Genomic DNA, 57,671 nt, shown 5'->3' on the forward strand with positions numbered 1-57,671 from the left:
TTTGGTTATTTAAAAGGTAAATCAGATATTAACCCTCAATGGCGATTAATGGCTATGACTCAGGCCTTTGGTCCTGTTGGTCATGGCTGGACTTATAGACATGTACGTTTATGGTCTGAAACCGCGCCAGATGGAACCATTATGGCTTTTGCTGAAGTAGCAGTAAAAACCAAGATTGATGGTGTTTGGGGTGAGGAATTTTTCGGCAACGGCGGTTCAGCAATTGTTGAAGTTCAAAAGGGCAAATTAGTAGCGATTGATGAAGGTTATAAAAAGGCCGTTACTGATGCTCTTGGTGTAGCGTTTAAAGCTATTGGTGTGGCAGCTGATGTCTACCTCGGTAATTTTGATGGAAGTAAATATCTATACAACTATGACTATGCCTATCTAGAGCAAAATGCCTCTACCCCAGCAGGTCAAAATACAAATCAAAATAATCAGACAATCGCTCAGGGTGGTAACCAGAAGCCGCCTCGTACTCAGGACCAACTATATCAAGATGCATTAAAAGCAATTAAAGATGCACCAGACACCAACATCTTAAATGCTGCGATTAAGAAGTTTAAAGGTACTACGTATGAGGCGGGTATCAATAGAGCATGCCAAGCACGTGCCGATCAGATGGGTTGGGCACCTAAAAACAATCCTCAGCAAGTTCAGCAACTACAGTCGTTACATCACTAAAAGGAGAGCTATTTATGTCTAACTTACTAACTGCAGCTGAAGCATTTGCAGCTCTTCAAAACGGTAAAACTGTTCTATGTCGTCCAGCCGGAGACATGTTGGACTTTGCCGATTTAGATCAATTCCCCGCTTCTGTTTTTGGCAAACCGGGTTTTGAATTCTGCATCAAAATCGAAACTATTGAACTGGCTGGCATTACATTCACAAAGCCATTAACTATTGATGAATATGAGGAAGGACAGGATGTTTTTGTAATTACTACATATTCGCCTTCTATTTACGTCGTGAATTTTAGAACCACCGCATTAATTGAATCTATTAATAGCGGCTTTGTTCAACGTGATGCAGAAAACGCCAAGCTTCAATTAAAAGCACTATCTAAAGCGTTAGGTTTTGAAGTTAGTGACGATTTTAGTGTTATTCGTCTTGGTGAGGAACCTAAAAAACAGAGAGGCAAAAAATCAAAAGCTGAGCCAGTGGCAAAAGTAATACCTTCTGAAGTTTTCCCTGCAGATAAACAGCCAGCGATTGTTATTACAGAACAAACTAATGTCACAGCTTCCGAAGACCTATTAACTCCAGTTACTAACGAACTTAATATTAAGCCGAATGTTAATGCCCAATTTGAAATTTTGCTTGATGCAATCCGTATTTGCCAGTCAGAAAAAGAGCTAGATTCAACTTGTGCGAATCTTGAAAAAGAAGGCTTTACTCAAGAGCAAATTGACCAAATAAATCTGGCTAAGCAAGAACGATTAATTGAACTCGATTTTATTGAAATGGATGCTGCTGATACAGCTAGTGAACAAGTTTTTTCTGATTTAGATGCGCAAGCAAATGATGAAGTGGCAACCATTTCAATGCCTGAAAATTATGAATCATTAGTTCAAAGCATCCAGAACTTTCATACCCCTGAAGAAGTTAATAGTGTTATCCGTTACACCACTAAATGGACGGAGGAACAACGTAAGCCACTATTAAATGAAATGCACAAACGCCTTGCAGAGTTAAAGCAAACAAAACAAGAAGATGATGGATTATCACCTTTAATCGTCCGCCTCCAATATGCGGCAGATCTAAAAACGCTTGAAGAATTAGAGTTAGAAATTCCTTCACGCCATCAAGACGTTCATAAAACCTTATGGAATATGGCCAAAAAGCGCCGTAGTCAACTCAATGCGGCCGCTCATGAACCAGCATATCTTTTAGAGGATGGCCTCTAATATGAAAGATCAGTACAAGAAAGTGAGCCAAAAACACATGCTTGGTTTTATGTACTACTTGCAATTGCTGGGCTACGTAATAGTTCGGCAAGGCATGGATCAAGCAATGTTTCTAACCAAACATTATGCGGTACCAGTCTCTTGGCGGCGAATAACAATCGACTATCACAACCGATTAAACAAACCTGCTCAGCAGCTTTATAAAGAATTTGTTGAGTGGACTAAAGAAGAATATTTGAGGGCTTAACGATGTTTAATGAAGATGAAGAAAAGTTGGCTCATGAAAATTGGTACAAGAATAATGACCCAATTGCGTACAAGTTTTATAGAGATCTTAGTCCTGAATTTGAAACAGATTTTTATACAAGTGAAATTGCTTGGTTAGCAAGAGCTAAAGCTCAGGCGGTGCCAGATACACACATTGTTGTGCCAAGAAATAGAGAAGTTGTTGTTGCAATTGAAAAGATGGTTGAACAGCAAGTGGAAGCCAGCGGCATTACAAGTGATGTATTCCGGTTAGATGGTTGGAGAATTTTAGACGCTATTCAAGAAGCAAGCGAATCGGGAGCTGAGGGATGATTAATCAATTAAAACCAGTTGAAGTGGTGCGTAACCAGTATGGCGAATGGACACATCCGGAAGTAGACGCTTACTTGAAAAATATTCTTGGTGATGACGCTGAGTTTATGACTCAAGAGCAATGGGATGAGCTTAAGCGTCACTTCAATATTGTGACAGTTAAAACTTACTTAGAGTCAACTGTATCTCCTGATGAGTTTGATGAAATTATGGATGATGCAGATTTATCAAAATGGCAGCCATTGGCACCTCATGGATTCTTCTTAATGTCTATTTACTTCACGGAAGATGGTGCTGACGCAATTTGGGCTAAAGAAAAACAAGTAGAGGGAGCTGAGGGATGAGTTTAACACCTGATGAGTTCCGGCAGATTGTTAATCCATTGGAACGCCCCACAAGAACTTGGCACTGTAGTTTTTCTTATCTTGAAACATGGTTGCATTGTGAAAGTGAAGATATTCCGCATGGTGTAGAACTAGTACCCGATTTTCAACGTGGGCATGTATGGACTAAAAAACAGCAAACCAACTATATAGAAAATGTCTTGAGGTTAATTGTAGATGAAAGCGGATTAACAATTCGATTCAACTGCCCTTCTTGGAGAAAAGAGAGAGCAAAAGATCGTGATCTTCTTGATCAAATGGTGTGTATTGATGGTTTGCAAAGATTAACTGCCATCAGAAGGTTTATTGCAGGTGAATTAAAGGTCTTTGGTCTTAAGTTTGATCAACTACCTAAAAGGCAAATATTTAGAGATTTGCAGATTGTGGTGAAGATGTATGACTTTCAATACAAGGCAGATTTACTAAAGTTTTACTTAGATATTAATGGTGGCGGTATAGCTCACAGTAGATCTGAATTAAAGAGAGTTGAGGCCATGTTAGAAGAAGTTAAAGCGGAAAGTAAGGAGGGGTAAGGTGGATAAATATCTGACATCTAACAATGTGTGTGAGATGTTTCATATTACTAAACGCACACTTAATCGTTGGGAAATTAACACTCCTTGGGGTATTCCCTTCCCAGCCCCAGCTTTAAGTTCTGAAGGCGGGACAATGAAAAGATACCTCGCTACTGATGTAATGAAGTGGGAGGAAGAATGCCAGCAAAAGAAGCAACTAAAAAAAGCTATATAAGTTGTACCGAAGCTAACAATCAGCAAACTTGATGAAATTAGTCCAGATCAATGATTGTTAGCATATTTACGTTACTATATACTGTCCGCCGAATCACGGCTTGCTAGATAAACTCAGCAATTTCATTTATGTACACAATGGTGTACATATAATGAAACCAAGGAAGCAAGAATATACTTTTCCCGTTTAATTATAAGGGTTTAGGCGATATGGCATTAATCGTTCAAAAATATGGCGGTACTTCTATGGGTACCCCCGAGCGCATTTTAAATGTTGCTCGTCGTGTGAAGCGTTGGCATGATCACGGTCACAAGGTTGTTGTGGTCGTATCTGCAATGAGTGGTGAAACAAACCGCTTACTTGCCCTCGCTAAAGCCATTACCGAAACACCTGACCCACGCGAGTTAGACCAAATGGTTTCAACCGGTGAACAGGTGACGATTTCCATGTTAGCTATGGCACTTAATTCGATTGGTGTGGAAGCTAAATCCTATACCGGACGTCAAGTCGGTATTAAAACTGACAGTGCATTTACCAAGGCGCGTATTGAGTCGATTGACACAGATGTCATGACCAATGACCTAGATGCAGGCCGTGTTATTGTAGTTGCAGGCTTCCAAGGCTTTGACGCTAATGGAAACACAACTACTCTAGGACGTGGTGGTTCAGATACTTCTGGTGTTGCGATTGCTGCTGCACTTAAAGCAGATGAATGCCAAATCTATACTGACGTTGATGGTGTTTACACTACAGATCCTCGTGTTGCTCCTAAAGCGAAGAAAATTGATCGTATTTCTTTTGAAGAAATGCTAGAAATGGCATCATTAGGTTCAAAAGTTTTACAAATTCGCTCAGTAGAATTTGCCGGAAAATATCAAGTTCCTTTACGCGTATTATCAAGCTTTGATAATGATGACGACGGCGCATTTGACGACGAATTTAAAGAAAATGTAGGTACACTCATTACTACTGAGGCAGAAGACACTATGGAACAGCCAATCATTGCAGGTATTGCTTTTAACCGTGACGAAGCAAAATTAACGATTTTAGGTGTACCTGATGAACCAGGTATTGCTTCTAAAATTTTATCACCAGTAAGTGATGCCAACATTGAAGTGGACATGATAGTCCAAAATGTTGAAGAAGATGGCACAACAGATTTTACGTTTACTGTAAACCGTGTTGATTTAGCGAAAGCTGAAAAAATCTTAAATGAAACTGCCAAAAATATTGGTGCACGCGAAGTTTCAACACGTGACGATATTGTAAAAGTTTCGATTGTTGGTGTGGGTATGCGCTCACACGCTGGTGTAGCAAGCAAGATGTTTACTGCCCTCGCAGACGAAGGCATTAATATCCTTATGATCTCAACATCTGAAATTAAGGTGTCTGTCATCATTGATGAGAAATATCTTGAACTTGCAGTTCGTTGCCTACATACCGCTTTTGGTTTAGATCGCGAACACGGTGAAAGCAGCGCCCGCGCTTAATTTTACCAACCGGTCAAGAATTCATTAAAAAATGTTTACTTGTCCGACAATAATCAAAGAAAACACAGAGCCGCTATAGTTTTTTTTATAGCGGCTCTGTTATATTAAACGGAAAGTTTTTTGGCAGAGATTATCAAAATATGACTTTGTTCTCATATTTCTGTTAGAATCTGACTGAAAACTGAGGTTGAGCTTTTTATTTGGGTACCAATATTGCAGTTTTAAGCGTTTAGCAAGGAGATAAACATGCTGATTCTGACCCGCCGTGTCGGGGAAACATTAATGATTGGGGATCAAGTCAGTGTTACTGTGCTTGGCGTCAAAGGAAACCAGGTTCGAATTGGTGTGAATGCGCCAAAAGAGGTTTCTGTTCATCGCGAAGAAATTTATCAACGTATTCAACATGAACGTGCAATGCATGAACACCTTCAACATCTTGATCAAGATTATCAAGTTTCATATGAAGATGATAATTATGCACAGAAAAACTTCAATCGTTAGTATGAAGTTATTCTCTCCCTAATTAAAGCGACTTTATAGTCGCTTTAAATTTTTTGGGAGTATATAAATTTATAGCCCTAATGCACGTTTTACAGGTGCATAACTACGACGATGCTGATCGATTACACCGTGAGCTGCAATCGCTTCAAAATGCGCTTTAGTTGGATAACCCTTATGTTTGGCAAAACCAAATAATGGATATTGCTGATCTAATTCTGCCATTTGTCGATCACGTGTGACTTTTGCCAAGATACTAGCTGCACTAATCTCGGCATGGCTCGCATCTCCTCCAACAATCGCTTCACAAGGAATAATGATGCCTTTTGGAATTTGGTTGCCATCTACAATGACTTTTTGAGGCTGTGTTTTTAGACCATCCACTGCACGTTGCATAGCCAAAAAAGTTGCTTGCAAGATATTCAGCTCATCAATCTCTGCATGGGTAGCTTCTGCTATTGACCATGCCAAAGCTTTTTCCTGAATTTCGATAAACAACTTTTCACGTTTCTTTTCAGTTAATTTTTTAGAATCGTTTAATCCTAAAATTGGATTGTTCGGATCTAAAATAACAGCTGCAGCAACAACTGAACCCACTAGTGGGCCTCGCCCCGCCTCATCTACGCCTGCAACAAACATGTATACTCCAATAAAAAAAGAGGCCGATCAATATGAGTCAGCCTTCTTTGAAACTCAAATTATTAATTACTTTTGCAAAGCTTCTGCTACACAAGCGTTTACAGTATTAGAGACAACCTGATTTACAACTGTTGCACGTGCCGCAGGGTCAAGTGCAGCAGTAGCCAAATCAACTGCTGTAACACTGTTTGGTGCCTTTTCACTTACGCAACCACAAACATTAGTTTGAATACTATCACGTTGTTCAGCAGTCATAAGCTTGGTTGCTGTTTTCCATGCAGCAACATTATTAATTTCTGTAATACATTTCGCGTTTACAGCCACTTTTAATGCAGTCATGCCTAACTGTTGAGTTGCTGTTTCTGTAGAACCTGCACCAGGCGTGGTCGCACATGCCGTTAAAGCTAAAACAACTGGTGCCATAGCAAGCATCAATTTTTTCATCATTTTTTCCTTTGATCGAACGTAAGCAGCGCGTATTTTGCCTAAACTTGTGCTTAGAAGAAACAAATAAATTGATGCATTTGTGCAATCTAACTCTGTTATTTTCCAACTCAAGTTGACTATGTTTCTTCAATTAAAGCGTTCTGTTTATAGCACGCTCCGTTACGAGAACAACATTTCTCAAAATCAACCCTTTCTCATAAAATCTAGCATTAAAATGACAAAAAAATAGGGTCTTTTATGCCTGCCTCATCCTCTCAATACTACACCCGTACTGCACAGATTCTGCATTGGGTCATGGCAATCATTTTCATTACCGCTTGGGTAATTGGCTTTTATAGTGGAAACTTTTTAAGTTACGATGCTGATGGTAGCTTTAAAGGTGATGTCATTACACTACATAAAAACATTGCCACAACCATTATTTTTCTAGTAGTTATTCGCCTTTTCTGGCGTTACACCCACCCAGCCCCACAGCTCCCTGACACCATGTCACCCACTATGAAAACCCTAGCTCACATCGGACATTTATTGCTTTATGTGATTTTAGTGGCTTTACCTGTGACAGGATGTTTATTTAGCTGGAGTGCTGGTCATCCTGCCCCTGTTTTATATTTATTTGAAATTCCACGTTTAGTACAAGATAACCCCGAGATATTAGCGATTGTTAAACCATTACATATTTATATTTCGTGGTTTGCAGGTTTACTTATTGTTGGGCATGTTCTGGCAGCTTTAAAACATCACTTTGTGGATAAAGACAATGTTTTAAACAGTATGACCAAACAGCCTAAATAAATTCTATGTTAAAAAAACCGCCTATCACAGGCGGTTTTTTTATTTAGATTTTTTGGATTTCTGAAATCCACTTTTGCTTCTCTTCATCTGAGATGAAAGAGGCTTCAAAAGAGTTAATTGCGAGTTGCTTCAACTCATCATTACTTAAATCTAAGGCCTGCTGAATAGCAATAAAGTTATCATTCATATAACCGCCAAAATATGAAGGATCATCCGAGTTAACAGTCACATGTACGCCTTTTTGTAAAAGACGGCGGATGTTGTGATCTTTCATATCCTTAACGACACATAGCTTTAAGTTACTTAAAGGACAAACCGTTAATGGCATTTTTTCGTTAATTAGACGAGCCATTAATTGTTCGTCTTCTTCAGAACGCACGCCGTGATCAATACGGTTTACTTTGAGCAAGTCTAAAGCTTCCCATACATATTCAGGTGGGCCTTCTTCGCCTGCGTGAGCCACGATTAAGAATCCTTCCTCACGTGCCTTAGCAAAAACACGTTCAAACTTAGCTGGTGGATGGCCTACTTCACTTGAATCAAGTCCAACAGCAATGATGTCTTCTTTAAACGGTAAAGCTTGCTCAAGTGTTTCAAATGCAGCTTCTTCGCTTAAATGACGCAAGAAACACATAATAAGCTGAGAGCTAATACCAAATTTGGTTTTTGCGTCAGCACATGCACGTTTAAGCCCATTGATCACCGTTGCAAACGCAATACCACGGTCGGTATGAGTTTGCGGGTCGAAGAACATTTCTGTATGAACGACACGATCTTCTGCACATTTCTCAAAATATGCCCATGCTAAATCATAAAAATCTTGCTCATGAACAAGAACATTTGCACCAGCATAGTAAATATCTAAAAATGATTGAAGATTATGAAAGTTATAAGCTTGCTTTACTTCTTCAACAGATTTGTAAGGAATCTGAATCTGATTACGCTGTGCAATAGCGAACATTAATTCAGGTTCAAACGTCCCTTCAATATGCACATGCAACTCGGCTTTTGGTAAGGCCTGAATCAGCTCGACTTGATTCATATTAACTCCACATCTAAAGAAAAAAGGGTGTGGTAAGCACACCCTTCTATAATTTCCTTCTTATATCTCTATCACTAAAATAGTTCTAGAAGAAAATTATGAAAAATCATATTAACCGCCAAAAGCGATAAATTTAAATACCCAAAGAGCAGCAATAATCCATACCATGTATGGAACAGTTTTTGCCTTACCTGTGAATAATTTAACTAATGCATAGCTGATGAAGCCCATAGCAATACCATCTGCAATTGAGTACGCAAATGGCATAAATACAATCGTTAAAAAGGCTGGAACACCTTCTGTAATATCATCCCAATCAATGTGCGTGATCCCTTGGATCATGAGTACACCAATGAACAATAAAGCTGGAGCTGTTGCAAAACCTGGCACAGATTGAGCAAGAGGTGCCAAGAATAAACAGCAAATAAATAAGAAAGCGACCACTACTGCAGTTAAACCTGTACGTCCACCTGCTGCTACACCTGAAGCCGATTCAATATATGGCGTGGTTGATGATGTACCTAATGCTGCACCAGCAACAATTGCAGTAGAGTCAGCAAATAGTGCTTTTTTCAAACGTGGCAATTTGCCATCTTTTAAAAGGCCCGCACGGTGTGAAACACCTACCAAAGTACCCGTACTGTCAAACAAGTCAACAATAAAGAATACGAAGATCACACCCACCATACTTGCGGTAAACAGACCTTTAAAGTCCATTTGCATAAATGTTGGTGCAATTGAAGGAATCTGCCCTACTACACCTTTAAATTCATTTAAACCTAAAGCAGTCGCAATTGCTGTCACCACTAAAATACTAATAATGATGGCACCACGGACTTTAAGCTGATGTAAAACAACAATAAGTAAAAAGCCAAATAAAGCCAGTAGTACAGTAGGCTGTTTAATATCGCCCAAACCCACTAATGTTGCTTTATTTGCAACAATAATTCCGGCATTTTTTAACGCAATAAGCGCCAGGAATAAGCCAATACCACCACCTATCGCAAATTTAAGCGACATTGGAATTGCATTAACAATCGCTTCACGAACTTTAAAGAAGCTGATTGCAAGAAATACAACGCCTGAAACAAAAACAGCAGCTAAAGCTGTCTGCCATGGCACCCCCATACCCATACATACCGAATAGGTAAAATAAGCATTAAGCCCCATACCCGGTGCTAAGGCAATTGGATAATTGGCAATAATACCCATCACTAAACAACCGATTGCTGCTGCCAAACAGGTCGCAACGAATACGGCGCCATGATCCATGCCGGTTTCAGATAAAATGAGTGGATTGACAATGATGATGTAACACATCGTTAAAAACGTAGTTACACCAGCAAGAACTTCTGTTCGAAACGTGGTTTTATTGTCGCTTAACTTAAATAAACGCTCTAACCAGCCTGCCGAAGAATTGGGCGCCGCCATAAGTAGCCTCTATGCAAAATCTGAGCTGTGGAATATGTACTTCTATGTAGGTATCTGAGCAATCTTGTTTTTCTGATCAGATCTCTAGACAAAAATCTTCAATAGACGAAGCAACAAATATGCCACTCATTCGATTTCTGCTGTCATACACAGAAAATAGCCACAGCCCCTCTTGAAACACAAAAAAGCTGCATAACCCCTATGCAGCTTTTTTACTATACGTTCAATAAGTTTAACAGATTCAAAAGCAACATGATCAAAATTTATGAAAAGATATGATCAATGGCACAGTTTTTAAAGCAAATAATAATGACTACTTTGCTTAGAAAAACACTTTTTTATCGCTGATATATTTTTGCAAATTATATGAAGCTAAATTGCTATGACTAATACGATTAGGATTGCGCTCAATTGTTTGCAAATTTTTTTCAGCTTCCTGAATAATCCTCATGAGCTCTTGATGTCTTTTATTTTGGGTATCTAAATACGCCCAGTACCCTAGTACAAACACGATACTCACACACAACACTATTAATACTTTATTGATCATTATTATTATCTCTATGTTTTTAATGTTAATGATCTTAACAAAAAATAACCAGTTTGTGAATATTTTCACATTTATTTACAATAATTATTAATCACTCAAAATATTGATATAAAAAATGTTTTCTAATTTGCAATTTTAAAAAAGAGTAAAAATAATACTTTTCACTTAAAAATTCATTTTTAAAAATAACTATATTTTTTTAATAAAAACTTATATAGCCTTATTCACCTACTTTTATTTTTAAGTATATTTAAATTTATTTTTCAATTTAACTTCATTAAATTATTTGTCGAATTTTAATTCATTGTTCAATCTATTAAATAATAAAAAGCCCATTTCAATAAATTAAAATGGGCTTTTATAAAGTCATTAACCAGCAACTTCTTCAGCTTTAGGTTTTGCCTTTATCAAATCAGCTTCATAAATCACATCATATTCTTCTAACTTTAAATGATGTAAACGTTGTTTAAGCTTTTTTAACGACCATGGCCATGCCGCGAAGTTGCGACCATTTGCATCGAGATAGTAACTTTTACATCCCCCGCTATTGAATACTGTGGTTTGTAGATGTTTTTGTACCAAGTCGTTGTGCTTTTTAATCACTTCTGATTTCACTGAAAGCTTAGCAATACCTTTTGCCTTCATTTGTAGCAAACCATCTATAATATATTGCAGTTGTGCTTCGGCAAGACCAATAAATGAGTCATAGACCAAAACATTTGGCCCAAGCATAAGAAATGCATTAGGTACATTTTCAATATTGGTTCCTAAATAAGCTTCTGGTGAGGAGTCTTTCCAAAGCTCAGCCAAACATTCCCCTTTTTCGTTATGTACACGTTTACCAATAGGGGGATGAGACACTTCAAATCCAGTACCCCAAATAATCACATCAACTTCGTGGCGTTCACCATTGGCAGCAATCACCGTATTGCCTTCGACTTTAACTAGACCATGTGGAATAAGCGTCGTGTTAGGTGCCTGTAACGCTGGATAATAGTTATTGGCAAACAAAATACGCTTACAGCCAATATCGAAATTAGGCGTTACGTTTTTACGCAAGACTGGATCTTTGATTTGCAGCTTTAACAATTGTTTTGCAGCAAAATTGACAGGTTTTAATGCTTTTGGGTTGCGTAGGCCAAAATTAATGACATTTAAAGTACCCGCTACAGCCTGTCGCCAAGTCGCTTGAATAGCTGGGTATTTGGCAATGACAGATTTACTCAACTCGCCCAAGTCCGTATCGGGCTTCGGTAGTACCCAAGGTGCTGTACGTTGGAATACAAACAACTCTTTGGCTTTAGGTTGAATTTGTGGCACAAACTGAATAGCAGATGCACCAGTACCAATTACAGCAATGCGTTTTCCAGTTAAGTCATAGTCATGGTTCCATTTCGCTGAATGGAACATTTCACCAGTAAAGGTATCTAAACCTTCAAGACGTGGTATCTGGGCTTCAGTAATTGGACCTGTAGCAAATAAAACTGTTTTAGCGATATACAAACCAGAGCTTGTCTCTAGCTTCCAGATATTTTTTTGGTTATCCCACTCTGCTTTTAATAATTCGGTATTGAATTCAATTAAGGGCTCAATATCAAACTCACGACTAACATCTTCTAAATAACTTAAAATTTCCGGTTGGCGTGCAAATAAATGGCTCCATTTTGCACTTGGGGCAAAAGAGTAAGAATAAAGTGATGATGGAACATCACAACCACAGCCCGGATAGGTATTTTCACGCCAAGTACCACCGACGCGGCTGGCTTTTTCAATAATTTTAAAATTGGTTAAGCCTGCTTCGTTTAGCTTAATTGCTGCAGCCAAGCCAGAAATACCTGCACCGACAATAAAAGTGTCATAAACATGTGCAACTTCTTGGGTTTTACGTGTGCGTGTATTTGTTCTAGGTTTAGTGACCATAATTTTTCTGCCTATACAAAATTTTATTTAAATAGCTGATACGAAAGCCCAAGGAACTTTGCATATAGGGTTGGAGATGTTCTTTTCATAAGCCAGAATAATTTGGCGTCGATCTGTGGCGTGGTATAGAGCTGCCCTCGATCTAATCGATTCAATGTTAAAGCCGCAACTGCGTCACTGGTTGTCATGGCGTAGTTCGTGAGTGCATGGTCTGCAAGCTTGGAATAACGGCCCGGAATACGACCATTTTTAATGATATTGGTAGGTACCAAAGTTGGGCACAGCACATTCACTTTAATATTGAATTTGCGCAGCTCGGCTGAAAGGGTTTCTGATAATGCCAATACACCGGCTTTCGTTACATTGTAGACACTCATTTCTGGAGCAGCCGTGTACGATGCTGCAGAAGCTACATTAATAATTGCACCGTAACCTAGTTTTTTGAGCTTTGGCACAAATGCATGACAACCATGAATAACACCCCATAGGTTTACATGCATACACCATTTCCAGTCTTCCAAACTCATTTCATCAAATTTGCCGCCTAGCCCTACGCCGGCATTATTAATGATGAGTGTTACTGGATGATCAAGTAACTGTTCTGCTTGATCAGCCAAAGCCTGTACTTGTTCTGCTTGCCCAACATCGCACTGTACAGCAAATGCTTTTTGTCCCAACTGTTCAATTATCTTTACGGTTTCTTCAGCAGCTTCTAAATTAATATCCGCACATACCACGTTGCCACCGCGTTTTGCCAATTCAAGTGCAAAGCTACGGCCAATTCCACTGCCTGCTCCAGTCACCACCGCATATGCATTTCGACTCGGCTGATCTTTCTTACCAAATAGAATCATAGTAAATCCTAAAAAATTTTAGGGAGACGGCAGTAATTTGGGTATTACTGCCGTGACCAACAGCTTTATGAAACTGCACGAACTGGTGGAGTAAATTCCTTCACAAAGTAAGGTGCAATCGCACCGCCCTCGTTCAGTAATTTGTTTTTGTAGTACTCAAGGTATTGAGTCGTATCATGGTCATTTGGATGGAAGTTAGGACGTAAGTAATCAAAAATCTGGCCAATGGTGCTGCCAAATACGCCATCTTTTGGACTAAAAATTAAGTTGACGCCACGACGTGCATCTTTCCAGAATTTTCTGGTTAACAGTTCTTTTGGCTTACGCAGTACGGGTACCAATAAAGTTGCGGTTGGAATAAGCCCTAAAATGGTGATGAAAGCCATTAAAAAGCCGGTTGCACGCAATGGATAGTTACCGTTCAAAATCTGATAGACATCATAAGCAATGTCTTTATGCTCAGATTCTTCAAGCATATGCCACATCCATAACGCACGGCTTTTCGCATCATCGGTATAATAAAAATTCTTTTCATGCTTCATCATGTATTCAGCAAGTACTGCCGTAAAGTGTTCAATCCCCGCCATGAGTGAAAGCTTTAATGGCTGAGGGAATTTTAAAAACACATATTTAAAGAAGTTCTCGCCCAAGAAACGATACAAATCGACCGGATATTCCAGCTCTTTAATTGCATCATTAAACTCATTATGCAATTTTGAATGGATGGCTTCTTGACCGATGAGGGAAGTCACACGCTGTTTTAAAATCGGATCTTGAATAAATTCACGGTGGTGACGCGCTGTTTCAATCACCAGATCTTCACCATAGGTCAAGAAAACCGAAAGCGTGGCAAAGAACAAAGTTGCAAACTGGTTATTGACGTAAAACTCGATATCAATTTCTTTGCCATCAAACCCGATATTTAGATGACGGATTGGGATAGATCCTTTATTTGAAAAGTCTATCTTTTGATACTGAGCTATAACTGATTTAGGAGAAATAACATTTCGGATAGCTTGAGCGACCATTTTCGACACCCTATAAAATTTGTTAAATACAAGACAGCGTCGAATCAAACAGTTAAAGTTGTCTTTAGATTATTTCTTGCAATCTTTAACTGCTCTAGAACAAAAATTTGCTCGAATACATCTGCCTTGCCATGTTTTATGAACTTAAATATTGTTAAGTTCACCAAATCAGATTAAATAGTGCGCTTGATATAACTCTCGAACAAGGACAAAAAAAGCCAACCCACATTGAAACTTTTTGCCAACTTAAATATTTTTGATAATTTCAAATAACTTATATAACCTACTATTATTCATAATGATTTAAATAAAATACATTTGTCCTAAAATGATAAAAATATGGCTTTAAAAGATAACAAATGAAATATTATGCCTACTTCGATAGAAATCTTATTTCAATATTTCAGCGTTCCAAAAATCACACTAAGCTTTCTATTTTCAGAGCTTTATTGCACAAATGAAAACGATAAACTGCATTCAGAGAAAAAAATTGAATGAGGATAATAAATCATGTTTGATATGCGTTTATCTCATGAGCGTGGTGCAGCACATCATGGCTGGTTACAGTCAAAACACACGTTTTCATTTGCAAATTATTGGGACCCGAAACAAGTAGGCTTTTCAGATTTGCTTGTGATTAATGACGATACTGTTGCTCCATCGAAAGGTTTTGGTACTCACCCTCACCGCAACATGGAAATTATTTCTTATGTGCTTGAAGGTGCATTAGAACATAAAGACTCAATGGGTACAGGTTCGGTTATTGTACCTGGTGATATTCAGTTAATGAGTGCAGGCCGTGGTGTTGCTCATAGTGAATTTAACCACTCTGCACAAGAAAACGTGCACTTCTTACAAATTTGGGTTGTTCCAAATGAAGTGAACACCACACCGGGCTATCAACAATTGCATATTTCCGAGGAAGACAAACGCGGTAAATTGCACTTGATGATTTCACCAAAAGGTGGCGAAAAAACTTTGTCGATCAAACAAGATATTAATATTTATTCTGGTCTTTTTGACGGCGAAGAAACAGCAGAATTTGCAATTCCTGAAGGTCGTTATGTTTACCTTCATATAGCAAAAGGCCGTATTGATGTAAATGGTCAAACCTTTACCACAGGTGATGCTGCGCGAATTCGTGATGGAGGCAAGTTATCATTTACTAATGGTGATAATGCTGAAATTCTGATTTTTGATATGCGTCCGGAAGAAGTTCCAACCATGCCATAATCAACAAAACACCTGCATAGTTATATGCAGGTGTTTTTTTATATATTAAAAATTAAAAACTATGAATGGTCTTCCGAGCGTGCCATTTCAGTATTGATATAACTCATGATCATAGTGGTTAACCCTTGCACCATTTCATCAAAACTAATAAATGGGTTAGGTAAAATAAGATGTCTTGCTACGTTAAAAATACCGCTATTTATACAAATGTAAGTAATGACAGGTAAGTTATTAATTTTTAAATATTTAGGATTATGCATCATATATTTCATGATGACTTCCATTAAAGCCTGTTCAATTTTTGGAATATATTTGTCGTATTGCAACTCACCTGCATAACGTAAAACGGTTAAGTAACGGTCATTATTCTTCTTTAATAAATCACTAAATGTATAAAAGATCATTTCGATAACAGGCTCTAACTCCAACTCTAGAATTGTAGGAGTTAACTCTTTAATCATATCGAGAATTTCACTCACAAAGTAGTGATTCATCGCATCATAAATTTCTTCTTTATTTTTAAAATACTCATAAAGTGACCCAACACTCACACCTGCAATTTCTGCAATATGACGTGTAGTGGTACCACTTGGTCCATGCAATGCTACGGCAATAAAACCTGCTTCAATAATAGTATCAACAGTGACTTTGGCTCGTGCCTGACGGGGTTTTCGCGTAGACATATTTTCTTATAAATAATCCGAACATAAGCTCAGGTTAGCATGTAATTTAGCCCTACCCTAATAAAAAAACAAAATCCGAATACTTGTCAAATTTCATGACAAAATTTCTTTAGAGGTATGGCAAAACATAGTTATGAGTTCTTTTATTATTAGGAAATTACTTTTAAAAGAAATTAAAATATTCAAATAAAAATCAATGTATTAATAAAATTTTAAACTAATTTTTTATTTTATTTATACATTAGATTTGAGCTTAAATAAATTGAAAAGTTACCCGAATTGAATCCGAACATAAACTCAGATTAATATGAAAAAATCTAAAAAGAGGTTGATTCATTTTATCAAGTTCGCCTCTTTTTCCGTTATTCAGTCAAATAATCAAACAAATAACGGAGCAACATCACCGTACTCAGTAAGCAGAGAAAACTGCTTTTTGAAAATGGAATTTACAGTGCCCTGTTGGAAATCAAAGCTTTTTGATTTTCAACAACATCGCACTATCACTGATTAATCTGAAGGTGTCGCCATGATCTCGACCACAGTTAAAAAATCACTAAATAAAATTAAATTTTACCGTGAAATCGAGTTACCAGATTTTGCCAGTAAAAAATCTATCCCAATCCGTCATTTAAATATTGGTTTTGATGGAAAAGAAATTGATGTCAGATTCTATATGGACAATCAATTTGCGACGATTTTTTTTGCTACGCTTTCAGTATTTCTAACCTATGGTGAAGATTTGGTGATTGAAACTGCTCGTCACCACCGCGAATTTATTCAAGACCCCGTGTTAAAGCAACGCGTTACCTCCCTCATTGGTCAAGAAGCCATCCATTCAAAATTGCACAATGAATATAACGATGCGCTTAAAGATGTTGAGTATCCTGTCGATTTATATCGTTTCTTAGGCGAGAACTTCTTTAAATATGTATTTTTAAAATTTCCACAACCGCTTAAATTATCGATGATGGCTGGTATTGAGCATTTTACAGCGGTACTTGCCGAATACATGATGAAACATGAGAAGAACTTTTACTATTCAGACGATGCCAAAAGCCGTGCACTATGGATGTGGCATATGCTTGAAGAATCTGAGCATAAAGATATTGCCTATGATGTTTATCAATTACTCAATGGTAGCTACCCACTACGAGCTTCTGGCTTCTTCTTAGCTTTCTTTACTATTTTAGGTTTAATCCCTGCAACTACCTTGTTTATTCCTGTTTTAAGAAAACCACAGGAAATGCTGACTAGAAAATTCTGGAAAGATGCTCGCCGTGGTGTGGGACTTATCTTTGGTCCAAAAGATGGCGTATTCGGTAGCACGATTGGCCAAATTTTCGATTACTTACGCCCTGACTTCCACCCAAATGATCATGACACCACTGAATATCTAGAGTACTACAAAGACAAATTACTGAACGAAGGAGGTGCAATTGCGCCTTACTTTGTGAAGGAATTTACTCCGCCTGTACGCTTATCTTAACTGGCTTGCAACCAGTCACTCAATGGCTGGTTTTCCTTAAATCTATTTCGGGATGAATCATGATTTTATTTGGTAAAAAGAAAGTTAAACCAAGCCAAAAAGCTTATGCCGTTGTGACTGGCGCAGGCAGTGGAATTGGACGGAGTTTTGCACTTGAACTGGCAAAACGTGGTGGTAGCGTAGTGTGTGCAGATATTAATTTAGAAGCCGCAGAAGAAACGGTAAAGCTTCTTGAACAAGAAGGCGCAAAAGCTTTTGCCATGCGCTGCGATGTGGGTAATGCAGAACAAGTGAACCACCTAGCTGAAACTGCTGAAATTTTACTTGGTCACCCTGTGACCCTTGTCATTAATAATGCAGGTGTGGGATTAGGCGGTAAGTTTGACGAACTCAGTCTAGAAGACTGGAACTGGGTCATGAATATTAACCTTTGGGGTGTTATTCATGGTTGCCATGCATTTGTACCAAAGTTTAAAAAGTTAGGTTACGGCGCGATTATTAATGTGGCTTCGGCGGCATCTTACACTGCTGCTCCAGAAATGACTGCTTATAACGTAACGAAAGCGGGTGTGCGTGCGCTATCTGAAACACTTTCGGCCGAACTTCGTAAATTTAACATTAAAGTCAATGTGCTCTGCCCAACTTTGGTACCCACCAATATCATTAAAAATGGTCGTATTCCAGGTCGCTATTCCAAGCTTGCAGACCATGCACTCATGAACTATGCACTCACCACAAGTGATGATGTCGCCAAACTCACACTTAACCGTCTTGATCAGGATGAGCTTTATACCATTCCTCAAATCGACGCGAAGTTGTTCTGGCTCATGAAACGTGCATCTCCAAGCTTGTATACCAAGTTCCTTGGTACCTCTTACAAATTATTTAAATAAGAAATTTTATAGGTAGTACCCATATGACTGCTCAAATGAAAACAAATGCATCAGCAAAAAAAGCTGTCAATTCACCTAGCCATATTTACGATACCTTTATTGTGGGTGCCGGAATTTCCGGTATTGCCGCAGCAATTCGTCTCGACCAAGTGGGCTATACCAACTACAAAATTATTGAAAAAGCAGCACGTGTAGGTGGTACTTGGCGTGAAAACACCTATCCAGGCTGTGGCTGCGATGTACCTTCAGCTCTGTATTCTTACTCGTTTGCCCCAAGTGCAAAATGGAGTCACTTATTTGCACGCCAACCGGAAATTTTAAGTTACTTAGAAGATGTAAGTCGTGAGTTTAATATCACGTCTAAAATTGAGTTTAACAACGAACTGCTCAATGCTGCTTGGGACGAAACACGCCATTTATGGGTACTTGATACAACTAGTGGTCAATATCTATCGCGAACTGTTATTTTTGCAACAGGCCCAATTACCGAAGCACAAATTCCACGTCTTGAAGGTTTAGATACCTTTACTGGTGAAATGTTCCATTCAGCGAAATGGAACCATGACTATGACTTAACTGGAAAACGCATTGCTGTAATTGGTACAGGTGCATCTGCCATTCAGTTTGTGCCACAAATTCAACCCAAAGCAAAAGAGCTATTTGTGTTCCAACGTACAGCACCTTGGGTACTACCAAAACCAGATACCGACTTGGGCGAGTTGAGTAAATCCGTCATTGCCAAATATCCAGCGATTCAGGCAAGCTGGCGTAAAAGTGTAGCGCTAACGCTCAATGCAATTAACTTTGGTTTACGTAACCCACTTGCGCTAAAACCAGTAAATGTACTCGGCAAGCAATTACTTAAACTTCAAATTGCAGACCCTGAGTTACGTAAAAACGTAACGCCTAATTTTGATATTGGTTGTAAACGTATTTTGTTTGCTAACAATTACTACCCTGCACTACAAGCACCGAATACCACGCTTATTCCACATGGTTTAGTGAAGGTTGAAGGAAATACGGTGATTGCTGCCAATGGTGAACGCCACGAAGTTGATGTGATTATTTGGGGCACCGGGTTTGAAGTATCTCCCCCGCCAATCGGTAAACGTGTGTTTAATGAAAAAGGACAACGTTTAAATGATTTATGGAAAAACACTTCACCAGAAGCTTACTTAGGAACCAACATTGAAAATGTACCAAATGCATTCTTAGTTTTGGGACCAAACGTACTGGTTTATGACTCGTTTATTGGCTTGGCAGAAGCACAGCTCGACTATATTGTAGATGGTTTGCTAAAAATTAAAAACAAAGGGATTAGCAAACTAAACGTTAAGTCTGATGTAATTAAAAAGCACAACGACTTGGTGCAAAAGCATCTTCAAACCACTGTATTCAATAGTGGTGGCTGTAAGAGTTATTACCTTGATGCTAACGGTCGCAACTTTGCAGCATGGCCGTGGTCATTGAAAAAGCTTAAACAACGTTTGAAAAAACTAGATTTGAAGGATTATGAAGTTACATATCAAATGTCAAAGACACATTAATTTGTAAATTTGACCAAATCAGTTGTAAGGAATGGGCAGTGTATTTTAGATTTTCATGAAATACACTGCCTTCTTCATTCAATCTTCAAGAAATAAAAGAACAGGTTAAAGATGAAAGAAGGTCAATCAAGCCGTACTGCCGAAGCCGCTGCTGCTTTACGTGCGAATCACTTTAAAAATACGACAAACCCTGTATTTTCAGATCCCTATGCTTTTGAAATGACCAGTAAAGGTTGGAAAAAGCTTTTATCTACACCACTCATTGTTAAATTAATGAATTCACCCATTTTAAACCGTACCTTAGGTTTATTGAGTGGGCAGGTGGTGGGCCGATCACGTTATGCTGAAGATTTACTTAATCAGGCTGTTCAACACCATATTGAGCAATATGTTTTGGTTGGGGCGGGTTTAGACTCTTTTGTATTACGTGAGTCACAACATTACCCAACTTTAAAAATTTTTGAAGTGGACCATCCTGATACTCAAGCTGCGAAACAATCCAAACTCAAAAAACTAGGAAATATTCCTACTACTGTTGAATTTGTTGCTATTAACTTTGAAAAAGAATCTATTTCTGAGGCGCTTGCCAGAAGTCGATATCTGCAACAGATACCTGCTTTTTTTTCTTGGTTGGGTACTACTCATTATTTAAAACCGGATACTACACTGCAAACTTTAAAAAGTATTGCTGAGTTTGCTGCAAACGATAGCGAAGTGGTACTCGACTATTCGACCGATTTTCAGGAGCTAAACGGTATTGAGCGTCTTGGGAGTATAGGTGTTGCACAGTTTACCCATTTACTGAAAGAACCTTTATTAGGCCAATTTAAACCTTCAGATTTACACAAAGCTGTAGAAAACATGGGCTTTGAAGTGGTCGAAGACCTATCAGGTGAAGCTATTACTGAACGTTATTTTTATAAGCGTGCCGATAATATACGCCATACATCAGCGACGCGCTTATTACATTTGCGTTTGAAAAAATAAAGATACTTGGATTATTGGTTATTTAATCGCATGGCATGAGGTGTTTTCCCATGCCATCTTTTATAAGCATGAATAAAGCTGGCAGGCTCTGCATAACCTAACCATTCGGCAATTTGCTCAACCGAAGCTTTTGGTAACGCCAAATATTGCTCTGCTAGAACTTGCCTGACCTCTTCACGAATTTGGATAAAAGTCATTCCTTCAGCTGACAAGTGACGGCGCAGGGTTCTTGTATTTAAATGCAGTCGATCAGCCACTATATCCATAGATGGCATTTCCCCACGCGTACTCATTAGCTGTTGTTGCACTAAGTTTGTAAATTTATTTTGTGATTGGCGTTTTTCTAATATTTGACGACATTGTTTTTCGGCTGTATGTAAAACTAGATCATTTGCCATAAGTAGCTTCTGGTCTACTTTTTGCGGATCAAGGATCACAAAACTTTTAGCTGCGCCAAATTCCGGCATAACCCCAAATAAATTCCGATAAGGCTCTGCATCGCCTTTAGGTTGAAAAGAAAAAGCCAAATATTGGCAAAAATTATCCTGCACCAAATCTCGCTGTACCGTAATGAGTGCAGCCGCATCGCGTTCAATAATGAATTGACGCACTGAAGATGGGATATCTTGTTCATCAATTTCGATACAGATTCCTTGCGGTGTATCCGACACCTCAAAGCGAGTAAAAGCAAAAGTTAAAGTGAAATAGGTTAAAGCCAAATCTAGTGCTTCGCGAATGCTGGCGCTACTCATCAGAGCCATGCCTAACGGCCCAAATGTGGTGAAATGATAGCGTGTGCCCACTTCTAAGCCTAATGTTGGTCTGTCTCCTAGTTGCTCAACCAAGTTATGAATCAACTGTAATTCCTGATGGCCTGTCACCACCATATTAGGATCAAGTAATTGTTGTTGGCTAAGTCCAGTCCCTTGCAAAATTGTCTGATAAGAAATGCCTGATTCCATCGCGAAATCAGCCATTAACCGAACACTATGTACACTGCGTTCAAATGCCCATGCATACTTCACTGTATCGCTCAGAATGTCCTCGAATCACAATATTTTGTCCTCATCCATCCTCTAAATCAAGTTAATAAACGTCTATTCTGCATACAGGAAATTGCGATTTTTTCGCTCACTGTTTTTAAGGATTTTAGAGCAGCCTATGTTTAATTCGTCGTCTAATTCAAATAAAAATGTACGCATCGCCATTATTGGCACTGGCTTTGGTGGTCTAGGACTTGCCATTCGTCTCAAACAAGCAGGTTTTGAACAATTTACTCTATTTGAAAAAGCTGCCGATGTAGGTGGTGTCTGGCGTGACAATACTTATCCGGGTGCTGCATGTGATGTGCCATCACATCTTTATTCTTTTTCTTTTGAACAGGAACTTGGTTGGAAAAATCGCTACGGGACCTCTCAAGAGATTTATCAATATTTGCGTCACTGTGCCGATAAATATGATCTTCGCCCGCACACCAAATTTAATACTGAAATAGCCAGCGCCGAATTTGATGCACTGCAAGGTGTATGGCACATCCAAAGTACAACTGGTGAACAGTTTGAAGCAGAATTTTTAGTGGGCGCGGTAGGCCAGCTCAACCGCCCTGCCTATCCAAAACTTAAAGGCATTGAAAACTTTAAGGGTAAGGCATTTCACTCAGCGCGTTGGGACCATGACTATGACTTAACTGGTAAACGTGTTGCAGTCATTGGCACAGGCGCAAGTGCGATTCAGTTTGTACCTGAAATTGCAAAACAAGTGGCTCACCTAGACGTTTATCAACGCTCAGCGCCTTATGTTATTCCAAAACCGGATCGGGTTTACCAACCTTTAGAGAAAAAAGCTTTCCGTAAACTGCCGATCTTGCAAAGTCTAGACCGTGCCTTGCAATATGGTCATCATGAAATTCGCCTACTTGCTTTTACAACTTCACTTAATGAAATGCCTTTGGTGGAATACATATTCCAGCGCCACATTCGAAAAGTTGTTAAAGATGGGAAGTTACGCCACCGCTTAATGCCGGACTATCCAATTGGTTGTAAACGTATTTTAATCTCTAACCACTGGTATGAAACGCTGACCCAACCTCATGTTGATGTGATTGATACAGGCATTCAAGAAATTACTGAACATGGCATTTTAGACACGGAAAGAAAGCTGCGTGAAGTTGATGCCATTATTTACGGTACAGGTTTTACGGCGACTGAATTTATGGCGCCAATGCAAATTACTGGACTTGATGGGCGTACATTAAAAGACACATGGAAAGATGGTGCTGAGGCTTATTTAGGCCTAACAGTAAACGGATTCCCTAACTTCTTTATGTTGTATGGACCAAATACCAACCTCGGGCATAACTCAATCGTCTATATGATTGAAAGTCAGGTGAATTATATTTTAGATGCACTGCGCACTACTTTGAAAAATAACCTGCTGTTCACCAACATTCGTGCCGAAATTCAACACGAGTTTAATCAAAATATTCAGGAAAAAATGAAAAAAACGGTGTGGGCGCAAGGCTGTACCAGTTGGTATCAAACTGCTGATGGCAAAAATACCAATAACTGGCCAGGTTTTACCCTTGAATACCGCCAACGCACTCGTCGCTTTGACATTGAAAACTACACGCAGGTTTCGGCTATTTCTTAAACAAGCTTCACCATAGGAAATGAGAAAAATAAACGGAGAATTTTATGAAGTCTTTTAAAAATAAAGTCGCAGCTGTGACAGGTGCGGGTTCAGGTATTGGACAAGCAATTGCAATCGCCCTCGCCAAACAAGGCTGTCATCTGGCACTTTCTGATATTAGTGAAGCCGGGTTAGCCAAAACAGTCGAGCTGTTGGCACCCTATTCTGTCAAAGTCTCCACTCAAAAAGTTGATGTGGCTAAGCGTGATGAAGTTGCAACTTGGGCAAAGGCAGTAGTAGATGAACATGGCCAAGTTAACCTGATTTTTAATAACGCTGGTGTCGCAATTGGTAGTACGGCTGAAGGTGTGAGCTACGAAGACCTTGAATGGCTCATTGGTATTAATTTTTGGGGCGTGGTTTATGGCACCAAAGAGTTTTTACCTTACTTAAAGCAAAGTGGTGATGGGCATATTATTAATATTTCCAGTATGTTTGGCTTAACAGCTCAACCGACCCAAAGTGCTTATAACGCAAGTAAATTTGCCGTTCGTGGTTTTACTGAATCCTTGCGCCAAGAACTTGATATGCAAAATGCTGGTGTGAGCGCGACTTGTGTGCATCCGGGTGGTATTCGCACCAATATTGCCAAAGCTGCACGTATGAATAATAGCGTCCAGTCTTTAGGAATGGACCCGCTAAAAAGCCAAGATGCTTTCGATAAATTACTTCGCACCCCTGCTGATGATGCAGCTCAGCAAATTTTGGAAGCTGTTCGTAAGGACCGTCGCCGTTTACTTATTGGAGCCGATGCAAAAGCCGTTGATGTAATTCAGCGTATTCTGCCGCAAGGCTACCAAAAGATCTTTGCAGCCGCGACCGCTTGGCAAACTCGCCTACTCAACAAATCAGCAAAATAAAAATAGTGGTCAGCATACTCTTGATTTTCAGAGATGCTGACTAATCTCACCTGCTTAGTATGAGTGCTTATCATGAAGCAACTTCTCGCATGGACCATTCGTACCACACTACGCCCGGCTTTATCTCCTAAAACGCCAGTGAAATTACAACGTTTTTGTAGCGATGCGGCCAGTGCTATTGTGCTTGGGCCACGTGGTTATCAAACTAAAAAGCAAAATATTGCTCAAGTACCGACAGTTCATATTCAGCCTAAAACGACCAAATCAGGGCTCGGCATTTTGTATTTGCATGGCGGTGGCTATGTAGTAGGCAGCTCAAAAAGTCACACAAAGCTTGCGGCTCAGATCGGGCAAGCAGCTCAGGCACAAGTCTGGTTAGCTGAATATCGCCTAGCCCCAGAACATCCAAGCCCTGCTGCTATTGAAGATAGCATTGCAGTCTATAAAGCTTTACTTGCTCAAGGACAAGATCCGAAAAAACTTGTAATTGCTGGTGACTCTGCCGGTGGCGGCCTGAGCTTAAGTACCGTTATTGCGCTAAGGAACGCAGGTTTACCTCTACCAGCGGCATTAGTTTTACTTTCACCTTGGGTTGACTTAAGTCTTTCAGGAAGCACGCTAAAAACTCATGCTGCTCAAGATGCAATGCTCTCAGAAAACTGGTTAGTTTGGTGTGCAAAAAACTATTGCGGCCAAAAATCGGCAACCGATCCGACCTGCTCCCCACTTTATGCTGACTTAACCGGATTACCACCGGTTCTGATCCATGTTGGTACCGAAGAAGTTTTATTAGATGATGCGAAACGTCTTGCAGAACAAGCCGAGAAATGCGGTATTCCGACCACATTTAAGATTTATGACAAAGTCGGGCACGTTTTTCAATTCCATGCAGGTATACTAAAAGAATCCGATGACTCAATTAAGCGCATTGGACAATTCATTGATAAACACATGCAGTCAATATAAAAAATATCACTAGACAGGAGCCTTTGGCATGGCATCAAACAATTATGACTATGATTATCTCATCATTGGTTCAGGCTTTGGCGGTAGTGTTTCTGCCTGCCGTCTCACCGAAAAAGGCTACTCAGTTGCTGTAATGGAAATGGGGCGTCGTTGGAAAGCTGAAGATTTTGCTAAAAATAACTGGAACACACGCCGCTGGATCTGGCGTCCGGGTATGAAACTTTTTGGTTATTTCAATATGCGGTTTTTTCGCCATGTCACTATTATTTGCGGTAATGCCGTAGGCGGTGGCTCAATTACCTATGCCAATACCCTGCTCGTCCCACCCGAACACATTTGGGATGAAGGCACTTGGGCAGATGCTGCAGACTGGAAAAATGAAATGCCGCAGCACTATGCCGAAGCAGAACGTATGCTTGGAGTGACTGATAATAAAATTCTGGGCCCTGCAGATCACATGTTAAAGAAAATGGGTGAAGCGGTAGGTGTAGGCCATACCTTTAAACCGACTCGTGTTGCAACCTTTTTTCCTCCTGAAGGTGAAGAAGGTGGAAAGACTTATCCAGACCCTTATTTTAACGGTGAAGGACCAGATCGTGGCACCTGTACAGCATGTGGTGGCTGTATGACAGGTTGTAAACACAATGCAAAAAATACTTTAGATAAAAATTATTTGTACTTTGCCGAAAAAAATGGCGCCAAGGTTTATGAAGAAACCAAAGTGGTTGATGTTAAACCGCTCAATGGCAAAGTCGATGGTAGTGATGGTTATGAAGTCACGACTGAATGCTCAAGCTCATGGTTTAACAAACAACGTCGTACTTGGCGGGTTCGTAACGTAATTTTCTCGGCATCTTCTTTAGGTACCCAAGAAATGCTATTCCGCTTAAAACAATCTGGTTCTCTACCAAATATTTCTGATGATTTGGGTAATCGGGTACGTACCAATGCGGAGTCTATCTTAGGGGTTCGTTTCTTTGATAAAGATGTCGATATGAGTAAGGGCGTTGCAATTGGTTCAAGCATCTATATTGACCATGATACTCATATTGAAGCGACTCGCTACCAAAGTGGTTCCGATGCTATGGGCCTCATGTGTACGTATATGGCAAAAGGTAAACCAGGTTGGACACGTATTTTTTATTGGTTATGGGTCCTCATTAGCCATCCACTTATATTCTTACGTATGAGCAACCCTGTTGGTTTTGCACGTCAAACCTTAATTTTCTTAGTAATGCAAACTGCCGATGCTTCAATTAACATGCGTTTAAAACGCAATTGGTTCTGGCCTTTTGGCAAGGTTTTGTCGAGTGAAGGAAAAAAGCTTCCTGTTTATATTCCACAAGCCAATACCTTTACTGAAAAAGTCGCCAAAATGTTTAATGGTCATCCAATAACGACCATTACCGAAATTTTATTTAATGTGCCTTTTACTGCCCACTGTATGGGTGGTTGCGCAATTGCTTCAAGTCCAGAGCGTGGCGTGGTAGATGGACAAAACCGTGTCTTTAACTATAAAAATTTATATGTTGTAGATGGTTCAATGTTAGGTGCCAATTTGGGCGTTAACCCAAGTCTTACCATTACAGCTCTTGCAGAACGTGCAATGTCTTATATTCCAGCTAAACATACTTTAGATGAGCAGCAAGATCACAGAGTAGAAACTGTAGAGCTAACAAAAGCTTCTGCTTAAACCAGCAAGTTGTTTTATAAAAAAAGCCTATTTAAAAATAGGCTTTTTTCTTTCACTTTTTAAATTACATCGCCACGGCTTTAGCGCGAGCTGCATGCAATTTTTTATAGCTCTCGATCAGACGTAAATGACGATCAAGTCCTTCTAGTTTCATGCTTGTTGGTGTTAAACCATAGAAACGAACACTACCCTCTACAGAACCTAGTACCGCATCCATTCGCGTGTCACCAAACATACGGCGGAAATTAGTCAAGTAGTCTTCAAGCTCGAGTTCTTCATCTAACATCACTTCAAGCACCACGTTCATGCACTGATAGAACAAGCCACGCTCAACGGTGTTGGTGTTATATTGCAAGTAAGTTTCGACAAGCTCTTTTGCTTCTTCAAACTGTTGTAAAGCAACATAAATCAGCAATTTCAGCTCTAAGATTGTGAGCTGTCCCCAAACTGTATTGTCATCAAATTCAATGCCAATGAGTGTGGTGATTTCAGTGTAGTCGTCTAGCTCGCATTCTTCTAAACGCTCAACCAATGCCTCAAGCTGTTCATCATCCAAACGATGCAGATTTAAAATATCTTCACGGAATGAAAGTGCTTTATTGGTATTATCCCAAATCAAATCTTCAACTAGATAAATTTCTGAGTAATCCGGTACTAAAATACGGCAAGCGGTCGCACCTAAGTGCTCATAGACTGCCATATACACTTCTTTGCCCATCTCTTCGAGAATGCCGAACAATGTTGCAGCTTCTTCTGCGTTCGACTCTTCGCCTTCACCAGAGAAATCCCATTCAACAAAGTCATAGTCAGATTTAGAACTGAAGAAGCGCCAAGATACCAAACCGCTTGAGTCAATAAAGTGCTCAACAAAGTTGTTTGGCTCAGTAACCGCATTACTTTGGAAAGTCGGTTGAGGTAAATCATTTAAGCCTTCAAAACTACGACCTTGAAGTAATTCAGTCAGACTACGTTCCAATGCAACTTCAAAACTTGGATGTGCTCCGAAAGATGCAAACACCCCACCCGTACGTGGGTTCATTAAAGTTACACACATTACAGGGAACTGGCCACCTAGTGATGCATCTTTAACTAATACAGGGAAGCCTTGCTCTTCTAGACCTTTAATACCAGCAACAATACTTGGGTATTTTGCTAATACTTCTTCAGGAACATCTGGAAGTGCAATTTCACCTTCTAAAATTTCACGTTTAACAGCACGTTCAAAAATTTCTGACAAGCATTGAACTTGGGCTTCTGCCAAAGTGTTGCCCGCACTCATACCATTACTTAAGTACAAATTTTCAATTAAATTTGATGGGAAATATACAACTTCATCGTCAGACTGGCGTACAAAAGGTAACGAGCAAATGCCGCGCTCTACGTTGCCTGAGTTGGTGTCATATAAATGTGTGCCAAGTAACTCATCATCCGGGTTATAAATCTCAAGACAGTATTCATCTAAGATTTCTTTAGGTAATTCACCATTTGGACCCGGTTTAAACCATTTTTCATCTGGATAATGCACAAATTCAGCATTGGCAATTTCTTCACCCCAGAACTGGTCGTTATAGAAGAAGTTACAGTTTAAACGCTCAATAAACTCGCCCAATGCAGATGCCAAAGCACTTTCTTTAGTTGCACCTTTACCATTGGTAAAGCACATCGGAGACTGCGCATCACGAATATGTAGCGACCATACATTTGGAACAATATTACGCCAAGACGCAATTTCGATCTTCATGCCCAAATTTGCCAAAATGGCAGACATATTGGCAATGGTTTCTTCTAATGGCAGGTCTTTACCTTGAATATAGGTATGGTTTTCAGAAGTTAAGCTTGGCAATAACAATGCTTGTGCATCTGCATCAATGCTTTCCACTTCTTCAATAATAAATTCAGGACCCGTTTGAATCACTTTTTTAACAGTACAACGGTCAATCGAACGTAAAATCCCTTGGCGATCTTTCTCTGAAATATCGGCTGGTAATTCAATTTGAATTTTAAAAGTTTGTTTATAGCGGTTTTCAGGATCAACAATATTATTTTGCGATAAACGAATATTATCGGTTGGGATATCTCGAGCTGCACAATACACTTTTACAAAGTACGCTGCACACAATGCTGACGATGCTAAAAAGTAGTCAAATGGGCCCGGTGCCGAACCGTCACCCTTGTAGCGAATTGGTTGATCGGCAATTACCGTAAAGTCATCGAACTTAGCTTCCTGTCGAAGATTGTCGAGATAATTAACCTTGATTTCCATGCTGGCACCTAAATATTTTTATGTGTCAGCACAGACACATAAAATTCTAAATATTGAAAAATAAGCCGAATCACAGCGAAGAAATTGACTTAAAAAAATGAGAGATTAAAGCCATGTGTTTAATGAGCGACTCAATGGGCTTTAATAAGATTGGCGGTATTATAGAGGGATTTTGTGCAGTTGATAACTAAAGTTAAAACATTGCTGCTCACAATGTTTTAACTTGTCTTGAATTTAGTTAAATATTGAACGTTAAAATTTAAAGGTGTAATCGACATTCAAACGTGTTTCATTTGTCGAATGAAATGTCATATTACTTGGCATATCGTTGCGATAGTGAGAAAAACGAGCTCGCACTCCCAAACCTTTTAACTTACCTTCAGGAATTTTATAGCCTAAATCAAATTCCATCGACTCTTCTTTAAAACGCTGATCGCCATATTGCAATAAATCAATGTCTTCACCTTTTGCGTAGCGAGTCATAAAACGCAGTCCGTTTAATGAAACATCACCTACCCGCGCATTTTTAAAGTCATATTCATAACGAATCGAATAGACTTTTTCGTCTTTATTTGAATAGTCCGAACTCATAAAATCAAGTACAACTGGACTTTCAGTTCCCGACAAAAATGGTAAACCGGTCGAGCCAAATGACTGCATGTAGCCCAAAGAAACTGTATGGTTTTGATAGTTCAAGCCAAATAAGCCACTAATATGTCGGTTATCGACCACTCCTATTTTTTTACTTCCAGTTTCTTCACTATTAAAAAACCGTACGTCACTTAAAAAATTAAGTTGATCATTTAAAGGTTGTTTGCCGTTAAAACCTAAAAATTGTTGCTGGTAAATGTCTTTGAGTTCAGCATGGTAAGCCCGTAGACGATAATCCTTTAACTGATAGCTTCCACCTAATGTATAAAAAGAATCGGTAGTTGCCGCTTTGTCAAAACGATAATTGATATTGTCTGTTCCAACATCGGTATAACGAATCGAATCACGTTGACGTACTTCATCAACATAAAAACCTTCGAGTTGAAGATTTGGAATTTCATTTGAAACAAAACGGATACCACGGTAAGTCTGAGGGAACAAACGCGCTGGCGATGAAAATAGGGTTGGTAATTGCGGAACTAGGTCACCCACAAAAAGCTCATTTTTTCTAAATTTAGCCTTCCCTGTAATACCTATTTTTCCATAATAATCATCACGCGTGTTATCGGTATTCACTGGGAGTAAGCCACTACGTGCATAGTCATCTGCTCGATTTCCCATCAGATTAAAACCTGCCATTGCTAGTACATCAACACCGAACCCAACTGTCCCTTCGGTATAACCCGACTGTCCTTTAAAAATTAAACCCTGCGCCCAATCTCTGGCTGCTGTATAGGGATATGGGTCTTTTTTATAATCTCGGTCAAAGTAAAAATTACGTAATGTCAGCTCAGCTTTACTATCTGCAATAAACTCAGCATGCACAACTTGACTAAATAATGGGCACAAGCATACCCCCACCCATAATGGTGTCTTTTTCATTTTTTATCTCAACTATTTAATTTTTAATGGATTAAGGTGTTGTTTTAAGCGAGTAGTTTTGCTCTTTCTTACTTCGGTAAAAAGCACTACCCAAACTTAAAATCAGGAAAATAGCCAAAATAAAGACCACACCGTAATAGGCATACAGTGTTGCGGGTGCTATACCTTTATCCAGAAAAATGCCTGCAACCGTTGGCGATAAAATTGCCCCAATACGACCAAAACCAATTGCATAGCCCACGCCGCGACTACGGATTTCGGCATCATAAATTGTTGGAGAAATCGAATATAAACCTGCTACACAGCCATTAATGAGTGTGCCAAGTAATAGCCCAACCATGAGTGCAATGCTGACTTGAGATGAGACTGCGACAAATAGGAAAACACATGCCGAGGTTAACCCTAAGAACAAACTCAAGGCATAGAAGATTTTCATGCGTGATGCCAATAAACCAATAATAGCTGCCCCGAAAATACCGCCAATACTAATTAAAATGCCTGTACTTACGCCCTGGTGTGGCGACATCCCCATTGAAATAAGAATTTTTGGTGTCCAGCTCATCACGAAGTAAAAGCCAAACATCACTAAAAAGAATGCAAACCACAAACAAAGTGTTTGAAATCCAAGTTGTCCAGCAAATAATTTGCCCAGTTCACTACCATTTTGCGTGCTGATTTTTTCATAATGCGGCATAACTGGTAATTCGTTTAGCCCCATACGATTTACAGTTGCATTAATACGCTCTAGTGCCTGTTTTGGTCGTTTCGCGAGTAAGTAATCTAAAGATTCTGGTAATAACCATGCGCTGATCAGTAGCATTGCAATGGTTGTAACCCCACCTGCTAAAAAGATTGAACGCCAACCTAAATGCTCAATCAATGCCAGTGATAGCACTCCGCCAAGTGTCGCGCCAATTCCATAACCAGTAGACATTAAACTCACTGCAAGACTGCGCCAGCGAGCATTGGCATACTCACTTGCCAAGACATTACTACTCGCAAGAATCCCGCCTACCCCAATTCCGGTAATAAACCGAAGTGCTGCCAACATGCCATGACTTTGCACCAAAGCACAGCCCAACATACTCAGACCTGCAATAACAAGACAAACTAAGATGAGTAAACGGCGACCGATTTTATCGGCTAAAGGCGCTAGAAAAATGGAACCAGCAGCCATCCCAAAAAGGCCTGAACTAAGCAATAAGCCAATTTGTGCGCCTGAAAGTGACCATTCTGCTGACACGGACGGAGCGGTAAATGCCATTACCATCACATCAAAGCCATCAATAATATTGAGACAAATACAGATCAAAATGATGAACCATTGATAACGGCTCATATTATTGTGATTGATCTCACTTAGAACATCTCTTTCCATTTGTGCATCTCCCAATGTGGATAAGAGATACACACGACATTGCTAATATGAGCGATTAAGTGGTTATGCATATCCGTATCCATCATGACCTAGAGGAATATTTGTTTTTAGGAGCATCCTGCTCTTTTTCTATACTGAATATTTGGATCCAAAAAATCAACAATATTTTTAAAATTTAATACCCATCAAATTAAATATCTGAAAAATATAAGTATAATTTATTTAAAATTACAAATGTGGATCCATAAAAATTTATCTATTTTCAATTTTACAACTCGAAGGATTTCTCCTTATCCCTCTTTTAACCCAATAAATATGGATCCAAATTAAACTTCAATGACCAAAACTTTTAAAAAATAAAAAAATCTGAATTAATATTAAAGATGCAAACAATCAAGGAAAGTAATGTAAAAAAAGATCCTGCTTATCAATTGACCAATATTTTTATTTATTATAAATTGGATCCAATAAGTGATAAGGAGTCGTCACAAATGTTTATTAAAAATGCTTGGTATGTAGCTTGCCGTCCAGAAGAAATCCAAGATAAACCATTAGGTCGCACCATCTGTGGTGAAAAAATCGTTTTTTATCGTGGTAAAGAAAACCAAGTTGCAGCCGTTGAAGATTTTTGTCCGCATCGTGGTGCCCCACTCTCACTTGGCTATGTCGAAGATGGCAACCTTGTCTGTGGCTACCATGGCTTAGTCATGGGTTGTGACGGAAAGACCGTTTCAATGCCAGCCCAACGTGTAAATGGTTTCCCTTGCAATAAAGCATATGCAGTTGTTGAAAAGTTCGGCTTTATTTGGGTATGGCCAGGTGAAAAGGCTTTAGCAGATGAAGCAAAACTCCCAACTTTAGAATGGGCAGATCATCCGGAATGGAGCTATGGCGGAGGCTTGTTTCACATTCAGTGCGACTATCGCCTAATGATCGACAACCTAATGGATTTAACCCATGAGACCTATGTTCACTCAAGCAGTATTGGGCAAAAAGAAATTGATGAAGCCCTGCCAGTAACTAAAGTTGACGGTGACCATGTCATTACCGAACGCTATATGGAAAATGTGATCGCACCTCCATTTTGGCAAATGGCCCTTCGCGGCAATCATTTAGCAGATGATGTACCTGTCGACCGTTGGCAACGCTGCCACTTCTTTGCACCAAGTAATGTCCACATTGAAGTAGGTGTAGCGCATGCTGGACATGGTGGTTATCACGCACCGAAAGACAAAAAAGTGTCCTCAATTGTGGTCGATTTTATTACACCGGAAACTGAAACCTCTCACTGGTATTTCTGGGGAATGGCACGTAACTTCCAGCCAGATAATGCTGAACTCACCGATCAAATTCGTGAAGGCCAAGGCAAAATCTTTACTGAAGATTTAGAAATGCTGGAGCAACAGCAGCAAAATATTTTAAACAATCCACATCGCAAGTTACTGATGCTCAACATCGACGCAGGCGGTGTCCAGTCTCGTAAGGTCATTGACCGACTACTTGCCGAAGAAAATAAAACACCTCCTGAAACGTCCACACAGAAGTTTCCAAACATTCGGATTATTTAAAGGAGCATGAACATGGACGTTATTATTCAAAAAATTCACCAGCTCACTCCGACCATTCGTGCTTTTGAATTGGTTGCAGCAAATGGTACGGAGCTGCCGAGTTTTGAAGCAGGTGCACATATTGATGTGCATCTAAAAAACGGCCTCACCCGTCAGTATTCACTTTCAAACTGCTGCACTGAAAAACATCGTTATGTCATTGGTGTTTTACATGATGCCAATTCACGCGGTGGCTCACGTTGCATTCACACCGAATATCGTGAAGGCGATCATTTAAAGATTGGTGAACCTCGTAATTTATTTGAAATTCACCCTCAAACCAAACAAGCGGTTTTATTTGCGGGTGGTATTGGTATTACCCCTATTTTGTCGATGGCATATCGGCTTAAGTCAGCCAATACTCCTTTCGAATTGCACTACTTTGTTCGTAGTCATGAAATGATTGCCTTTTATGGCAATTTAACCGAGCACTTTGGTAAGCAAGTCCATTTTCACATTCAAGACCAACCAGACACCGAATGTAATATGGCAGAGACGTTGTGCCAAGCTTCACCTGATAAACACTTATATGTGTGTGGGCCTACAGGGTTTATGCAGTTTGTCATGAATTCTGCCGAGCAAGCAGGTTGGCATAGCGAACAGTTACATCAAGAGCATTTTGTCGCGCAAAAGGTAGATACCTCCAACGATGAAGCTTTCACCATTGAAGTGAAAGGTACGGGCCGCCGAATTGAAGTCTTACCAGAGCAGACTGCTACTGAAGCATTAATTGCGAATGGTTTTGATATTCCTGTTTCGTGTGAACAAGGTATTTGTGGTACCTGTATTACCCGTGTGGTAGAAGGCACTCCAGATCATCGAGATATGTTTATGACCGATGAAGAACACGCATTGAATGACCAATTTACGCCTTGCTGTTCTCGTGCAAAAACTAAAAATCTTGTGATTGAACTTTAATACCCCAGTTCCTTTATTCAAAAATAAAGGAACTTATTTCGGCTTAAGCACTTAAAATATTTCTTAGGGTTTCACCCAAAATCACCACACTACTGTGTTCACGCATTAAGGTTTCAGCACGCCCTGCTTGACGATTTACCAATGCATCGAAAATCGAACAATGCTGCAAATGTGCATAGTGCAAACGGCGATATTCTGACAAAGCTTGGTTCTGGTCATAGGTAATGGCTTGGGCAGAAGCCATTGGCAATTGATTATTTTTAGCCAACGCTTGGATGAGCGCAACGTTTTGCGCCCCCTCAATAATGGTGTCATGAAAGATGATATTAAAATGATGATAACGTTCTAGTTCAGCATCACCGAACTCGCCTTTTTCATTAAACAGTTTTTCTGTTTCCTGAATGCAATGTTGCAACGTCTTTTTCTGCTCTTCGCTTAAGCCTTGTTCTGCCAAAGTTTTCGCAGCCAATCCTTCCAGTACCCCTCGCACTTCAAGTGCGTCATGCACCAGTTTTCCGGAAATTTCACGAACCGTGTAACCACGGGTTGGATTTTTAATGAGGAGACCTTCTTGTTCGAGCAACCGAAAGGCTATACGAACAGGCTGGCGTGAAACACCAAGTAACTCGGCAGTAGGAATCTCGGCAATTCTGGCACCGCCTTCAAGTTCCCCTGAAATAATCATTTTTCTTAGTTTTAGTAAAACTTGTTGTCCTGAAGACATTCGTTGCCACACATCATCAAAAACGTCACTTCGATGCTAGCAAGTTCATTTGCAAAATGAAATCAATTTTCTGTGTGAATCAGTACTTAGCAATTTAACTCAACCTAAACAAATACACTTATTTAAAATTTTTAAGATTATTGACCATAATATCGAGGTTATTTCGAATTAAATAAGCCAAGTTAATATCAATACCTTCAAGCATTTTTTCTTCGACTTTTAAAACCACTTCATTGCATTTGTTTAACTTTTCAATCCCACTTTCGGTCAAGGTAATTAAAATACGGCGGCCATGTGTTGGGTCCGGTTTTTTCTCAATCCAGCCATTCACCAGTAAATCTTGCAAAATTTTGTTGGCAGATTGCGGCTTTATAAAAGAACGCTCAGCGAGCTTAGCATTAGATAAATTACTTTTTGAAGCTAAAACAGAAAGTGCGGTAAATTGCGGTAAGGTAATTTCAAGCTCTTTTAAATGTTCTGTTAAATGTTTACTAATAATTCGGTCAACACGAGCAATCATGTAACTTAACTTAGGCTCATCTTCTACTTTTTTTTGAACTAAATTCGAACGTACCATAACCTTTCAATCATCATAAGAAAATCTGTAGTGAAAGTATGAGGTTCTAACCCCATACTTTCGTTAAAACTTAGCGAGCACCTGAGCTTTGTACTAAATGTACAGGCTGTTTAGGTTTTTTGACAAGAAGTAATGCAGAGATCGCTGCAATTAAAATCACTGGAATACTTGAACCAATCACAATGGTCGAGCTTTGTCCAAGTGAGAGTAAAAAACCAGCCATTAAAGGCCCAGCAAATGAACCAATACGCCCGATTGCAACCGCTGCGCCAACTCCGGTTCCACGCATTTCGGTTGGATAATACATGGCAGCCAAACCATACAGCGCCGATTGTCCACCCACAATGAATAAACCACAACCCACTGCCGAAAGTGCAAGTAAAGCAACGGTTGGAGAAATTGCTAAACAACAAAGCGAAAATAAAATGCCGAGATAAATCAGCTTAATCACAAAGCTCATGCGTAATTTATCAAGCAATACGCCCATCAGAACCGAACCTAAAATTCCGCCAATGTTATAGCCCATCTGTACATAGTTTGCCTGTAGTTTTGATAATCCCTGCGCACCCATGAGTAACGGCAACCAGTTCAACAAAAAGTACAACACCACCAATGTGCAGAAAAAACTTATCCAAAGCTGAATGGTCGACATACGACGTTCTTTGGCAAATAAAACTTCAAAGAATGGCGTGGTTTGCTGTGCTTGAACTTTACGTTGCAGATAATCATTTGACTCAGGCAAAAAGCGCATAATCAGTGGAATGAGTAAAATAGGCGCAATCCCACCAATATAGAAAATATGACGCCACTCTGCATCGCCTGCCAACGACATAGCAACGACGGAAGTGAGTAAGCCACCAAAAGGAATGCCACTATACATCACACTAACCGCAGTACCTTTGTGCTGGTCAGGTACAGCTTCAGAGGCAAGCGTAATCATCATGGGTAGCGCCCCACCCATTCCCAAGCCGGTACAAAAACGAATAAGCAGTAACAGACTAAAATTGGCCGCATAGGCGGTTAGCAAAGACATAATTCCAAAAAGTAAGATACTAAAAATCAGAATTTTCTTACGCCCGACAATATCGGCAAACCGACCACCTAATATTGCGCCTGGGAGAGTTCCCAAAATTGCAGCACTAAATGCCCACGCCATCTGGGCATTATCTAACATAAACTCAGCCCGCATTCGTGGAGCGGCTACCCCCATTGATTGAAGATCAAAGCCTTCAAAAATTGCTATGGCAAAGCACAGTAGCAATGTGATTTTTGCCCTTGAAGGCTGTCCTGATATTTTTTCCATTGTGTTGTCCTTTATTGACTAGTCGTTCCATTTAGCCCTTTGTGTATTATTTTTAAACACACCAAAAATATCAGTTAAACTTATTAAAAAATCAACACATTTTTATTTAAAATTAATTTTTAAAATAATTAATATTTAAAATACAACAAATTATAAAATATTTATAAGATTTTCCAAAAAAGACTTGAATGTAAGTTTAACTGATATTAGATTAAATCCCAGAACAGCAAAAAATCATTCAAGGAGTATGAAGATGAGTTATGAAAACCGCTGGGAAACAGTAGATGTTAAAGTTGAAGATGGAATTGCATGGGTCACTTTAAACCGCCCTGAAAAGAAAAATGCCATGAGCCCAACTCTCAATCGTGAAATGATTGATGTACTTGAAACACTAGAGCTTGATCAAAATGCCAAAGTTTTGGTTCTGACCGGTGCAGGTGACTCTTGGACAGCGGGTATGGATTTGAAGGAATATTTCCGTGAAGTCGACACTCAACCAGAGATTTTCCAAGAGCGTATTCGTCGTGACTCATGTCGCTGGCAGTGGCAACTTCTTCGTATGTATTCAAAGCCAACCATTGCCATGGTTAACGGCTGGTGTTTCGGAGGCGGTTTCTCACCTTTAGTGGCGTGTGACCTAGCAATTGCAGCAGATGAAGCAACTTTCGGCTTATCTGAAATTAACTGGGGTATCCCGCCGGGCAACCTTGTAAGCAAAGCAATGGCAGATACCGTAGGTCATCGTGCATCTTTGTATTACATCATGACAGGTAAAACCTTTAGCGGTAAAGAAGCCGAAACCATGGGACTTGTGAACAAAAGCGTACCGCTTGCCCAATTAAAAGCAGAAGTAACTGAACTTGCAAATTGCTTACTCGAGAAAAACCCTGTGGTTCTTCGTACTGCTAAAAATGGCTTTAAGCGTTGCCGTGAACTCACTTGGGACCAAAACGAAGATTACTTATATGCCAAGCTTGATCAATGTATCCACCGCGATACTGAAAACGGTCGCCAAGAAGGTTTGAAACAATTCTTAGATGAAAAATCAATTAAACCGGGTTTACAGAGTTATAAACGTACTGGTTAACTTTTGATTCTTTAATGGCAATGTAAGGACGCAACCCATGCAAAATGTACAGTTACTTATTCACGGTCAATCTGTTGATGCATCAAATCAGGCAACTTTTGAGCGTATTAGTCCAATTGATGGAACGGTAGCAACTAAAGCTGCTGCTGCAACACTGGAAGATGTTGATCGTGCAATCGATTCGGCACAACAAGCTTTTAAAGTATGGTCGAAACTCTCGCCTACCGAGCGCCGCTTACGCTTATTAAAAGCAGCCGATTTAATGGACCAAAAGACCGAGCAATTCATTCGAACTGGAATGCAAGAAACAGGTTCAACTGCAACATGGTATGGGTTTAACGTTCACCTTGCTGCCAACATGTTACGTGAAGCAGCAGCAATGACCACACAAATTGACGGAAGCCTGATTCCGTCAGATGTGCCGGGCAATCTTGCAATGGGTGTAAGGGTTCCTTGTGGTGTCATTGTTGGCATTGCACCTTGGAATGCACCTGTGATTTTGGCAACACGTGCGCTTGCCATGCCTTTGGCTTGTGGTAACACGGTTGTGTTAAAAGCGTCGGAAGCCTGCCCAGCAACGCATCGTTTAATTGGTGAAGTGTTACATGAAGCAGGACTAGGTGAAGGTGTCGTGAATGTGATTACACATGCCGCCGAAGATGCCCCACAAATCGTGGAGCGCTTAGTGTCTCATCCAGCTGTGAAACGCATTAATTTTACCGGTTCAACCAAAGTCGGAAAAATTATTGCCGAGACTGCTGCTAAATACTTAAAACCAGTTTTACTTGAACTTGGTGGTAAAGCCCCTGTTGTGGTTTTAAATGAGGCTGATATTAATGAAGCCGTAAATGCAGTCGCTTTTGGAGCATTCTTTAATCAGGGGCAAATTTGTATGTCGACCGAACGTGTTTTGGTTCAAGACAATATTGCCGACCAGTTTATTGAAAAACTGATTGAGAAAACCCGTTCTATTCAGGCAGGTAACCCAACCTCAAAAGACAATGTACTCGGTGTTTTAGAAAGTCGCCGCGCTGCAAACCGTATTCAGCATTTGCTGGAAGATGCTCAAAACAAAGGGGCTGACTTACCTTTAGGTATCCATATTGAAGACACCACCATGCAACCGACGTTAGTGCTCAATATTAAACCTGACATGCTGCTTTACCGCGAAGAATCTTTTGGGCCTGTATGCACAGTTCAACGTTTTTCAAGCATTGAAGAAGGCATAGCACTGGCAAATGACAGCGAGTTTGGTCTGTCTTCGGCAGTGTTTAGCCAGAATATTTCACAGGCATTAGAAGTGGCTAAACAGATTGATTCGGGTATTTGTCATATTAACGGCGCAACCGTACATGACGAAGCTCAAATGCCATTTGGCGGAACAAAATCAAGTGGATACGGACGATTTGGTAGTAAAGCATCTATTGCCGAGTTTACCGATTTACGCTGGATTACCATTCAAACCCAATCACGTCATTACCCGATTTAGTCAGGCTAATGCGAATACCGACATATTAAATAAAAATTGCATGATGCAAAAAATAAAGCGCAGTGATGCGCTTTCCATGGAGTGAAAGAAATGCAAATGAATGCCACTCAATCACAAGACCGCGAACGGTTCGTAAAATTAGGGCAACACGATATTCATTATCACTATAAAGATCAAACGCTCTATATCAGCCCAAAAGAGCAATTAAAACCGTATCCACAAAAACTGACAGATCGGTTAATTCATTTTGCACAAACCAAACCCGACCATATTTTTGCAGCAAAACGCAATGCTCAAGGCGAATGGGTCAAACTGAGTTATGCAGAAGTTCTACAACGCGCATGGCACATTGCTCAAGCTTTGCATGACCGTAATTTAAGCCAAGAACGACCACTCGTTATTTTAAGTGGCAATGATCTGGAACATTTAACACTTTCTATGGGTGCCATGCTGGCGGGGGTGCCTTTCTCGGCTATTTCCCCTGCCTACTCTCTGATTTCTCAAGACTTTGGCAAACTTAAACATGTGTTTGAAGTACTCACACCTGGTATGGTCTATGCCAGCGATGGACAAGCCTTTGCTAAAGCCATTCAAGCGTGTATTACACCTGATATTGAAGTGGTGACCAATAAAGGGATTGTGGGTGATCAGATCTGCACGTCTTTTCAATCGCTGTTAGATACACCAGTTTCAAATGTTCAAGAGTTTTATCAAACCCTTGATGAAAACCAAATTGCCAAATTCTTATTTACCTCGGGTTCAACCAAATTGCCTAAAGCTGTACCAACCACGCATTTAATGTTGTGTGTTAATCAGCAAATGTTATTGCAGACTTTCCCTGAGTTTGAAGAAACGCCGCCTGTCCTACTCGACTGGCTGTCTTGGCACCACACATTTGGCGGCAGTCACAATGTCGGCATCGCACTCTATAACGGCGGTACGATTTACATTGATGATGGCAAACCCGTTGCAGGAAAATTTGACGAAACCATTCGTAATCTCAAAGAAATTTCCCCAACAGTTTATTTAAATGTGCCAAAAGGTTGGGAAGAACTCACCGAAGCGTTAGAAAAAGATGAAGAATTAAGAGACCGCTTTTTTGCCAAAGTAAAAATTCTATTCTTTGCAGGAGCAGCGCTTTCAGAAGCGGGCTGGAATAGGCTCGATAAAATTGCCCAGCAACATTGCGGAGAAAAAATTCGCATCATGAGCGGATTGGGCATGACCGAAACTGCTCCCTCTTGTGCTTTTACAACTGGCCCACGCGTAATGGCTGGCTTTATTGGTTACCCTGCTCCGGGATGCGAAATTAAACTAGTGCCATGTGGTGACAAACTTGAGTTCTGTGTTCGTGGCAAACACGTCATGAAAGGCTATTGGCGGTTAAAGGCAGACCAGCAAAGTACTATTTTTGATGATGAAGGCTTTTTCCATACAGGCGATGCCGTTCGTTTAGTCGACATCAATGATCCGACTAAAGGTCTCATGTATGACGGACGAATTGCCGAAGACTTTAAACTCAATACAGGGACTTTTGTGAATGTGGGCACATTACGCAACAAAGTGCTCATTCAAGGTAATTTACTGATTCAAGATGTTTGTATTACTGGTTCAAACCTAAATGCGGTTGGCTTTTTGATTTTTCCAAAATTAGAAGCTTGCGCTCAATATGCAGGTCTTAAGCTTGGTGAACATTCTCAAGCAGAGATATTACAGCATCCTAAAGTCCAGCAATGGTTCCGCCAATTTTTAACAACCTTTAATAAAGATGCGACTGGCAGTTCAAACACAGTCTCAATGCTTTATTTAATGACCGAGCCACCTCAACTCGATGCAGGCGAAGTGACTGATAAAGGCAACCTCAATCAAAGCAGTATTACCAAGCGTCGTGCCGCTTTAATTGATGAGCTTTATCAAAAACAGACTGATAACCCGCTGATTATTCGGGTGCCCACCTTAAAACAATAAGCAATTGAAATAAAAAAGGAAGCTCAAACTTCGGTTTGGGCCTTAGCCTCACTTTTGCCAAAAAAAGGTTCAACATGCCACACGATACAGAATTTGAACTATTTCGGGACAGCTATCGCAGGTTCTTAAAAGAACAGGTTGCTCCGTATTATGAACAATGGGAACACGATGGCCTCATCCCACGTGATCTATGGCTTCGTCTTGGGGAAAATGGCTTTTTGTGTGTTGATGTGCCCGAGGAATATGGCGGCTATGGCGCTCCTGTTTATTACTCCCTCATGTTGGTTCAAGAAACTGCTCAAGCTGGTTTTGCGTCTTTGGCAGTTGCCATTGGCGGGCAAAATGAGCTGGTCTCTCCTTATCTGCAAAATATCGGAACTGAAGAGCAAAAACGCTATTGGCTACCAAAAATGGTGACGGGTGAAGTCGTCACTGCAATTGCCATGACAGAGGCCAATGCGGGTTCAGACTTACAGGCTATACGCACTCAGGCCATTTTAGAAAATGACCAATATCATGTGAATGGTTCAAAAACATTTATATCAAATGGCTTGCATGCCGACCTGATTGTTCTTGTAGCAAAAACCGATCCGCAAGCCAAAGCAAAAGGTATTTCGATTTTTTTAGTGGATGCTGCTTTAGACGGCGTTAAAAAAGGTCGCTCTTTACAAAAAATCGGGCTACATGCCCAAGATACAGCCGAACTATTTTTTGATGATGTTTGTGTGCCTGCAACTCAGCGTTTGGGGGAAGAAGGACAAGGCTTCGCTTATTTAATGCAAGAGTTACCGCGTGAACGTTTAAGCATTTCCATGATGGCTTTGGGGTCGATTTTAGGCGCCATCGAACTGACCAAAGACTATGTACTGGAGCGTAAAGCTTTCGGACAACCTTTAAGTCAAATGCAAAACACACGCTTTGTGCTGGCAAACGCGCAAATCAAAGCGAAAGCCGCCCAAGCCTTTGTAGATCAATGTGCAGCGCTATATCAACAACACCAGTTAAGCGTAACCCAAGTTGCCGCATTGAAGTGCTTTATTACCGATGTCCAATGTGAAGTGATTGACCAATTACTCCAGCTTTTTGGTGGCTACGGTTACATGCAGGAATACCCTATTTCACGCTTTTTTGTGGATGCACGGGTACAAAAAATTTATGGGGGAACCAATGAAATTATGAAAGAAATCGTGGCCCGAGAACTGCTCGGAAAATAATTCGATTTAAAAACAAAATAAGGCAGACACAACAACTATGCCTTATTTGACAACAAAAAATGTTATTTCAGGAAGAAATGCGATGTCGAAATTATGGATGTACTCTACCCTTATGCTCTCAAGTTCAGTGTGGGCTGGCAATTTTATTGATAACAGTTCAGTAGAACTCACCACACGAAATTTCTACTTTGACCGAGACTATCAAGTCCCATCAACTTATCCAGCAGCGAGGGACTGGACACAAGGGTTTATTCTCAAAGCCAATTCAGGCTATACCGAAGGAACCGTTAGTTTTGGGCTAGATGTACTGGCAACAGCAGGTTTTAAACTAGATGCAAGCGCCAAATACGCAGGTACAGGCAATTTACCTAGAGACACGCGTACCAATGAACCGGCAGACTCTTATGGAGAAATTGGCATCACAGCAAAAGCTAAAATGAGTCAAACTGAACTACGCATTGGTACCCTAATGCCAATGAACCCTGTTTTAGTGGCTTCACCTGCTCGATTGCTTCCCCAAACCTATCGAGGAATTTCACTCACCAGTAAAGATATTAAAGATTTCGATTTACAAGCCGCCTATATCGATAAGGTAAATCAAAGAGATTCAACCAACTATGAAAGAATTAAAATTTCTGGGGTAAATGGTCGATACAAAAGTGCTGAGACGAGCGGCCTTTATTATTTAGGTGGAAACTATCAGTTTGATCCTACACTCAAGCTTACCGCTTTTTATATGGATGTTGATGATCTTTATAACCAAACCATGGTGGGTGCATTACACCAATACAAAATTAATGACACCACCAACCTGAGTTCACAATTACGTTACTACCGCAGTCGAGACGACGGACAAGCAAAAGCTGGCTTAGTCGATAATGACCTTTACCATGCGCATTTCGAACTCAAACATCAAAACCATAAATTTATTTTTGGAACCTTCCAACATCACGGCGACACCGCTTTTCCGTATTTGACTGGCGGTGAAACTGGACTCCTTATTGATACATGGCCGGGTGAATTTTTAAACGCAAAAGAAAAAGCCTATAGCTTCCGCTATGAATATGACTTTAAAGATTATGTACCGGGTTTACGTTTTATGACCCGTTACACCACAGGTCACAATATTTATGCACCTAACTTAGGCGGAACCAATTTAAAAGAGCGAGAAACAGACTTCGATTTAGGCTACACCGTTCAAAGTGGCTGGTTAAAAAATCTAGGGTTACGTGCACGATATGCCATTTATGACAATAACATGCTCTCTACAGCAAATATCAAACCTGTAAACGAAACCCGTATCAACATCGACTACACATGGAAATTTAAATAATTCAAAACAAGAGGTTCTGTCACATATAGAACCTCTTTTTAATTTCGAGAAATTCATCATGAAGAAAGTTGTAACGCTACTCTGCACAATGAGTCTGATTGCCCTGACTCACGCTGAAACTCAATATAGCCCTCCACCTATTCAGCTTGAACCTTTAGCAAAATTTAGTGTTGATTTAAATGCCCCCGTTTGGGAGTTAGGCACAACCAGTGATGCAGGTAAACGCCGAATTATTCCCATTACAGGTGGCACATTCGAAGGCAAAACACTTAAAGGCCGTATTTTAAATAATGGCGCAGATTGGCAAATCGTTGACAGTAAAGGACTAGCCATTATTGATACACGATATTTGTTAGAAACCGATGACGGTGCACTTATTTATCTTCAAACCAAAGGTTAACGACATGGCTCAGCCGAAACACTAAAACAGCTTGCTCAAGGCAAAGATGTTGACCCGAAAAATTACTATTTCAAAATTACCATGCAGTTTGAAACCAGCTCACCTAAATACTCATGGCTGAACCAGACCGTTGCGGTAGGTAGTGCAATGCGCTTGGGCAAAGCGGTTATTTATGATGCCTACACCTTGAAATAATAATTTTTATAACACTTACAAAAAGAATGGAGCCTTCATTATGGATCAAAAAACTTTAGAACACTTACCGCCCATCCATCACCATTTGGGTGGACACAATATCCATTGGAATGACAAAAATACTGAACTTAACATCCACTACACAGCGCTAGAAAGCTTTACCAATCCACGCGGCACCGTTGAAGGCGGCATGATCTGCGCCATGCTTGACGATGTGATGGGACTTTTTGCATATCTCGCCAATGACCGTAAACCAGCTACTACCATTAACTTAACGATGGATTTTTTAAGGCCCTGTGCTGTGGGCGAAGTCATTACAAAATGCCGATTCATTAAACAAGGCAAAACCGTACTGAATCTCGAAAGTGAAGCTTGGCAAAACAACAAAATGATTGCTCGAAGCACAGCTAATTTTTTGGTTTTAGTTTAATTACAACCATTCATTCAATAAGGATATGAATAAATGAATTACACCAACAATAAACGAATTTTGACCCGCTCCGCTTTGGTGCTTGCCATGCTTGGTTCTTTGGCAGGCTGTGGAAGTGATAATGATGACACATCGGCTCCCTCTACAAACAAACCGCCACAGTTATCTCCTGCTGTTGGCGTAAAAATGATAGGAAGCTGTTCAGACTTACTGGGGTTTCAGTACAACAATACAGTCATTAGCTCCGCCACCCTTCAAGAAGCAGGCACATTGACTGTCGCTAACAAACCGATTGGCGCACATTGTTTGGTTAAAGGTTATATGGACCAACGTGTAAGTTCTGTCGATGGACAAACCTATCAAATTGGTTTTGAAATGCGTTTACCAATAGACTGGAATGGCCGTTTTCTCTATCAAGGTAATGGCGGAACCGATGGCAATTTAGTCCCTGCAACAGGTCAGGTCGGCAGTGGTGGTCCACTGACCAATGCCCTGCATGATGGTTTTGCTGTTATTTCCTCCGACGCTGGACATAACGCTTCACAAAATCCAATGTTTGGCTTAGACCCTCAAGCCAGAATTAACTACGGCTACGGAGCCATTACCAAACTCACGCCTATGGCAAAAAACCTAATTAAAGCCGCCTATGGTAAATTGCCAGACCGCTCCTATGCAGGCGGTACATCTAATGGTGGGCGTCATGCCATGATTGCCGCAACCCGTTTGGGCGACCAATATGATGGAATTTTAGCAAGCACACCAGGTTTTCATTTACCTCGTGCAGCTGCAGCCCAACTCTACACCGCACAACAGCTTCGTCGTGTCGCAACAGATGAAAATGACTTAAGTACCGCCCTGACCCTTTCAGAGCGTAAAGTTTTAGCAAAAGCGATTTTAGATCGATGCGATGCTTTAGACGGTGTTGCAGATGGACTGGTTCAAGACGTTGAGGCTTGCCGTACAGCTTTTGATATTCACAAAGATGTACCCGTTTGCTCAAGCACAAGAGATGGCACCTGCCTAAGCACTGAACAAATTGATGTATTAGCCAATATTTACCGTGGTCCTGTAAATTCGGCTGGACAAGCCCTCTATGCAACCCAGCCTTTCGACCCCGGTTTAGTGGGAAGCAACTGGGCAAGCTGGAAATTCGAATCTTCGGTGGGAACAGCACGTGACCCCGTTGCTGTCGGCATCCTTTTTCAGGTTCCACCAGACCCAACTGTGACTCAAAACTCTAGACAATTTGCCTTTAATTTTAACTTCGATACCGACTATCCAAAACTCTCGGCAACCAATAATGTGTACACCGAAAGTTCGATGTCATTCATGATGCCACCTGACGAACTTAATCTAGATAAACTTCGTAATCACGGTGGAAAAATGATTGTGGTACAAGGGACAGCAGATGGCGTTTTCTCTGTAGATGACACCCAAAATTGGTACGATCAACTGCTACAACACTATAAAAATGATACAAAAGGTACAGCGCCTGAATTTGCGCGTTTCTTTAGAGTTCCGGGCATGAACCATACCCGTGATGGCATTGCGACCGACCAATTTGATGCATTGACTGCTTTAGTTAATTGGGTGGAATATGGGCAAGCACCTGACAAAATCATTGCGACTGCACGCGGCGCAGGTAACCCAAGTGGTCAAGTGAATATTGAGCTTCCACAAGACTGGGCACCAGACCGCACCCGTCCACTTTGTCCTTACCCACTGATTGCTCGTTACAATGGGCAAGGTGATAGCGAAAAAGCTGAAAACTTTAGCTGTAAATAGCACCCTAAAAATTAAAAGAGAGCTTAACAGGCTCTCTTTTTTCATTGTCTTAGGCTTACCTATTGAATCATTATCAAATGATATTTCATCCAATACCTACTTCGCTGCTAAGATAACACCGAAAGTCAAAAACTCATTTCTCTATGCAAAATCAGACTGCTCCAAATCTCCCCTCTACACAACTTGGAAAAGCACTGCTTTGTCTTATGACATCAGCATTATTATTTTCCATTATGGGGGTGTGCATTCGTTTTGCTTCACAAACGGTAGACAACGCGACTGTCGTATTTTTTAGAAATGCTGTAGGTTTATTTATTTTTATTCCGATGCTGTTTAAACAGGGGCTAGATTTTATTAAAACCGATAAACTCTGGATGCACACTTGGCGAAGTATTGTCGGGCTAGCCGCCATGTATGGTTTTTTCTATGCCATTGCGAACTTAAAACTATCGAACGCCATGGTTTTTAGTTATTCATCTCCTATCTTTATTCCACTGATTGCATGGCTTTTCTTAAAAGAAAAAATTACCAAATCGATGATTTTTGCTGCTGTTATTGGGCTCGTTGGGGTTTTATTTGTCGCTAAACCTGACCAAGGTCTATTTAACGCATTGTCTTTTATTGGCTTGGGTGCATGCTTTTTATCAGCAATGGCTTTTGTCACCGTAAGAGCTTTAACCAGTACAGAGCCGCCTGAACGTATTGTTTTTTACTTCTGTATTTTTGGTAGTTTAATTTCCTCTATTCCAATGTTTTGGCATTGGCGTATTTTCACTTGGCACGAATTAAGCCTACTGATTGCCGCAGGACTTTTAGCAAACATTAGCCAACTGTTTATGTCTTATGCTTATAGCCTAGCGCCAGCAGGCCAAATTGGCCCAATGAACTATATTGCTATTATTTTTGCAGGAGTTTGGGGATTTGTTTTTTGGCATGAATTACCAGATCTATTTAGTATTATCGGTATATTTATTATTTTATTTGCCATATTGCTCTGTAATCCATTTTTGCAGAAAAAGTTACTTTCTCGATTTAAGGTCTAGATATAACCCATTCTAATATTAGTTTTTATAACAATTGAAAGCTAATCAATTGTTATAAAAATCTCACCATATTCAATTTCTTCAAAAACTCTAGCTCTGCCGTGTGCATTTAACCCCTCATATTTAATTTTTGCATTCCAAGAATCAACGATTTTTTGCGCGATTAATAAAGCCTGCTCCGCTGTCATCTCGTCATGTAGGCTCGTCAATTCTATGAGATTCATCCAAAACTGAGCTTTGTTTGTCTCTTCTACCTTTTGCAAATTATCAAATTTGTCTTGATCAAACTCACTCGCTAAAAAAATATGATTTTCATTTATAAGGAAATCAGGAAAAACCAAATTTAGAATCTTAAAAAGTAAATCTACGGGTAGTTCTTTAATTTTAAAAATTGAGTAAATATACTCAATATCACCAAAGAAATTTGGCTTATTTATATTTTTAAAACTTTCAAAACTTAAATCACCATCTTTTTCATCCATACAATTCAACCTATCACTATTTATAAAACTAATTTCTCACGATACTCATTTGGTGAAATGCCTGTCCAATGGCGATAGGCTTTTCGAAAGTTAGAAGTATCTGAAAAGCCAATTCTCTCAGCAATTTCATCTATGGTTAAAGTTGTCTCTCGCAAATATTCATCAGCAAGACGGCGCCGTGTTTCATCTAACAATTCTTGGTAAGTCAAATTAAACCCTGCCAAGCGTCGATGTAAAGTACGCTTTGACATATGTAAGCGTTCAGCCATTTCTTGAGCCGACGGAAAAAGCCCCGTTCCATCCAATAATATTAAACGAATCGTTTTCACAAGCTCAGGCTCTTCAAGTTCAGCAGCACCTAGCATCCGCTCACAAAAGGACTTACACATATCAGCAGTAATCGGGTTAGCATTTGGGCAAGGTACATCGAGCCACTTTAAATCAAAGTGCCATTGCATGACCCCAGCATTAAACTGAACGGGACAATGAAAAACTTTTTCATATTCTTCCGCATAGTCAGGCGCTGGATAGGGCAACAAAAGCTTCTTCGCTTGAAATGGTCCTTCAAGCACCCGTTCAATTAAAGTTTGCATGGAGCTGAACCAAAACTCGCACACCAAAGGCAGAAGCTTACCCAGTGCAATAATGTCCTGCCCTTCAAAAATGGCAACGTCATCTCGAATATAAAAAGACTTCTTTAAAATAGGTCCTGCAAGCTTAATGTGTCGAATACCAAGCTCTACCGCTTGTCTAAAATTACGTGAGGAATATAACGCATAGCCATATACCCCAAAATCTGACAACCGCTGCTTTTGCCCTGCACGTAGGCCAATTAAGGGATCGTGAGATAGCTTTTGAATATTTTGAAATAGCTGAATTTTTTGGACTTGAGAAATATATAAAGAAGGCTGATTTATAGCATCTGGCAAAATATTTGTGCCCGACAGAACTTCTACTATTGAATGACCTTGCAAGCCCATTTCATCAAATAAACTGGTCAAACCCAGCAAATATGTATTCGAGCCTAAGGATGTATTATCATAGTTTCCTTCGATAATAGCATTTGCACTTTTATAAAGCTTTTTAGGCATTTAACTCACACCATCCCTAGAGTGACGTGCATAATGGCACTAAACTACCTCTTGTTGTCTCAATTTAACATCGACCATACAACGCTTCAAGCATAAAGTATGATAAGCAAAAGTATGGAAGGAATAATAATGGAACAGTCCACCTTAAAAGAATATAACGGCTCTGCCACTGAACATATGGAACTTATTTTTTCCAAACAACGCGCCAATTTTGAGGCAGATCCCTACCCAAGTCTTGAGTCACGCCGCACAAAACTGCATCAGCTTAAGAAACAAATTATTCGCTATCAAGATGCTTTAGCTGCTGCGATTAATGCTGACTTTAGTTCAAGATCACTCGATGAATCTAAACTACTCGATTTGCTTGGCTCAGTGCTAGAAGCAGATCATGCGATTCATCATTTACGCCGCTGGATGCGTCCAAGTAAACGCCGTACCGAGCTTTTATTTTTATCAAATCGTTTAAGTGTGCAATACCAACCTAAAGGTGTGGTTGGTGTGATTGTGCCTTGGAACTTCCCCGTTTATTTAGCACTAGGCCCACTCATTGCCGCATTAGCTGCAGGCAACCGAGTCATGATTAAGCTGCCTGAAATTACCCCCAATACCAATGCCATGCTACGACGCATGCTTGCCGAAGTTTTCAATGAAGATGAAGTGGCGGTTTTTGGTGAAGAAATTACAGATCCTGCTAGATTTACCACTTTGCCATTTAACCACATTGTCTTTACTGGCTCTCCTGCCATTGGCAAAGTCGTCATGCGAGCTGCTGCTGAAAATTTAACACCTGTTACACTTGAGTTAGGTGGTAAATCACCTGCAATTGTAAGCCGTAATTACCCGCTTGCCGATGCAGCAAAACGTATTACCCATGGTAAAGCAACCAATAGTGGTCAAATCTGTGTAGCACCTGACTATGCATTGGTTCCTAAAGAAAGTATTAATGAGTTTGTAGATGCTGCAAAATCAAGCTTTATAAAAATGTTTGGTCAAAACATCACAAACAATGAAAATTACACATCGATTGTCAATGACCGCCATTTAAAACGTATTCAAGATATTTTGACCGATGCACAAGAAAAAGGTGCACGCATTATTCCTTGTGACACTTATAGCTTTGATCAACAAGGTCGTAGGATGCCTGTGCAGATTGTGCTGAACTGCACGCCAGACATGCGCATTATGAAAGAAGAACTCTTTGGCCCTATTTTACCTGTGGTGGCTTATGATTCTTTAGATGACGCAATTACCTATGTGAAATCGGACGAACGACCTTTAGCACTTTATTGCTTTACACATAGTTCAGTAGAACGCGACCGAATTTTACGTGAAACTCATTCAGGTGGTGTAACCATCAATGATTGGGGCTGGCATGTAGTTAACCATGATGCTCCTTTTGGGGGTATCGGCAACTCAGGTATGGGGTCATATCATGGTGAAGAAGGTTTCCGTGAACTTTCACATGCAAAAACTGTATTTATCCGCCATCGATTTTTCCCGACCCAGCTTTTCCACCCTCCTTATGGGACATTTCTGCAAAAGCTAGCGATTCGCTTTTTCTTGAAAAAAGGCGATCCAAATATTAAATAATAGATTATAAAAAAAGCCTCGTAATGAGGCTTTTTATTATTTTTTAAACTAATAAAATCACTACACTTTGTTTAAATATAATCAGCCTTTTGTGCTTTTAAAATATCAAGCTGCAACATCTTTTTCTTTTTATATTTATAGGCAATAAATAAACCAATAAACCAGATTGGTGAGCATTCAAGTGCAATTAAAGTGTCGTGATCTAAAGCTAAAATGACAATAGTAAATACTAAAAACAACATAGTCATCCATGCCATAAATAAACCACCAGGCATTTTATATTTTGATTGAATATGTAATTCTGGACTTTTCTTACGATAATAAATATATGACATCACAATCAGCATAAATGTAAAAATACATAAAATTGAAGTGAGCGCTGAAATAATCGTAAATGCCGTCATGACATTTGGAACAATAAATAAAATCGAGGTTCCCACTGTTACGCACGCCATTGAAAACACGAGTCCACGAATTGGAACTTTTCTTTTTGACAGCTTACTAAAGCTTTTAGGTGCATCGTTGTCTAATGCTAAACCGTATAACATACGACTGGTCGCAAAGATTCCACTGTTTGCAGAAGATAAAGCGGAAGTCGCAACAACAAAGTTAATTAAACCGGCTGCAATAGGTAAACCAACTAGAGTGAACATTTCTACAAAGGGACTTTTTTCCGGTGAAACTTTTGCCCAAGATGTAACTGCAATAATACAAACTAGTGCACCAACATAGAATAATAAAATACGTAAAGGAATAGAGTTGATGGCTTTTGGAAGTGAAGTATGCGGGTCTTTTGTTTCTGCGGCAGTTGTACCTACCAGCTCAATACCTACAAATGCAAAAATAGCAATTTGGAAGCCCGCCAAGAAACCTGTTACACCATATGGAAACATCGACTCTGTTTCAAATAAATGGCTCACCGAAGCCTTGACCCCATTTGGAGAGGTAAATCCGGTACCAATTAAGTAAATACCCGCCAAAATAAATAAAATAATTGCGGTAATTTTGATGAGTGAGAACCAAAACTCCAGTTCACCAAACAAACGAACGGCCACAAAGTTGAGTATGGTTAATATGGCTAATGAAGTAAATGCAGGAATCCAAACGGGTAAATCAGGATACCAAAACTGCATGTACCCCCCGATCACAATTACATCGGCAATCGCTGTAATAATCCAGTTACACCAATAAGACCAACCGAGAAAAAAACCTGCCCATGGACCTAAATAAGCGGTTGCGAAATCGGCAAATGTTTTAAAGTTCGTATTTGCAAGCAATAACTCACCCATTGCTCGCATCACGAAGAAAAAGAAAAAGCCAATAATTAAATAGGTTAAAATAATTGAAGTACCGGAAACACTTAATGTTTTCCCAGAACCCATAAATAATCCGGTACCAATTGCACCGCCAATCGCAATCATTTGAATATGGCGATTTGTCAATGAGCGTTGCAATTTTTCCTCTTCTTGACCAGTCATATGTTGACTGCCAAGGAGGTCTCCTTCCAGGAACTGCTTTCCTTTATTATTACTCATGTAATATTAACTCCAATTTATAGCAACCGTTATAAATATGTTTTAATAATATGAGTTATGAGTTTCGCTTGAACCGAATAAATCATCCTACAAATATTATTAAAACCACTTATAATTTAGTAAATTCCATTTTTAAATCTTAAAATAGTTATTTAAAACAATAAAATATTAACCATAGAATTATCCCGTTATGCCTCATCATCTTAATCGATAAAAATGAACCTATAAGTCCCTTTCATTCTATTAAGATGATGTATATCCATATCAATTTTTTGACTCAGGGATAATATAGTATTCCACATGAAATTTGGTGAGTTATGAAAACTCACTGCCTAATTAACCACCATTTGCAAATACTGGGTATTTTCCGATCTATTTGCTGCTTTTGGTTTTGAAACCTGTTTAACATTAATACTCAAGACGCGGACTAATGCTCCATTTTCAACGTTCAGTTCTTGAGCCTGTTCGGCGCTTAGCTGTAGTTGTTCCTGATAAGGTGAGCTATACACCACAATTGCCCGATAGTTTTCATAATCGTCATTAGCAACAATATAAGGCTCATCGCCTAAATTTAGACGAGTAGAGTCTACAACTTTGACTGCTAAAATCTGACTTTCTTTAATAGCGCGTAAATTTTCGATATCTGCCTGTAGCGTCGCGCCACCGTCAAAAATATCTATATAACCTTTATACCGCAGCCCTTCTTCCAGTAAGAGGTTGTAGGCTGGTCGAGTATTTGGATGAACCATACCAATTGCCGCTTTAGCATCGTCTGGCAACATATCGACATAGAGCGGATGTCTCGGCATCAGCTCGGCAATAAAAGCCTTTTGCCCTATTCCGCTTAAATAGTCCGCTTTGGTAAATTCAATATTAAAAAATTTATGGCCTACCGCATTCCAAAATGGTGATTGCCCATTTGCATCGGAATAACCACGCATTTCGGCAACAATGGTTTCTTCGAAATATTGACGAAATGCAGACAAGAACAAGAATCGTACTTTAGATAAAAACTTACCATTTTTATTTAAACGGTAGTCTGGATCTAAAAATAACGTACAAAGCTCGCTACAATTCGTGTGGTCATTACTCAAATACAAAGTTGGTAAAGCGTTATAGACACTTAAAGGTTCCGAGGCATGCACTTGGGTGCCTACATGGAAATTGTACCAAGGCTCTTTTAAACCAAGCGCAACTTCAATACCGCAAACACCCACCACTTTATTGAGCTCAGTATCTTCTAAAACAAATAAATAAACCTGATCTGCTTTTGGTAATTCACCTGCTACTGTTTTAAAAGCCCGTTCAATACGTGCCGCCAACTTTTCAATATTTGGCTGCAAAGATGTCAAACCAAAACCCGCTTTTTGAGCCAAAAGGTAAAGATCATTAACATCCTTAGGTTCAATGTAGCGAATAATCATCATGCTGCTTGTTCATCCTTTTGAATTTCTACAAAGCGAGCAATTGCACGTTCAAAACGTTTTAGACCTTCATCAATATCAGCAAAAGGAATAATTAACGATGGTGTAAAACGTACAACGTTTGGACCAGCAATCAGACTTAATAAACCTTCCTCACCCGCAAGGTTATTAATATCTTTTGCTTTACCTGCAAATTTATCTTTTAAAACACAACCAAGAAGTAAACCTTCGCCACGTATTGTTTTAAAGACTTCATATTTTTCATTTAATTGATTTAAAGCATTTTTATAGTAATCATGACGCTCTTTAACGCCTTCAAGTACTTCTGGTGTATTAATAAATTCGAATACAGCACCTGCAACTGCACTTGCCAGCGGGTTACCGCCATAAGTCGTACCGTGTGTACCCACTGAAAAATGCGGCGCAAATTTATCAGTTGTTAACATTGCACCGACAGGGAAACCACCGCCCAATGCTTTTGCAGTAGTAAGCACATCCGGTGTAACACCGTAGTTCATGTAAGCATAAAGTGAACCTGTACGACCGACACCTGTTTGCACTTCATCAAAAATAAGTAAGGCACCAAACTGATCACACAGTTCACGTAAACCTTTTAAAAATTCGATATCAGCAGGAATTACCCCACCCTCACCTTGTACAGGCTCTACAATTACTGCACAGGTTTGCTCATTAATAACTGCTTTAGCCGCTTCTAAATCATTATAGGCAACATGGCTAATGCCGTTTGGAAGTGGTGCAAAGTCTTGTGAATATTTTGGCTGACCACCAGCCGAAACGGTAAATAAAGTACGACCGTGGAACGCGTTGTTAAATGCCACAATACCGCTTTTACCCGCAACACCGCTGTCGAGTCCAACTTTACGAGCAAGCTTTAATGCTGCTTCATTTGCTTCTGCACCTGAGTTACAGAAGAATACTTTGTCTGCAAATGTATTTTCAGTGAGTTGTTTAGCAAGACGCAGTACGGGTTCATTGGTATAACCATTGCCGACATGCCAAAGTTTTTTTGCTTGTTCTGTTAACGCATTGACTGCCACTGGATGCGCATGACCTAATGCATTTACTGCAATCCCGCCTGCAAAATCGATATATTCTTTATTTTCTTGATCCCAGATACGTGAACCTTCACCACGTACCGGAATGAAATTTGCCGGTGCAAATACTGGAACCATCCATTCGTTAAAGTCATTTCTGGAAACTGCAAAATTATTCATTGTGGCTTGCCCATCAAATTAAGATTATTAGGATTATCGATGGGTCTATTATTAAAAATCAAAATGACTCACAAAATTTGTAATTTAGTAAAAAATGAATTATTTTTTATCAATCTGATAATTGACAATGACATTATGGACAATATTGATCAAATTATTTTAGGTTTACTTAAAGATAACGCACGGATGTCTGTAACCGAGATAGCCGAAAAAGTTCATGTTTCAAGAGCAACGGTTAAAAAGAGAATGGAATATCTCGAGTCTTCCGGCATCATTACCGGATATACGGTTCGTTTTAAACCAAATGCTGAACGCAATGTCATCCGCGCATGGATGAGCATTATGGTCGAAGGTACTAAAGCACAGTCTGTGATTAAAGAACTACGTCTAGAAAGCGCGGTTGAATGTCTGCATAAAACTAATGGTAAATGGGATATTTTGGTCGAGCTACGCTCCGACACCTTAGAAAACTTCGATAAAGTATTAGAGAGAATTCGAAATATTTCAGGTATTTACAATAGTGAAACTAGTATTTTGCTGGCGAGCCATAAGACCTAATCATCACGTTAAATCTCAAATTAAACATGGGGTGAGCCAACTTACGGCTGAGCTCATCCATTTCCCTTTCATTCAAAAAATTCTCTATGGCCGCTCATTAAATCTAAAAACACCATTCCAACGATGAACCTATTCTAATAATCCTCAATAAATTTTTAATTTTTTTAAATAATCAAAATCAAAAACTTAAAACACCTTCTCAGTTGAACTCACCCTTTTTCTACTTAATCCCCTCATCAAAGCATTTGACAGAAAATTTAAAACATAATACATATAGTATTATATTTTATATGTTAAAACCTAAGGACAAGGTATAAAAAATGGCTAAAACTCAACTACAACACTTCATTAACGGCGAATATGTTGCTAGCAAAGGAAATGATTTCTTCGATTTGGTAAGCCCAGTCACTGGTGAAGTCTACGCACAATCGCCGAATGCGACCGAGGCAGAAGTTGATGCAGCTTATGCTGCTGCAAAAGAAGCATTTAAAATTTGGGGACGTAGTACACCTTCGACTCGTCAAAAAGCATTACTGAATTTGGCAGATGCTATTGAAGCAAATGCTGACCGTTTGATTGAAGCGCAAAGCCGCAATACAGGTCAGTTAAAACATTTAATTGCATCTGAAGAAGTTGGTGCATCGGCAGATCAAGTTCGTTTCTTTGCAGGTGCTGCCCGCTTACTCGATGGCACAGCAACTGGCGAATATTTAGAAGGTTTAACTTCTTCTATTCGCCGCGAACCAGTCGGTGTGGTTGGTCAGGTTACACCTTGGAACTATCCACTCATGATGGCAATTTGGAAAATTGCTCCTGCTTTGGCAGCGGGTAACACTGTCGTATTAAAACCAAGTGACACAACACCTGAAAGTACCCTCTTACTTGCAGAAATTGCTGCACCATTTTTTCCGAAAGGTGCATTTAACGTGGTGTTAGGCCAAGCGCAAGTTGGTTCAAAAGTGGTATCACATAAAACCCCTGCTCTCGTTTCTATTACAGGTTCAGTTCGTGCCGGATTACAAGTTGCTGCTTCTGCTGCGGCAAATTTAGCAAAAGCTCATCTTGAACTTGGCGGTAAAGCACCTGTACTGGTTTTTGAAGATGCTGATCTTGATAAAGCCGTAGAAATGATTGCTTTAACAGGCTATTTCAACGCAGGT

General features: G+C 39.8%; 53 protein-coding genes and 1 pseudogene (1 of these 54 running past the window's edge). 33 read left to right on the forward strand and 21 right to left on the reverse strand.

The features are described from left to right. From J576_RS20210 to csrA, 9 genes are all read left to right on the forward strand, one after another. Positions 1-684: hypothetical protein (locus J576_RS20210; RefSeq protein WP_033855617.1), on the forward strand; the 684-nt coding region annotated here is incomplete at its 5' end. A 14-nt stretch (positions 685-698) separates the two neighbouring features. Next, on the forward strand, positions 699-1,907 hold the full coding sequence (locus J576_RS12880; RefSeq protein WP_033855618.1) for a hypothetical protein: 1,209 nt from the start codon (positions 699-701) through the stop codon (positions 1,905-1,907). Position 1,908: 1 nt separating this feature from the next. After that, entirely contained in the window at positions 1,909-2,154 is a 246-nt protein-coding gene (locus J576_RS12885; RefSeq protein WP_032059700.1) for a hypothetical protein, read from the forward strand. A gap of 2 nt (positions 2,155-2,156) precedes the next feature. Continuing rightward, on the forward strand, positions 2,157-2,486 hold the full coding sequence (locus J576_RS19375) for a hypothetical protein (protein WP_004736107.1): 330 nt from the start codon (positions 2,157-2,159) through the stop codon (positions 2,484-2,486). Further along, entirely contained in the window at positions 2,483-2,830 is a 348-nt protein-coding gene (locus J576_RS12900) for a hypothetical protein (protein WP_000609972.1), read from the forward strand. The genes J576_RS19375 and J576_RS12900 overlap by 4 nt, the downstream gene beginning before the upstream one ends. Continuing rightward, positions 2,827-3,402 carry a DUF262 domain-containing protein gene (locus J576_RS12905; RefSeq protein WP_033855619.1) on the forward strand — a complete coding sequence of 192 codons (576 nt, stop codon included), beginning with the start codon at positions 2,827-2,829 and terminating at the stop codon, positions 3,400-3,402. Before J576_RS12900 ends, J576_RS12905 begins: the two co-directional genes overlap by 4 nt. 1 nt (position 3,403) lies before the next feature. Beyond that, entirely contained in the window at positions 3,404-3,619 is a 216-nt protein-coding gene (locus J576_RS12910; RefSeq protein WP_000362184.1) for a hypothetical protein, read from the forward strand. 209 nt (positions 3,620-3,828) lie between these two features. After that, complete coding sequence (locus J576_RS12915; protein ID WP_001185176.1) at positions 3,829-5,109, forward strand: aspartate kinase; 1,281 nt, start codon at positions 3,829-3,831, stop codon at positions 5,107-5,109. 246 nt (positions 5,110-5,355) lie between these two features. After that, positions 5,356-5,610: a carbon storage regulator CsrA gene (gene csrA / locus J576_RS12920; protein WP_000906487.1), complete on the forward strand. Its 255-nt coding sequence runs from the start codon at positions 5,356-5,358 to the stop codon at positions 5,608-5,610. Positions 5,611-5,679: 69 nt separating this feature from the next. Here csrA and rnhB read toward each other — a convergent pair whose 3' ends face one another. Together rnhB and J576_RS12930 are read right to left on the reverse strand one after the other, a co-directional pair. Continuing rightward, the gene (rnhB, locus tag J576_RS12925; protein ID WP_000495832.1) at positions 5,680-6,246 is read right to left on the reverse strand and encodes a ribonuclease HII; all 567 of its coding nucleotides are present in this window, start codon (positions 6,244-6,246) and stop codon (positions 5,680-5,682) included. 66 nt (positions 6,247-6,312) lie between these two features. Further along, positions 6,313-6,690: a hypothetical protein gene (locus J576_RS12930; protein WP_002156817.1), complete on the reverse strand. Its 378-nt coding sequence runs from the start codon at positions 6,688-6,690 to the stop codon at positions 6,313-6,315. A gap of 240 nt (positions 6,691-6,930) precedes the next feature. Here J576_RS12930 and J576_RS12935 point away from each other — a divergent pair, with 240 nt between their 5' ends. After that, on the forward strand, positions 6,931-7,488 hold the full coding sequence (locus J576_RS12935) for a cytochrome b (RefSeq protein WP_002156818.1): 558 nt from the start codon (positions 6,931-6,933) through the stop codon (positions 7,486-7,488). Positions 7,489-7,531: 43 nt separating this feature from the next. Here J576_RS12935 and J576_RS12940 read toward each other — a convergent pair whose 3' ends face one another. From J576_RS12940 to J576_RS12965, 6 genes are all read right to left on the reverse strand, one after another. Beyond that, positions 7,532-8,530 (reverse strand): adenosine deaminase, encoded by a 999-nt coding sequence (locus J576_RS12940; RefSeq protein WP_002156878.1) that lies wholly within the window; start codon positions 8,528-8,530, stop codon positions 7,532-7,534. Positions 8,531-8,641: 111 nt separating this feature from the next. Further along, on the reverse strand, positions 8,642-9,961 hold the full coding sequence (locus J576_RS12945; RefSeq protein ID WP_002156845.1) for an NCS2 family permease: 1,320 nt from the start codon (positions 9,959-9,961) through the stop codon (positions 8,642-8,644). A 322-nt stretch (positions 9,962-10,283) separates the two neighbouring features. Then, positions 10,284-10,511: a hypothetical protein gene (locus tag J576_RS12950; RefSeq protein ID WP_004709863.1), complete on the reverse strand. Its 228-nt coding sequence runs from the start codon at positions 10,509-10,511 to the stop codon at positions 10,284-10,286. A 369-nt stretch (positions 10,512-10,880) separates the two neighbouring features. Further along, entirely contained in the window at positions 10,881-12,431 is a 1,551-nt protein-coding gene (locus J576_RS12955; RefSeq protein ID WP_002156847.1) for a flavin-containing monooxygenase, read from the reverse strand. A 23-nt stretch (positions 12,432-12,454) separates the two neighbouring features. After that, complete coding sequence (locus J576_RS12960) at positions 12,455-13,285, reverse strand: SDR family NAD(P)-dependent oxidoreductase (protein WP_002156860.1); 831 nt, start codon at positions 13,283-13,285, stop codon at positions 12,455-12,457. A gap of 65 nt (positions 13,286-13,350) precedes the next feature. Continuing rightward, positions 13,351-14,313 carry a metal-dependent hydrolase gene (locus J576_RS12965; RefSeq protein WP_002156843.1) on the reverse strand — a complete coding sequence of 321 codons (963 nt, stop codon included), beginning with the start codon at positions 14,311-14,313 and terminating at the stop codon, positions 13,351-13,353. A 510-nt stretch (positions 14,314-14,823) separates the two neighbouring features. Here J576_RS12965 and J576_RS12970 point away from each other — a divergent pair. Then, positions 14,824-15,546: a pirin family protein gene (locus J576_RS12970; RefSeq protein ID WP_002156869.1), complete on the forward strand. Its 723-nt coding sequence runs from the start codon at positions 14,824-14,826 to the stop codon at positions 15,544-15,546. A 59-nt stretch (positions 15,547-15,605) separates the two neighbouring features. Here J576_RS12970 and J576_RS12975 read toward each other — a convergent pair whose 3' ends face one another. Next, a complete protein-coding gene (locus J576_RS12975) occupies positions 15,606-16,229 on the reverse strand; it encodes a TetR/AcrR family transcriptional regulator (RefSeq protein WP_002156858.1) in 624 nt (207 codons plus the stop codon). A 526-nt stretch (positions 16,230-16,755) separates the two neighbouring features. Between J576_RS12975 and J576_RS12980 the strand changes: the two genes are divergently transcribed. The 4 genes from J576_RS12980 (at position 16,756) to J576_RS12995 (ending at position 21,142) form a co-directional block, all read left to right on the forward strand. After that, positions 16,756-17,715 (forward strand): metal-dependent hydrolase, encoded by a 960-nt coding sequence (locus J576_RS12980; RefSeq protein ID WP_002156880.1) that lies wholly within the window; start codon positions 16,756-16,758, stop codon positions 17,713-17,715. A gap of 59 nt (positions 17,716-17,774) precedes the next feature. Continuing rightward, entirely contained in the window at positions 17,775-18,608 is an 834-nt protein-coding gene (locus J576_RS12985) for an SDR family NAD(P)-dependent oxidoreductase (protein WP_002156874.1), read from the forward strand. Between the two features lie 23 nt (positions 18,609-18,631). Then, positions 18,632-20,155, forward strand: a complete 1,524-nt coding sequence (locus J576_RS12990; protein WP_033855620.1) for a flavin-containing monooxygenase — start codon at positions 18,632-18,634, stop codon at positions 20,153-20,155. Between the two features lie 111 nt (positions 20,156-20,266). Beyond that, entirely contained in the window at positions 20,267-21,142 is an 876-nt protein-coding gene (locus J576_RS12995; RefSeq protein WP_002156837.1) for a class I SAM-dependent methyltransferase, read from the forward strand. Between the two features lie 11 nt (positions 21,143-21,153). Here the strand turns inward: J576_RS12995 and J576_RS13000 are convergent, their stop codons facing one another. Beyond that, the gene (locus J576_RS13000; RefSeq protein WP_025467899.1) at positions 21,154-22,167 is read right to left on the reverse strand and encodes an AraC family transcriptional regulator; all 1,014 of its coding nucleotides are present in this window, start codon (positions 22,165-22,167) and stop codon (positions 21,154-21,156) included. 136 nt (positions 22,168-22,303) lie between these two features. On the opposite strand from J576_RS13000, the gene J576_RS13005 reads away from it, so the two are divergent. The 4 genes from J576_RS13005 to choxAB all read left to right on the forward strand — a co-directional run bounded on the left by J576_RS13005 (position 22,304) and on the right by choxAB (position 27,349). Then, the gene (locus J576_RS13005) at positions 22,304-23,791 is read left to right on the forward strand and encodes a flavin-containing monooxygenase (protein ID WP_002156859.1); all 1,488 of its coding nucleotides are present in this window, start codon (positions 22,304-22,306) and stop codon (positions 23,789-23,791) included. Between the two features lie 44 nt (positions 23,792-23,835). Continuing rightward, on the forward strand, positions 23,836-24,690 hold the full coding sequence (locus J576_RS13010; RefSeq protein ID WP_002051080.1) for an SDR family NAD(P)-dependent oxidoreductase: 855 nt from the start codon (positions 23,836-23,838) through the stop codon (positions 24,688-24,690). Between the two features lie 72 nt (positions 24,691-24,762). Beyond that, on the forward strand, positions 24,763-25,656 hold the full coding sequence (locus J576_RS13015) for an alpha/beta hydrolase (RefSeq protein WP_002156797.1): 894 nt from the start codon (positions 24,763-24,765) through the stop codon (positions 25,654-25,656). Positions 25,657-25,684: 28 nt separating this feature from the next. Further along, positions 25,685-27,349: a cholesterol oxidase gene (gene choxAB / locus J576_RS13020; protein WP_002156857.1), complete on the forward strand. Its 1,665-nt coding sequence runs from the start codon at positions 25,685-25,687 to the stop codon at positions 27,347-27,349. 64 nt (positions 27,350-27,413) lie between these two features. Here choxAB and J576_RS13025 read toward each other — a convergent pair whose 3' ends face one another. The 3 genes from J576_RS13025 to J576_RS13035 all read right to left on the reverse strand — a co-directional run bounded on the left by J576_RS13025 (position 27,414) and on the right by J576_RS13035 (position 32,523). Then, complete coding sequence (locus J576_RS13025) at positions 27,414-29,612, reverse strand: OsmC domain/YcaO domain-containing protein (RefSeq protein ID WP_002156867.1); 2,199 nt, start codon at positions 29,610-29,612, stop codon at positions 27,414-27,416. A 252-nt stretch (positions 29,613-29,864) separates the two neighbouring features. After that, positions 29,865-31,145: an OprD family outer membrane porin gene (locus J576_RS13030; protein ID WP_002156825.1), complete on the reverse strand. Its 1,281-nt coding sequence runs from the start codon at positions 31,143-31,145 to the stop codon at positions 29,865-29,867. 31 nt (positions 31,146-31,176) lie between these two features. Next, positions 31,177-32,523 carry an MFS transporter gene (locus tag J576_RS13035; protein ID WP_002156830.1) on the reverse strand — a complete coding sequence of 449 codons (1,347 nt, stop codon included), beginning with the start codon at positions 32,521-32,523 and terminating at the stop codon, positions 31,177-31,179. Positions 32,524-33,014: 491 nt separating this feature from the next. Here J576_RS13035 and J576_RS13040 point away from each other — a divergent pair, with 491 nt between their 5' ends. Together J576_RS13040 and J576_RS13045 are read left to right on the forward strand one after the other, a co-directional pair. Beyond that, a complete protein-coding gene (locus tag J576_RS13040) occupies positions 33,015-34,091 on the forward strand; it encodes an aromatic ring-hydroxylating dioxygenase subunit alpha (RefSeq protein WP_000470071.1) in 1,077 nt (358 codons plus the stop codon). A 12-nt stretch (positions 34,092-34,103) separates the two neighbouring features. Further along, a complete protein-coding gene (locus J576_RS13045; RefSeq protein ID WP_002156863.1) occupies positions 34,104-35,048 on the forward strand; it encodes a PDR/VanB family oxidoreductase in 945 nt (314 codons plus the stop codon). 43 nt (positions 35,049-35,091) lie between these two features. On the opposite strand, the gene J576_RS13050 is transcribed toward J576_RS13045, so the two are convergent. The 3 genes from J576_RS13050 to mhpT form a co-directional block, all read right to left on the reverse strand. After that, complete coding sequence (locus tag J576_RS13050; RefSeq protein ID WP_081400970.1) at positions 35,092-35,784, reverse strand: GntR family transcriptional regulator; 693 nt, start codon at positions 35,782-35,784, stop codon at positions 35,092-35,094. A gap of 106 nt (positions 35,785-35,890) precedes the next feature. Next, on the reverse strand, positions 35,891-36,349 hold the full coding sequence (locus tag J576_RS13055; protein ID WP_000252463.1) for a MarR family winged helix-turn-helix transcriptional regulator: 459 nt from the start codon (positions 36,347-36,349) through the stop codon (positions 35,891-35,893). Positions 36,350-36,419: 70 nt separating this feature from the next. Beyond that, on the reverse strand, positions 36,420-37,652 hold the full coding sequence (gene mhpT / locus J576_RS13060) for a 3-(3-hydroxy-phenyl)propionate transporter MhpT (RefSeq protein ID WP_002156870.1): 1,233 nt from the start codon (positions 37,650-37,652) through the stop codon (positions 36,420-36,422). 247 nt (positions 37,653-37,899) lie between these two features. Here mhpT and J576_RS13065 point away from each other — a divergent pair, with 247 nt between their 5' ends. From J576_RS13065 to J576_RS13105, 9 genes and pseudogenes are all read left to right on the forward strand, one after another. Continuing rightward, on the forward strand, positions 37,900-38,739 hold the full coding sequence (locus J576_RS13065) for a p-hydroxycinnamoyl CoA hydratase/lyase (RefSeq protein WP_002040868.1): 840 nt from the start codon (positions 37,900-37,902) through the stop codon (positions 38,737-38,739). A 37-nt stretch (positions 38,740-38,776) separates the two neighbouring features. Further along, complete coding sequence (locus tag J576_RS13070) at positions 38,777-40,228, forward strand: aldehyde dehydrogenase (RefSeq protein ID WP_002156839.1); 1,452 nt, start codon at positions 38,777-38,779, stop codon at positions 40,226-40,228. An 81-nt stretch (positions 40,229-40,309) separates the two neighbouring features. Continuing rightward, entirely contained in the window at positions 40,310-42,196 is a 1,887-nt protein-coding gene (locus J576_RS13075; protein ID WP_171062653.1) for a feruloyl-CoA synthase, read from the forward strand. 74 nt (positions 42,197-42,270) lie between these two features. Next, positions 42,271-43,410 carry an acyl-CoA dehydrogenase family protein gene (locus J576_RS13080; RefSeq protein WP_002156864.1) on the forward strand — a complete coding sequence of 380 codons (1,140 nt, stop codon included), beginning with the start codon at positions 42,271-42,273 and terminating at the stop codon, positions 43,408-43,410. An 82-nt stretch (positions 43,411-43,492) separates the two neighbouring features. Then, positions 43,493-44,743: an OprD family porin gene (locus J576_RS13085; protein ID WP_025467898.1), complete on the forward strand. Its 1,251-nt coding sequence runs from the start codon at positions 43,493-43,495 to the stop codon at positions 44,741-44,743. A 58-nt stretch (positions 44,744-44,801) separates the two neighbouring features. After that, positions 44,802-45,338: pseudogene (locus J576_RS13090) on the forward strand (DUF3237 domain-containing protein). Positions 45,339-45,378: 40 nt separating this feature from the next. Continuing rightward, positions 45,379-45,768 carry a PaaI family thioesterase gene (locus tag J576_RS13095; RefSeq protein WP_002156838.1) on the forward strand — a complete coding sequence of 130 codons (390 nt, stop codon included), beginning with the start codon at positions 45,379-45,381 and terminating at the stop codon, positions 45,766-45,768. A gap of 33 nt (positions 45,769-45,801) precedes the next feature. Beyond that, positions 45,802-47,553 carry a tannase/feruloyl esterase family alpha/beta hydrolase gene (locus J576_RS13100; RefSeq protein ID WP_002156876.1) on the forward strand — a complete coding sequence of 584 codons (1,752 nt, stop codon included), beginning with the start codon at positions 45,802-45,804 and terminating at the stop codon, positions 47,551-47,553. Positions 47,554-47,696: 143 nt separating this feature from the next. Next, positions 47,697-48,596 carry a DMT family transporter gene (locus J576_RS13105; RefSeq protein ID WP_025467897.1) on the forward strand — a complete coding sequence of 300 codons (900 nt, stop codon included), beginning with the start codon at positions 47,697-47,699 and terminating at the stop codon, positions 48,594-48,596. 41 nt (positions 48,597-48,637) lie between these two features. Here the strand turns inward: J576_RS13105 and J576_RS13110 are convergent, their stop codons facing one another. Both J576_RS13110 and J576_RS13115 read right to left on the reverse strand, forming a co-directional pair. After that, on the reverse strand, positions 48,638-49,078 hold the full coding sequence (locus tag J576_RS13110; RefSeq protein ID WP_002156800.1) for a hypothetical protein: 441 nt from the start codon (positions 49,076-49,078) through the stop codon (positions 48,638-48,640). 20 nt (positions 49,079-49,098) lie between these two features. After that, entirely contained in the window at positions 49,099-50,169 is a 1,071-nt protein-coding gene (locus J576_RS13115; protein ID WP_002156833.1) for an AraC family transcriptional regulator, read from the reverse strand. A gap of 129 nt (positions 50,170-50,298) precedes the next feature. Between J576_RS13115 and J576_RS13120 the strand changes: the two genes are divergently transcribed. After that, positions 50,299-51,759 (forward strand): coniferyl aldehyde dehydrogenase, encoded by a 1,461-nt coding sequence (locus J576_RS13120; protein ID WP_002156873.1) that lies wholly within the window; start codon positions 50,299-50,301, stop codon positions 51,757-51,759. A 71-nt stretch (positions 51,760-51,830) separates the two neighbouring features. Here the strand turns inward: J576_RS13120 and J576_RS13125 are convergent, their stop codons facing one another. From J576_RS13125 to J576_RS13135, 3 genes are all read right to left on the reverse strand, one after another. Then, positions 51,831-53,294, reverse strand: coding sequence for an amino acid permease (locus tag J576_RS13125; protein WP_004709911.1), 1,464 nt, complete (start codon positions 53,292-53,294; stop codon positions 51,831-51,833). 332 nt (positions 53,295-53,626) lie between these two features. Then, positions 53,627-54,721, reverse strand: a complete 1,095-nt coding sequence (gene astA, locus J576_RS13130; protein ID WP_002156836.1) for an arginine N-succinyltransferase — start codon at positions 54,719-54,721, stop codon at positions 53,627-53,629. Then, positions 54,718-55,953 carry an aspartate aminotransferase family protein gene (locus J576_RS13135; protein ID WP_033855621.1) on the reverse strand — a complete coding sequence of 412 codons (1,236 nt, stop codon included), beginning with the start codon at positions 55,951-55,953 and terminating at the stop codon, positions 54,718-54,720. Before J576_RS13135 ends, astA begins: the two co-directional genes overlap by 4 nt. A gap of 135 nt (positions 55,954-56,088) precedes the next feature. Here J576_RS13135 and J576_RS13140 point away from each other — a divergent pair, with 135 nt between their 5' ends. Then, positions 56,089-56,511, forward strand: a complete 423-nt coding sequence (locus J576_RS13140) for an Lrp/AsnC family transcriptional regulator (protein WP_009501788.1) — start codon at positions 56,089-56,091, stop codon at positions 56,509-56,511. A gap of 320 nt (positions 56,512-56,831) precedes the next feature. Then, positions 56,832-57,671, forward strand: partial view of a gamma-aminobutyraldehyde dehydrogenase gene (locus tag J576_RS13145; RefSeq protein ID WP_002053558.1) — the 5' portion only. 591 nt of this gene lie beyond the right edge of the window; only the first 840 of its 1,431 coding nucleotides appear in the window; it begins with the start codon at positions 56,832-56,834; its stop codon lies off the right edge, out of view.

It is taken from the genome of Acinetobacter sp. 766875 (assembly GCF_000582055.1).
GTDB lineage: Bacteria > Pseudomonadota > Gammaproteobacteria > Pseudomonadales > Moraxellaceae > Acinetobacter > Acinetobacter nosocomialis.

What these genes read in the sequence shown, in the direction of transcription:
- J576_RS12880 (WP_033855618.1), top strand. Translation starts at nt 699, where the DNA reads ATGTCTAACTTACTAACTGCAGCTGAAGCATTTGCAGCTCTTCAAAAC.
- J576_RS12885 (WP_032059700.1), top strand. Translation starts at nt 1,909, where the DNA reads ATGAAAGATCAGTACAAGAAAGTGAGCCAAAAACACATGCTTGGTTTT.
- J576_RS19375 (WP_004736107.1), top strand. Translation starts at nt 2,157, where the DNA reads ATGTTTAATGAAGATGAAGAAAAGTTGGCTCATGAAAATTGGTACAAG.
- J576_RS12900 (WP_000609972.1), top strand. Translation starts at nt 2,483, where the DNA reads ATGATTAATCAATTAAAACCAGTTGAAGTGGTGCGTAACCAGTATGGC.
- J576_RS12905 (WP_033855619.1), top strand. Translation starts at nt 2,827, where the DNA reads ATGAGTTTAACACCTGATGAGTTCCGGCAGATTGTTAATCCATTGGAA.
- J576_RS12915 (WP_001185176.1), top strand. Translation starts at nt 3,829, where the DNA reads ATGGCATTAATCGTTCAAAAATATGGCGGTACTTCTATGGGTACCCCC.
- csrA (WP_000906487.1), top strand. Translation starts at nt 5,356, where the DNA reads ATGCTGATTCTGACCCGCCGTGTCGGGGAAACATTAATGATTGGGGAT.
- rnhB (WP_000495832.1), bottom strand. Translation starts at nt 6,246, where the DNA reads ATGTTTGTTGCAGGCGTAGATGAGGCGGGGCGAGGCCCACTAGTGGGT.
- J576_RS12930 (WP_002156817.1), bottom strand. Translation starts at nt 6,690, where the DNA reads ATGAAAAAATTGATGCTTGCTATGGCACCAGTTGTTTTAGCTTTAACG.
- J576_RS12935 (WP_002156818.1), top strand. Translation starts at nt 6,931, where the DNA reads ATGCCTGCCTCATCCTCTCAATACTACACCCGTACTGCACAGATTCTG.
- J576_RS12940 (WP_002156878.1), bottom strand. Translation starts at nt 8,530, where the DNA reads ATGAATCAAGTCGAGCTGATTCAGGCCTTACCAAAAGCCGAGTTGCAT.
- J576_RS12945 (WP_002156845.1), bottom strand. Translation starts at nt 9,961, where the DNA reads ATGGCGGCGCCCAATTCTTCGGCAGGCTGGTTAGAGCGTTTATTTAAG.
- J576_RS12950 (WP_004709863.1), bottom strand. Translation starts at nt 10,511, where the DNA reads ATGATCAATAAAGTATTAATAGTGTTGTGTGTGAGTATCGTGTTTGTA.
- J576_RS12955 (WP_002156847.1), bottom strand. Translation starts at nt 12,431, where the DNA reads ATGGTCACTAAACCTAGAACAAATACACGCACACGTAAAACCCAAGAA.
- J576_RS12960 (WP_002156860.1), bottom strand. Translation starts at nt 13,285, where the DNA reads ATGATTCTATTTGGTAAGAAAGATCAGCCGAGTCGAAATGCATATGCG.
- J576_RS12965 (WP_002156843.1), bottom strand. Translation starts at nt 14,313, where the DNA reads ATGGTCGCTCAAGCTATCCGAAATGTTATTTCTCCTAAATCAGTTATA.
- J576_RS12970 (WP_002156869.1), top strand. Translation starts at nt 14,824, where the DNA reads ATGTTTGATATGCGTTTATCTCATGAGCGTGGTGCAGCACATCATGGC.
- J576_RS12975 (WP_002156858.1), bottom strand. Translation starts at nt 16,229, where the DNA reads ATGTCTACGCGAAAACCCCGTCAGGCACGAGCCAAAGTCACTGTTGAT.
- J576_RS12980 (WP_002156880.1), top strand. Translation starts at nt 16,756, where the DNA reads ATGATCTCGACCACAGTTAAAAAATCACTAAATAAAATTAAATTTTAC.
- J576_RS12985 (WP_002156874.1), top strand. Translation starts at nt 17,775, where the DNA reads ATGATTTTATTTGGTAAAAAGAAAGTTAAACCAAGCCAAAAAGCTTAT.
- J576_RS12990 (WP_033855620.1), top strand. Translation starts at nt 18,632, where the DNA reads ATGACTGCTCAAATGAAAACAAATGCATCAGCAAAAAAAGCTGTCAAT.
- J576_RS12995 (WP_002156837.1), top strand. Translation starts at nt 20,267, where the DNA reads ATGAAAGAAGGTCAATCAAGCCGTACTGCCGAAGCCGCTGCTGCTTTA.
- J576_RS13005 (WP_002156859.1), top strand. Translation starts at nt 22,304, where the DNA reads ATGTTTAATTCGTCGTCTAATTCAAATAAAAATGTACGCATCGCCATT.
- J576_RS13010 (WP_002051080.1), top strand. Translation starts at nt 23,836, where the DNA reads ATGAAGTCTTTTAAAAATAAAGTCGCAGCTGTGACAGGTGCGGGTTCA.
- J576_RS13015 (WP_002156797.1), top strand. Translation starts at nt 24,763, where the DNA reads ATGAAGCAACTTCTCGCATGGACCATTCGTACCACACTACGCCCGGCT.
- choxAB (WP_002156857.1), top strand. Translation starts at nt 25,685, where the DNA reads ATGGCATCAAACAATTATGACTATGATTATCTCATCATTGGTTCAGGC.
- J576_RS13025 (WP_002156867.1), bottom strand. Translation starts at nt 29,612, where the DNA reads ATGGAAATCAAGGTTAATTATCTCGACAATCTTCGACAGGAAGCTAAG.
- J576_RS13030 (WP_002156825.1), bottom strand. Translation starts at nt 31,145, where the DNA reads ATGAAAAAGACACCATTATGGGTGGGGGTATGCTTGTGCCCATTATTT.
- J576_RS13035 (WP_002156830.1), bottom strand. Translation starts at nt 32,523, where the DNA reads ATGGAAAGAGATGTTCTAAGTGAGATCAATCACAATAATATGAGCCGT.
- J576_RS13040 (WP_000470071.1), top strand. Translation starts at nt 33,015, where the DNA reads ATGTTTATTAAAAATGCTTGGTATGTAGCTTGCCGTCCAGAAGAAATC.
- J576_RS13045 (WP_002156863.1), top strand. Translation starts at nt 34,104, where the DNA reads ATGGACGTTATTATTCAAAAAATTCACCAGCTCACTCCGACCATTCGT.
- J576_RS13055 (WP_000252463.1), bottom strand. Translation starts at nt 36,349, where the DNA reads ATGGTACGTTCGAATTTAGTTCAAAAAAAAGTAGAAGATGAGCCTAAG.
- mhpT (WP_002156870.1), bottom strand. Translation starts at nt 37,652, where the DNA reads ATGGAAAAAATATCAGGACAGCCTTCAAGGGCAAAAATCACATTGCTA.
- J576_RS13065 (WP_002040868.1), top strand. Translation starts at nt 37,900, where the DNA reads ATGAAGATGAGTTATGAAAACCGCTGGGAAACAGTAGATGTTAAAGTT.
- J576_RS13070 (WP_002156839.1), top strand. Translation starts at nt 38,777, where the DNA reads ATGCAAAATGTACAGTTACTTATTCACGGTCAATCTGTTGATGCATCA.
- J576_RS13080 (WP_002156864.1), top strand. Translation starts at nt 42,271, where the DNA reads ATGCCACACGATACAGAATTTGAACTATTTCGGGACAGCTATCGCAGG.
- J576_RS13085 (WP_025467898.1), top strand. Translation starts at nt 43,493, where the DNA reads ATGTCGAAATTATGGATGTACTCTACCCTTATGCTCTCAAGTTCAGTG.
- J576_RS13095 (WP_002156838.1), top strand. Translation starts at nt 45,379, where the DNA reads ATGGATCAAAAAACTTTAGAACACTTACCGCCCATCCATCACCATTTG.
- J576_RS13100 (WP_002156876.1), top strand. Translation starts at nt 45,802, where the DNA reads ATGAATTACACCAACAATAAACGAATTTTGACCCGCTCCGCTTTGGTG.
- J576_RS13105 (WP_025467897.1), top strand. Translation starts at nt 47,697, where the DNA reads ATGCAAAATCAGACTGCTCCAAATCTCCCCTCTACACAACTTGGAAAA.
- J576_RS13110 (WP_002156800.1), bottom strand. Translation starts at nt 49,078, where the DNA reads ATGGATGAAAAAGATGGTGATTTAAGTTTTGAAAGTTTTAAAAATATA.
- J576_RS13115 (WP_002156833.1), bottom strand. Translation starts at nt 50,169, where the DNA reads ATGCCTAAAAAGCTTTATAAAAGTGCAAATGCTATTATCGAAGGAAAC.
- J576_RS13120 (WP_002156873.1), top strand. Translation starts at nt 50,299, where the DNA reads ATGGAACAGTCCACCTTAAAAGAATATAACGGCTCTGCCACTGAACAT.
- J576_RS13125 (WP_004709911.1), bottom strand. Translation starts at nt 53,294, where the DNA reads ATGAGTAATAATAAAGGAAAGCAGTTCCTGGAAGGAGACCTCCTTGGC.
- astA (WP_002156836.1), bottom strand. Translation starts at nt 54,721, where the DNA reads ATGATGATTATTCGCTACATTGAACCTAAGGATGTTAATGATCTTTAC.
- J576_RS13135 (WP_033855621.1), bottom strand. Translation starts at nt 55,953, where the DNA reads ATGAATAATTTTGCAGTTTCCAGAAATGACTTTAACGAATGGATGGTT.
- J576_RS13140 (WP_009501788.1), top strand. Translation starts at nt 56,089, where the DNA reads ATGGACAATATTGATCAAATTATTTTAGGTTTACTTAAAGATAACGCA.